At 70.7% G+C, this 45,220-nt stretch carries 41 protein-coding genes and 1 tRNA gene (1 of these 42 cut by a window edge); 24 read left to right on the plus strand and 18 right to left on the minus strand.

All coding sequences use genetic code 11. The features are described 5' to 3' along the window. Window positions 1-1,301: the 5' portion of a transketolase gene (gene tkt, locus BMW88_RS32440; RefSeq protein ID WP_089958312.1), read on the minus strand. The gene continues 790 nt to the left of window position 1, outside the view; 1,301 of the gene's 2,091 nt are visible here — the first part of the coding sequence; the start codon lies at window positions 1,299-1,301; its stop codon lies off the left edge, out of view. A 249-nt stretch (window positions 1,302-1,550) separates the two neighbouring features. Between tkt and BMW88_RS32445 the strand changes: the two genes are divergently transcribed. Together BMW88_RS32445 and BMW88_RS32450 are read left to right on the plus strand one after the other, a co-directional pair. Continuing rightward, window positions 1,551-2,483 carry a heme o synthase gene (locus BMW88_RS32445; protein WP_089958314.1) on the plus strand — a complete coding sequence of 311 codons (933 nt, stop codon included), beginning with the start codon at window positions 1,551-1,553 and terminating at the stop codon, window positions 2,481-2,483. A gap of 22 nt (window positions 2,484-2,505) precedes the next feature. Next, window positions 2,506-4,419 (plus strand): hypothetical protein, encoded by a 1,914-nt coding sequence (locus tag BMW88_RS32450; RefSeq protein WP_089958317.1) that lies wholly within the window; start codon window positions 2,506-2,508, stop codon window positions 4,417-4,419. A 60-nt stretch (window positions 4,420-4,479) separates the two neighbouring features. Here the strand turns inward: BMW88_RS32450 and BMW88_RS32455 are convergent, their stop codons facing one another. From BMW88_RS32455 to BMW88_RS32465, 3 genes are read right to left on the minus strand one after another with little or no spacing between them, the layout of a single operon-like run. Continuing rightward, window positions 4,480-5,133 carry an HD domain-containing protein gene (locus tag BMW88_RS32455; RefSeq protein WP_089958431.1) on the minus strand — a complete coding sequence of 218 codons (654 nt, stop codon included), beginning with the start codon at window positions 5,131-5,133 and terminating at the stop codon, window positions 4,480-4,482. A gap of 57 nt (window positions 5,134-5,190) precedes the next feature. Next, the gene (locus BMW88_RS32460; RefSeq protein WP_245778201.1) at window positions 5,191-5,787 is read right to left on the minus strand and encodes a hypothetical protein; all 597 of its coding nucleotides are present in this window, start codon (window positions 5,785-5,787) and stop codon (window positions 5,191-5,193) included. A gap of 57 nt (window positions 5,788-5,844) precedes the next feature. Next, window positions 5,845-6,783: a hypothetical protein gene (locus tag BMW88_RS32465; RefSeq protein ID WP_425434713.1), complete on the minus strand. Its 939-nt coding sequence runs from the start codon at window positions 6,781-6,783 to the stop codon at window positions 5,845-5,847. A gap of 471 nt (window positions 6,784-7,254) precedes the next feature. On the opposite strand from BMW88_RS32465, the gene BMW88_RS32470 reads away from it, so the two are divergent. Further along, entirely contained in the window at window positions 7,255-7,776 is a 522-nt protein-coding gene (locus tag BMW88_RS32470; RefSeq protein ID WP_089958322.1) for an FKBP-type peptidyl-prolyl cis-trans isomerase, read from the plus strand. Between the two features lie 47 nt (window positions 7,777-7,823). Here BMW88_RS32470 and BMW88_RS32475 read toward each other — a convergent pair whose 3' ends face one another. Then, window positions 7,824-8,765, minus strand: a complete 942-nt coding sequence (locus BMW88_RS32475) for a quinone oxidoreductase family protein (protein ID WP_089958325.1) — start codon at window positions 8,763-8,765, stop codon at window positions 7,824-7,826. 84 nt (window positions 8,766-8,849) lie between these two features. After that, the gene (locus BMW88_RS32480) at window positions 8,850-10,436 is read right to left on the minus strand and encodes a DUF885 domain-containing protein (protein ID WP_089958327.1); all 1,587 of its coding nucleotides are present in this window, start codon (window positions 10,434-10,436) and stop codon (window positions 8,850-8,852) included. 36 nt (window positions 10,437-10,472) lie between these two features. Here BMW88_RS32480 and BMW88_RS32485 point away from each other — a divergent pair, with 36 nt between their 5' ends. Both BMW88_RS32485 and BMW88_RS32490 read left to right on the plus strand, forming a co-directional pair. Next, the gene (locus tag BMW88_RS32485) at window positions 10,473-10,763 is read left to right on the plus strand and encodes a hypothetical protein (protein WP_089958330.1); all 291 of its coding nucleotides are present in this window, start codon (window positions 10,473-10,475) and stop codon (window positions 10,761-10,763) included. Further along, the gene (locus tag BMW88_RS32490; protein ID WP_089958332.1) at window positions 10,760-11,608 is read left to right on the plus strand and encodes an ATP-grasp domain-containing protein; all 849 of its coding nucleotides are present in this window, start codon (window positions 10,760-10,762) and stop codon (window positions 11,606-11,608) included. Before BMW88_RS32485 ends, BMW88_RS32490 begins: the two co-directional genes overlap by 4 nt. Here the strand turns inward: BMW88_RS32490 and BMW88_RS32495 are convergent. Beyond that, window positions 11,597-12,901, minus strand: a complete 1,305-nt coding sequence (locus BMW88_RS32495; protein WP_089958335.1) for an aminotransferase-like domain-containing protein — start codon at window positions 12,899-12,901, stop codon at window positions 11,597-11,599. The genes BMW88_RS32490 and BMW88_RS32495 overlap by 12 nt on opposite strands. Before the next feature lie 70 nt (window positions 12,902-12,971). Between BMW88_RS32495 and BMW88_RS32500 the strand changes: the two genes are divergently transcribed. After that, window positions 12,972-13,754, plus strand: a complete 783-nt coding sequence (locus BMW88_RS32500) for an alpha/beta fold hydrolase (protein ID WP_089958338.1) — start codon at window positions 12,972-12,974, stop codon at window positions 13,752-13,754. On the opposite strand, the gene BMW88_RS32505 is transcribed toward BMW88_RS32500, so the two are convergent. Then, complete coding sequence (locus BMW88_RS32505; RefSeq protein ID WP_089958340.1) at window positions 13,740-15,317, minus strand: solute symporter family protein; 1,578 nt, start codon at window positions 15,315-15,317, stop codon at window positions 13,740-13,742. The two genes, BMW88_RS32500 and BMW88_RS32505, sit on opposite strands and share 15 nt — an antisense overlap. Then, entirely contained in the window at window positions 15,314-15,724 is a 411-nt protein-coding gene (locus BMW88_RS32510; protein ID WP_089958343.1) for a DUF485 domain-containing protein, read from the minus strand. Before BMW88_RS32510 ends, BMW88_RS32505 begins: the two co-directional genes overlap by 4 nt. A 335-nt stretch (window positions 15,725-16,059) precedes the next feature. Here BMW88_RS32510 and BMW88_RS32515 point away from each other — a divergent pair, with 335 nt between their 5' ends. The 4 genes from BMW88_RS32515 to BMW88_RS32530 are packed head-to-tail and all read left to right on the plus strand — an operon-like array spanning window position 16,060 to window position 20,240. After that, on the plus strand, window positions 16,060-18,675 hold the full coding sequence (locus BMW88_RS32515) for a sensor histidine kinase (protein WP_089958345.1): 2,616 nt from the start codon (window positions 16,060-16,062) through the stop codon (window positions 18,673-18,675). Further along, window positions 18,672-19,091, plus strand: a complete 420-nt coding sequence (locus tag BMW88_RS32520; protein ID WP_089958348.1) for a roadblock/LC7 domain-containing protein — start codon at window positions 18,672-18,674, stop codon at window positions 19,089-19,091. Before BMW88_RS32515 ends, BMW88_RS32520 begins: the two co-directional genes overlap by 4 nt. A 2-nt stretch (window positions 19,092-19,093) precedes the next feature. Beyond that, window positions 19,094-19,642, plus strand: coding sequence for a DUF742 domain-containing protein (locus tag BMW88_RS32525; RefSeq protein ID WP_177221525.1), 549 nt, complete (start codon window positions 19,094-19,096; stop codon window positions 19,640-19,642). Beyond that, complete coding sequence (locus BMW88_RS32530) at window positions 19,623-20,240, plus strand: GTP-binding protein (protein ID WP_143116378.1); 618 nt, start codon at window positions 19,623-19,625, stop codon at window positions 20,238-20,240. The genes BMW88_RS32525 and BMW88_RS32530 overlap by 20 nt, the downstream gene beginning before the upstream one ends. A gap of 24 nt (window positions 20,241-20,264) precedes the next feature. Here BMW88_RS32530 and BMW88_RS32535 read toward each other — a convergent pair whose 3' ends face one another. Further along, window positions 20,265-20,756, minus strand: coding sequence for a hypothetical protein (locus BMW88_RS32535; RefSeq protein ID WP_089958353.1), 492 nt, complete (start codon window positions 20,754-20,756; stop codon window positions 20,265-20,267). Between the two features lie 136 nt (window positions 20,757-20,892). Here BMW88_RS32535 and BMW88_RS32540 point away from each other — a divergent pair, with 136 nt between their 5' ends. Then, window positions 20,893-21,357, plus strand: a complete 465-nt coding sequence (locus tag BMW88_RS32540; RefSeq protein ID WP_089958356.1) for a GbsR/MarR family transcriptional regulator — start codon at window positions 20,893-20,895, stop codon at window positions 21,355-21,357. A 10-nt stretch (window positions 21,358-21,367) separates the two neighbouring features. Next, window positions 21,368-22,471, plus strand: coding sequence for an ankyrin repeat domain-containing protein (locus BMW88_RS32545; RefSeq protein ID WP_089958439.1), 1,104 nt, complete (start codon window positions 21,368-21,370; stop codon window positions 22,469-22,471). Here the strand turns inward: BMW88_RS32545 and BMW88_RS32550 are convergent. From BMW88_RS32550 to BMW88_RS32560, 3 genes are read right to left on the minus strand one after another with little or no spacing between them, the layout of a single operon-like run. Then, window positions 22,450-23,367, minus strand: a complete 918-nt coding sequence (locus tag BMW88_RS32550; RefSeq protein ID WP_245778202.1) for a COX15/CtaA family protein — start codon at window positions 23,365-23,367, stop codon at window positions 22,450-22,452. The two genes, BMW88_RS32545 and BMW88_RS32550, sit on opposite strands and share 22 nt — an antisense overlap. A 20-nt stretch (window positions 23,368-23,387) precedes the next feature. Beyond that, window positions 23,388-24,146 carry an ABC transporter permease gene (locus tag BMW88_RS32555; RefSeq protein WP_245778203.1) on the minus strand — a complete coding sequence of 253 codons (759 nt, stop codon included), beginning with the start codon at window positions 24,144-24,146 and terminating at the stop codon, window positions 23,388-23,390. Then, a complete protein-coding gene (locus tag BMW88_RS32560; protein WP_245778204.1) occupies window positions 24,143-25,072 on the minus strand; it encodes an ABC transporter ATP-binding protein in 930 nt (309 codons plus the stop codon). The genes BMW88_RS32555 and BMW88_RS32560 overlap by 4 nt, the downstream gene beginning before the upstream one ends. 264 nt (window positions 25,073-25,336) lie before the next feature. Between BMW88_RS32560 and BMW88_RS32565 the strand changes: the two genes are divergently transcribed. Together BMW88_RS32565 and BMW88_RS32570 are read left to right on the plus strand one after the other, a co-directional pair. Continuing rightward, window positions 25,337-25,897, plus strand: coding sequence for a DUF998 domain-containing protein (locus tag BMW88_RS32565; protein ID WP_281249479.1), 561 nt, complete (start codon window positions 25,337-25,339; stop codon window positions 25,895-25,897). Next, the gene (locus BMW88_RS32570; RefSeq protein WP_089958363.1) at window positions 25,894-27,882 is read left to right on the plus strand and encodes a glycosyltransferase; all 1,989 of its coding nucleotides are present in this window, start codon (window positions 25,894-25,896) and stop codon (window positions 27,880-27,882) included. Before BMW88_RS32565 ends, BMW88_RS32570 begins: the two co-directional genes overlap by 4 nt. Here BMW88_RS32570 and BMW88_RS32575 read toward each other — a convergent pair. After that, window positions 27,863-31,522 (minus strand): patatin-like protein, encoded by a 3,660-nt coding sequence (locus BMW88_RS32575; RefSeq protein ID WP_089958366.1) that lies wholly within the window; start codon window positions 31,520-31,522, stop codon window positions 27,863-27,865. The two genes, BMW88_RS32570 and BMW88_RS32575, sit on opposite strands and share 20 nt — an antisense overlap. Window positions 31,523-31,588: 66 nt before the next feature. Then, window positions 31,589-33,124 carry a polyprenol phosphomannose-dependent alpha 1,6 mannosyltransferase MptB gene (gene mptB / locus BMW88_RS32580; RefSeq protein WP_089958368.1) on the minus strand — a complete coding sequence of 512 codons (1,536 nt, stop codon included), beginning with the start codon at window positions 33,122-33,124 and terminating at the stop codon, window positions 31,589-31,591. A gap of 166 nt (window positions 33,125-33,290) precedes the next feature. On the opposite strand from mptB, the gene BMW88_RS32585 reads away from it, so the two are divergent. The 10 genes from BMW88_RS32585 to BMW88_RS32630 all read left to right on the plus strand — a co-directional run bounded on the left by BMW88_RS32585 (window position 33,291) and on the right by BMW88_RS32630 (window position 40,789). Beyond that, the gene (locus BMW88_RS32585; protein ID WP_342715294.1) at window positions 33,291-33,962 is read left to right on the plus strand and encodes a helix-turn-helix transcriptional regulator; all 672 of its coding nucleotides are present in this window, start codon (window positions 33,291-33,293) and stop codon (window positions 33,960-33,962) included. Continuing rightward, window positions 33,959-35,413 carry a Fe-S cluster assembly protein SufB gene (gene sufB, locus BMW88_RS32590; protein ID WP_089958373.1) on the plus strand — a complete coding sequence of 485 codons (1,455 nt, stop codon included), beginning with the start codon at window positions 33,959-33,961 and terminating at the stop codon, window positions 35,411-35,413. The genes BMW88_RS32585 and sufB overlap by 4 nt, the downstream gene beginning before the upstream one ends. 1 nt (window position 35,414) lies before the next feature. Continuing rightward, window positions 35,415-36,572, plus strand: a complete 1,158-nt coding sequence (gene sufD / locus BMW88_RS32595) for a Fe-S cluster assembly protein SufD (RefSeq protein ID WP_089958375.1) — start codon at window positions 35,415-35,417, stop codon at window positions 36,570-36,572. Further along, window positions 36,569-36,883, plus strand: coding sequence for a non-heme iron oxygenase ferredoxin subunit (locus tag BMW88_RS32600; protein ID WP_089958378.1), 315 nt, complete (start codon window positions 36,569-36,571; stop codon window positions 36,881-36,883). The genes sufD and BMW88_RS32600 overlap by 4 nt, the downstream gene beginning before the upstream one ends. A 32-nt stretch (window positions 36,884-36,915) precedes the next feature. Beyond that, on the plus strand, window positions 36,916-37,689 hold the full coding sequence (gene sufC, locus BMW88_RS32605; RefSeq protein WP_089958380.1) for a Fe-S cluster assembly ATPase SufC: 774 nt from the start codon (window positions 36,916-36,918) through the stop codon (window positions 37,687-37,689). Window positions 37,690-37,715: 26 nt separating this feature from the next. Beyond that, the gene (locus BMW88_RS32610; protein ID WP_089958383.1) at window positions 37,716-38,993 is read left to right on the plus strand and encodes a cysteine desulfurase; all 1,278 of its coding nucleotides are present in this window, start codon (window positions 37,716-37,718) and stop codon (window positions 38,991-38,993) included. Next, window positions 38,993-39,433, plus strand: coding sequence for a Fe-S cluster assembly sulfur transfer protein SufU (gene sufU, locus BMW88_RS32615; protein WP_089958385.1), 441 nt, complete (start codon window positions 38,993-38,995; stop codon window positions 39,431-39,433). The genes BMW88_RS32610 and sufU overlap by 1 nt, the downstream gene beginning before the upstream one ends. Beyond that, a complete protein-coding gene (locus BMW88_RS32620; RefSeq protein WP_089912772.1) occupies window positions 39,430-39,816 on the plus strand; it encodes a metal-sulfur cluster assembly factor in 387 nt (128 codons plus the stop codon). The genes sufU and BMW88_RS32620 overlap by 4 nt, the downstream gene beginning before the upstream one ends. A 424-nt stretch (window positions 39,817-40,240) precedes the next feature. Then, window positions 40,241-40,316, plus strand: a tRNA-Ile gene (locus BMW88_RS32625). Window positions 40,317-40,339: 23 nt separating this feature from the next. Further along, complete coding sequence (locus BMW88_RS32630; RefSeq protein WP_089958388.1) at window positions 40,340-40,789, plus strand: NUDIX domain-containing protein; 450 nt, start codon at window positions 40,340-40,342, stop codon at window positions 40,787-40,789. Between the two features lie 4 nt (window positions 40,790-40,793). On the opposite strand, the gene BMW88_RS32635 is transcribed toward BMW88_RS32630, so the two are convergent. From BMW88_RS32635 to BMW88_RS32645, 3 genes are all read right to left on the minus strand, one after another. Beyond that, complete coding sequence (locus BMW88_RS32635) at window positions 40,794-41,858, minus strand: carboxylate-amine ligase (RefSeq protein WP_245778206.1); 1,065 nt, start codon at window positions 41,856-41,858, stop codon at window positions 40,794-40,796. 154 nt (window positions 41,859-42,012) lie between these two features. Continuing rightward, a complete protein-coding gene (locus BMW88_RS32640; protein ID WP_089958447.1) occupies window positions 42,013-43,689 on the minus strand; it encodes a GGDEF domain-containing protein in 1,677 nt (558 codons plus the stop codon). A gap of 123 nt (window positions 43,690-43,812) precedes the next feature. After that, window positions 43,813-44,763, minus strand: a complete 951-nt coding sequence (locus BMW88_RS32645; protein WP_089958393.1) for a lycopene cyclase family protein — start codon at window positions 44,761-44,763, stop codon at window positions 43,813-43,815. Window positions 44,764-45,220 lie beyond the last annotated feature (457 nt).

Raw genomic sequence — 45,220 nt, forward strand, 5'->3', positions numbered from 1 at the left:
ACCCGGCCGTACGGGTCGGCCTTCCACATGCCGGTGGAGATCGACTCCGGGCCGAAGGACTTGGCGTCCTTGATCGTGGTCAGGTTCGACTCCGCGAGGTCGGCGGAACCGCCCCACAGCTCGGGCAGGTGCTTGGCCAGCCCGTTGATGGCCTCACCGGAGGCCTTGCGGGTCGAGATCTCCTTGCCGCCCACCTCGTAGGCGGGCAGGTCGGCGTCCCAGCCCTGCGGCAGCTCGCGGGAGACCAGGCGGTCGAGCAGCGCCTTGTTCTCCGGGTTCGCCGACGCCCACGCGTCGAAGCCCTGCTGCCACTCGGCCTTGGCCTGCTCGCCGCGCTTCACGACCTCGCGGGCGTGGCTGAGGACCTCGTCGGCGACCTCGAAGGTCTGCTCCGGGTCGAAGCCGAGGATCTCCTTGGTGGCCTTGACCTCGTCGACGCCCAGCGCGGCGCCGTGCGCGGCACCGGTGTTCTGCTTGTTCGGGGCCGGGTAGCCGATGATCGTGCGCAGCAGGATGAACGACGGCTTGTCGGTGACGGCCTTGGCCTTCTCGACGGCCTCGAGGATGCCCTTGACGTTCTCGCCGGACTCCACGACCTGCACGTGCCAGCCGTAGGCCTCGTAGCGCTTCGCGGTGTCCTCGGACAGCGCGATCGTGGTGTCGTCCTCGATGGAGATCTTGTTGTCGTCGTAGAAGACGACCAGGTTGCCCAGCTGCTGCGTGCCGGCGAGCGACGAGGCCTCGGAGGTGACGCCCTCCTCGATGTCGCCGTCGGACGCGATCACGTAGATGTGGTGGTCGAACGGGCTCGTGCCCGGCGCGGCGTCCGGGTCGAACAGGCCGCGCTCGCGGCGGGCGGCCATCGCCATGCCGACCGCGGAGGCGAGACCGGAGCCCAGCGGGCCGGTGGTGATCTCGACGCCCTTCGTGTGCCCGTGCTCCGGGTGGCCCGGCGTCTTCGAGCCCCACTTGCGCAGGTGCTTGAGGTCGTCGAGCTCCAGGCCGTAGCCGGACAGGAAGAGCTGGACGTAGAGCGTCAGGCTGGAGTGGCCCGCGGAGAGCACGAACCGGTCGCGGCCGATCCAGTCGGGGTCGGCGGGGTCGTGCCGCAGCACCCGCTGGAACAGCGTGTACGCCAGCGGCGCGAGGCTCATGGCGGTGCCGGGATGGCCGTTGCCGACGTTCTGCACGGCGTCCGCCGCGAGCACCCGAGCGGTGTCGACGGCGCGCTTGTCGAGCTCCGTCCAGTCATCAGGCAGATCGGCCTTGGTGAGCCGGGTGATGTCGTCGGTCACGCTCACGGACTTACAGCTCCACTCTTGTCGCTAGGGCGGGCGGCTCGTGGGTGAATCGATCCCGAACGGCCTGGCCCGCGTCTCTCCCTCGTCCTCCGGCCAGCCTAGTCCTGAGAGATTCAGAAGGTGCTCTGAAAGGTCTCAGGCGGATGTGTGCCGAGGCACACCAGTACCCGAACGGGCTGTGAATTCTTCCCGCGGTTACCATCGGTCGCTGGATTTCCCCCCACTCGTGACACGAGGAGCGTTCCCGCGATGAGTGCCGACAGTCTCGTTGCCGAGGCCCCCGCCAGGTCGCCTCGCCAGGTTGTCGGCGCCTACGTCGCGCTCACCAAGCCGCGGGTCATCGAGCTGCTGCTGATCACCACGATCCCCGCGATGCTGCTCGCCCAGCACGGCCTGCCGCCGCTGTGGCTGATCGCCTGCACCCTGACCGGCGGCACCCTCGCCGCGGGGTCGGCGAACGCCCTCAACTGCTTCGTCGACGCCGACATCGACTCGGTCATGAAGCGGACGACGGCCCGCCCGCTCGCGCGCAACGCCATCCCGCCGCGCAACGCCCTGATCTTCGGCGTCGTGCTCGGCGTCGTCTCGTTCGCGTTCCTGTGGATCTTCGTCAACCTGATGTCCGCGGTCTTCGCCGTGGCGACGATCCTCTTCTACATCTTCGTCTACACGCTGGTGCTCAAGCGCCGCACCTCCCAGAACATCATCTGGGGCGGCATGGCGGGCTGCATGCCGGTCATCATCGGCTGGAGCGCGGTGACGGGCACCGTCGAGTGGCCCGCGCTGGTCATGTTCGGCGTCATCTTCTTCTGGACGCCGCCGCACACCTGGGCCCTCGCGATGAAGTTCAAGGAGGACTACGCCCGCGCAGGCGTGCCGATGCTGCCCGTGGTGGCCACAGCTCAGCAGGTGACGCGGCAGATCGTGATCTACAGCTGGATCACCGTCCTGTGCACCCTCGCCCTGGCCCCCGTCACCTCGTGGATCTACGTGGCCGTGGCGGCGCTGGCCGGCGTGTGGTTCGCCGTCTTCGCGCACAAGCTGCACAACGTCGTGCGCCGGGGCGGGTCCACGAACACCATGAAGTTCTTCCACATGTCGAACCTCTACCTGATGCTCGTGTTCTGCGGTCTCGCCGTGGACGCGGTGGTCGGGTTGCCGGTGCTGGGCTGGCCGTTCTAGCTGCACCTCCAGGCGTACGGCTGTGGCGCCCGTCGAGTTCACCGTCACCGGTGGTGAAGGCTCACCACTGGACTTCGTCGCGGCCCTGACGCCGGCGTCGTCGTTCGTCGTGATCACCGACCCCGGCGGGTGGGCGCAGGTCAGCCGGGGCCTGGCGGTCGGGTGCGCCGCGACCACCGCGGTCGCCACGCGGGTACGGCCACTGCGGTTCGCCGTCGTCGACCTCCGCCACTTCTCGTCGGCCGCGGAGCTGCCCTCGATCCCCGGCGTCCCCGGCGACCTGGTGGCGCTGCACGACACCCGCTCGTGGGACTCGGCGCCGCTGGTCACCGCGCTGCGCGCCCTCGGCCGGCCGGTCGTGCTCTTCACCGCCGTGCACACGTGGGTGCCCGGCGTGGACCCGGCGACGGTGCTGGTCGGGTGGAGCGCGCCGCACGTCGTGGTCGCGGTGCCCCGCGGCGCCGGCGAGGGCAGGGTCGAGGACGTGCTCTGGCAGTTCCGCGAGCTGGAGCGGCGTCGGATGATGACCTACACCGCGCTGCCGGCACCGCCCCCGCCACCCGACCGCGAGGTGGCGGTAGTCGTCGCGCTGCCGGGAGCGACCGAGGGCATCGCCGGTGCGCTGCGGCCGGGCGCGGACTACGAGGTGTGGGTGCGCGTCGGAGCCGGCGCCGCGCCGCTGCCGGCCGACCTGGAGCTGAAGGCCGTGCTCTGCATGAACGGACGCGCGGTGCAGTCCGAGTCGTTCGTGCTGCCGGCGGACGGCGCAGGCCCGTGGGTGAGCTTCCCGGTCACCACGCCGTACGCATCCGTGCCGTGGGGCGGTGAGCTGGTCGTCTACCGCGGCGTCGTGCCGGTGCACGTGCAGCAGGTGGTGCTGCCGGTCGGGTCCGGCGAGTCCCGGGCACGGCTGCGGTTCCGGCTGTCCCGGACGTTCGCCGATCTCGCGCCGCTGTCGTCGCGGACGGCCTCGGTCCTGGTGCTCGGCGAGCGGGCACTGGTGATGGCCGGGCACGAGCCGCACCGGGTCAGCCTCGGCCCCACCGGCGAGCTGCCTCCCGTGACCGGCCTGGACCCCTGGTACGGCAAGGGTTTTCCGGAGTTCTGCGAGGACCTCGCCGCGTTCGCCGTGCGGGGCGCCGCGCTGCACCGGCAGTTGTCCGGCGACGGCGCGGTGGTCCGGCGTGGCGGGGTGATCACGGTGGCCGGTTCGACACGCGTGCCGTGGGCTCACGTCTACGACCTGCCGTTCGCCGAGGGGCCTTATCGGCTGTGCGCGTCTGTGTCGCAGTTCGGCCCGTTCGGAGCCGGGGGAGAGGTGCCACCGCACTGCCCCGTGCCGGACCACAGTGGAAACGTGTTGTGCCCCTTCGGCTTCTGGGGGCTGTCGAGCGTGCTGGAACAACCACCGGGACCGCTCGCCTGGCAGGTCGCCCCGGCGCAGCGCCAGGTCCAGGTGGTGCTGGCCGTCGATCCCGCCCTGGACCGGACACTCACCCAGCGGCACGTGGCCGAGCTGATGTCGTTCCTGCCGCCGGACTCGATCTCCTCCGCGTACGTCAGCCCGCCGGACCTGTCGCGCGCGTTGTCGGACGAGCGCGCCGACGTCATGCACCTCGTCTACGACGAAGGTGCGCTGGAGGCCGTGGAGGTCGACGGCTGGCCGCACCGGCCGCTGGTCGTGACGACCTCGCCGGCGGCGCACCTGGTGGACGCGTTCGTCAACCGGGCGGGCGCCGCGGGCGTCGTCTGCCCGGAGGTGGCCGTCGACCAGGGCATGGCCGGCTGGGTGAGCGGCATGCTGCTGGCCAGGCTCGCCGGGGGGATGCCCGCCGGGGAGGCGCTGCGGCGCACGCGCTGGGAGATGCTCGGCCGCGGCAACGTGCTCGGCCTCGCCTACGCCCTGCACGCCGGCGCCGACCTGCGCCTGCGCTGACCTGCGCTTGCACTCACCTGCGCTGCGCCGACCCCACCCCTGCCGGTCCGCGCGGTGAGGTCAGGACGGCACCTTGGTCAGCAGGTCCTCGACGCACGGGTCGTCGAGCGACTCGACGATGCACCGCCACAGCGAGAGGTTGGCCTGCGCCCACTTGGTGTAGGTCGCCGCCGCCTCCGCGTCGTAGAAGTAGTAGCCCTCGTCGGCCTTGCCCACCTGTTCGCCCACGATCTTGTGCGCGAGCTCGCGCAGCGTGATGCCGTTCTCCTGCAGGTACCGGTGCGCGAGGACGACCGGTGTGACCGGGAGCGCCTTGAACAGCGTGTCCGCGTCCGACAGGGCCTGCGCCTCCAGCGAGATGTCGCGGTGGCGGGTGCGCATCTCGGCCTCGACGACGATCCGCTCGATCCACGCGATGTCGCCCTGGGAGACACCGGAGACGAAGAGGACCTTGCGGCGCAACGCCTCGCCGTCCGTGGGCAGCGAGTTGCGGCGGACCATGTAGTTCAGGTCGTGCACCAGTGCCGCGACCTCGACCACGTCCCGAGCGGCGCCGTTGCGCTCGGCGAAGTGCACGGACTTGTCTCGGACGAAGCTCACGTGGTGCCAGCCGTGGAACTGCAGCTTCGCGGCCAGGTCCTCGCACAGCCGCCTGACGCGCTGCTCCACGTCCGCTATGACAGACCTCGGGATCGTTGTGCGCGTGTGCATCATCAGCCCTCCCACCGGGTGGGCTGATGGTAAGCGTGCTCCGGGCGCTCCCGTGCGGCTTCAGAGGTGGTTCGTCAGATCCTCCAGACGGTCCTCGACCGGCACGTGCCGGTGGCTGATCCCGGTGTCCGGGTCGTAGCTGAGGCTCCACGGCGTGACGGCGCGCGACTTGACCAAGAACGTCATGGTCCCCTCCGCCGCCCGCGGGATGCGGTGGAACTCGTGCGCGAGCAACGTGCCGGTCGTGCCCTCGGTCCACTGGGCGCGGTTCGTGAGCTCCGTGCCGACGATCGTGCGGCCGCCGACGCCGAGCCGGGCGTCGAAGCGTTCGTGCAGGTACGCGCCGCTGAGGATCGTGGTGCAGAAGTGGTACCGGTGGTTGTGGACCGAGTCCGCGTAGCCGGTCCGCCAGTCGGCCAGCGGTTTGTACTCGTGCAGCCAGAAGGTGAACGCTTCGTCCGGGTCGTCCCTCAGGCACCACGCGAAGTGCGTCGTCGTCTCCCGGGAGTGCGCGATCACCCAGGTGGCCTGCTGCGGGGTGAGCCCGTCGATGTGCGCGCGCAGCTCTTTGCGCAGCTCCGGCCGGGCCGCCCACTCGCGGAACCACTCGCCGACATCGGGCCAGTGGTCCACCACGGGGAATTCGGCGCGTTTCACCCGAGCAGCGAGCTCCTCGAGCGCGGACAACCCGGTGAACTCGGCTAGCAAGATCGATCAGCTCCTCAACTGCGCGGCTGTGGAGAATTCGCGGCGGAATGCGTGGAACTTGTCTTCGAGCTCCTTGAAACCGTCGCTGGACAGGGTTTCGCCGGTGATCTTCTCGAACAACGCCAGGAAGTCGTTCCTCGACGTGCCCGGCGTGATGGCGAAGTGGTACCCGGCCTTGGAATTGCTGATCCGCAGGAACTCCGCCCGTTCCATCGCGTACAGGAACGAACTTTCGGTGAACCGCAGGGTCCGCGGATACGGTCTCAGCACTCCCGCGGTGTTGCTGTAAAGCGTCATCCACACGGAGTCGTCGAAGAGCTCCAACCGGTCGAGCGGTGGGTCCGAGATGATGGTGACGTCGATCCTCGAACACCGGCTCCGCGCCGTGTAGAGCCCGACGAGCCCTATGCCGATCTGTTCCTTGAGCTTTTTCTGGATCTCGTCGTAGTCGCCGTCGGCACCCTCGTTCCTGAGCAGGTACCGCGCCCGGCCGCTGAGCGCGTTGTCGTCGCGCGGGTCCGCCAGCACCGCCCTCAACTCGCACTCCGTCTGGCTCAGCAGCACTCTTCCGGCCGCGTAGCGCCCGGCGAACCCGCGGAAGCAGTACAGCCGCGTCCGCTCCAGGTCCTGCATCATGAGCTGGTTGAACACCGGGTCCGGGGTGGCCGTCGGCTCGAAGACGTGGCTGGGGAAGAACTCCCGGTCGAGCGCACGGTACTCCTCGCTGAGCTCCTTGAGCGCCTTGCGGCTCTCCTCGATCACCGGCGTGAGAAGTGCCCGCTGGGCCGATTTCGAGGTGATCAAGGTTTGGGTGAAGCTCACAACCGCGGAAATGAGCGTGCCCGTGCCCACCGCTGTCAGCAGGTTTCTCCCTGCCCCGGAATCCATTTGGCTGGAGATGGCCAGTGACGTGCCCGACGTCACCACGAGTATGAGGAGGAGCAACCCGGTCCGAGTCCAGAACAACTCCTGGATCAGGTTGCTGCGGATGCCTCCGGCCTCCGCGGACACGTGTTCCACCTCCTGGGTCACCTCTTCGGACGCGACCCGAACGGACGAATGCGGTCAGTGCCCGATCAAGTGCGAGGAGTTACTGTACGCGTCGGTCAAAAGATAAGGAAGCTGCTGTTCGTGCGATATTCCGGACCGGAATAATCGCCCTTGAGCCCAGTCGCCGGCCCGCATCCGTGCACTCCGGTGACACGCAGTCGCCCCGGCCCCCGAACGTGTCGGATGAGGGTGACCCACCCACCCGAACGCACCCACGCCGCGTGTCTTAGCCCGACCCGGCCCGGCCGGATGCGCCGTGCACCTGCGCCAGGGATCGGCCGGATGGTCGCGCCGCCACGCGTGCGCTCCGCCGCCACGACCACCTGCTACACCCGGCTAACACCACTCCGAATACCCTCACGCACCATGCGTAACGTCCTGCTCATCGCGTCCCTGGCGCTGGCCGCGGCCACCGGTCTCGCCGGTTGCGGCAGCTCGGCCCAGCCCTCGGCCGGGTCCTCCACCGCGCCGACGACCCCTTGCAAGGCCGACGACTTCAAGGTCACCGGCGACTTCGGCGCGGCGCCCAAGGTCGAGATCCCCGCGTGCAAGCCCACCGACGAGCTCGTCGTCAAGGACCTCGTGCAGGGCACCGGCGCCGAGGTGAAGGCGGGCACGACGGCCACGGTCAACTACCAGCTCACGACCTTCTCCGACAAGAAGGTGCTGGACAGCTCCTTCGGCAAGAAGCCGTTCGACGTCGAGAACGTCGGGCAGGCGCCGGTCATCGACGGCTGGAACGAGGGCATCGTCGGGCTCAAGGAGAACGGCCGGCGCCTGCTGGTCGTGCCGCCCGCGAAGGGCTACGGCCAGGGCGGACAGGGCATCAAGCCCAACGAGACCCTGGTGTTCGTCATCGACGGCGTGAAGGTCACCCCCGCGGGATGACGCGGGAACGCCCCCGGCGCATCGGCACCGGGGGCGTCCCCCGTGCCTCACGGCAGGAGCAGCAGCTTGCCGGTCGTGCGGCGCGACTGCAGGTCGGTGTGCGCCCGCGCGGCCTCCTCGAGCGGGTAGCGCCCACCGATCCGGACGTTCAGCGTCCCGGCCGAGATCGCCGTGAACAGGTCGCCGGCCCGCCACTCGAACTCGGCGCGGTCCAGCAGGTACGCGCCGGTCGACGGCCTGGTCAGGAACACCGACCCGGCCGCGTTCAGGCGCTGCGGGTCGACCGGCGGCACCGGTCCTGACGACGCGCCGAACAGCGCGAGCAGGCCGCGCGGCTTGAGCGACGCGAGCGACTGGTCGAAGGTCGAGGCCCCGACGCCGTCGTACACGACGTCGACCTTCTCGATCCGCGCCGCGAAGTCGTCGTAGCGCAGCACCTCGTCGGCCCCGGCCTCGCGGGCCAGCGCCTCCTTCTCGTCGGTCGACACGGTCCCGATGACGAAGGCGCCGCGCGCCTTCGCCCACTGCGTCAGCAGCAGCCCGACCCCACCGGCCGCCGCGTGCACCAGCACCCGGTCGCCTTCCTTGACCTCGTGGGTCGAGTGCGTCAGGTAGTGCGCGGTGATGCCCTGCAGCAACGAGGCCGCGGCCAGCTCGACGTCCAGCCCGGCGGGAACCTTCACCGCCGCCGTGGCCGGCACGACGACCTCCGTCGCGTAGCTGCCCAGCACGGACATCCACGCCACCCGGTCACCGGCGGCGAAGTCGGGCGAGTGGGAGGTGACGACCTCGCCGGCGCCCTCCAGCCCCAGAGCGGCGGGCAGCGGCAGCGGGTAGAGACCGCTGCGCTGGTAGGTGTCGATGTAGTTGACGCCCGCCGCGCCGACCCGCACCAGCAGCTCACCGTCACCGGGCACGGGCGCGGGCACGTCGGTGTGCTCCAGCACCTCCGGTCCGCCTGCCGAACGCGCCACCACTGCCTTGGGCATCTGTCCTCCTTGATCGGCTCCACCCGGTCAACCCGGGCCGCGGCCGCCATGTTCCCGCTCCCGCCGGGGAAGGATCCACCGAGGTCAGTCCTCGCCGAGCGCCACGCGGCGCGCGAGGCCGAGCGGCAGCGCGCCCGACCCCGCGATCCGGTCGTGGAAGTCGCGCACCGTCCCGAGTCCCGCCGCCAGGTACTCGTCGCGGATCTGCTCGATCTCCAGCGCTCCGGTCAGGTACGACGGTGCCTGCGTCGGCCACGCGCAGTACCGCTGCACCTCACCGGCGGCCGTGCCCGGGGTCAGGGCGGTGCGCGCCACCATGAACGCCTCCGCTTCCGCGGGTGTCATGTCGCCGCAGTGCAAAGACGTGTCGACGATCATCCGGGCGGCGCGGAACAGGCGCGCCTCGACGTGGCCCATCAGCGCCGCGGTGGTCGTGTAGTGGCCGACCGAGCGCAGCAGCTTCTCCGCGTACAGCGCCCAGCCCTCGGAGAAGTACGACGTGCGGAACACCTTGCGCAGCGGGTGCGCCGGGCCCTGCGCGGCGAGCCAGGCCGCGTGCCAGTGGTGGCCGGGGTAGGCCTCGTGCACGGCGATCGTCGGCAGTTGCGCCCGCGCGTTGGTGCGCAGGCGGTGCGAGATCTGCTCGTCCGTGGCGCCGTCGAGGGTGAACGGCACGAAGAGGTAGCCGGTCCGCCGCGACGTGAGCGGCGGTGGCCCGAGGTAGCTCGCCACCGACATCATCGCCCGCTCGAACGGCGGTGACGGCACCACGTGGCACTTCTCGCCCTCGGGCAGCGTCACCAGCGAGTGCTCGACCAGAGCGGCGCGCGCCCGTGCGGTCTCGGCCTCGTACTCGGCCCGCATCGCCGCCAGGGTCGGCGGGTGGTCGTCCTGCAGCGAGCTCATCGCCGCGCGCCAGTCGGAAGAGCCGGCGAGGCCGATCAGCTCGGCCTCCAGCTCGGCGTAGGCGTCCTGGCCACGCCGGTGCAGCTCCGGGGCCCCGTAGCCGAGCAGCTCCCTGTCCTGCAACAGGGTCGAGTAGAGCTGCTCGCCCATCCGCCAGTCGCCGGTGGCGCGCAGGGCGAGGTCGTCGAGGAACGCCGCGTGCCGGTCGAACGCCTCGGCGGCGGGCACGGCGGCCTCCACCAGTCGCGCGCGCTGCTCCACGGAGGACACCTGCCCCGGCAGCGAGTCCAGCACGAACGCCCGGCCCGTCCGCACCCGCCCGAGCGCCCGCCGCACGACCAGCGGCGAGGCGAGCGACGGGTCGAGGTTCGCCTCGGCGGCGGCGAGGACGGAGGGCACCTCGCGCAGCTTCGCGACGGCGGCGTCGACGAGCCCGGTCTCGGGCAGCAGCCGGTGCAGGAACGGCGCCAGCAGGCCGAAGAACACCACACCCGAGTACTCGGAGGGGTCGCGGCGCCAGGCGGGCCACGCCTGGAGCGCGAGCGATCCGCACAGCACCGACAGGGCGAGGTCGCGGTCCACCGACCTCGGCAACGCCTCCAGCCGCGCCCGCCACTGCCCGCTCTCCCCCGCCCGTCGCTCGAACGCCGTCGCGGAGAAGTCCCCGAACGTCGAGGAGTGCTCCAGCGAGCCGACCTGCGCCGCGTGGGCGGGGTGGTGCTCGAAGTACCACGAGAGGAACGACGCGAGCGTGTCGGTGGTCACCCGGACGAAGTTACCCGCTGGTTTTACAGTGTGGGGATGTCTGATCAAACGGCGCAGAAGCGCATCGCCGAGTTCGTGAAGGCCCACGGCAAGCCCGGTGCGGCGGTGAAGGCCGTGGTGGAGCCGATCGGCCGGGCCGGCGCGCGGATCGTGCTGGTCGGCGCGGACGGCGCCATGGGCGACGTGATCACCCCGGACGTCGAGTCGGCCACCCGTGCCGTCGAGGCCGCCGAGAACGTCGAGGCCGCCGAGTGGGACCGCGAGACCACCGCGGCCACCCGGATCGGGCCCGCGCACCGCCGCAAGATGGCCAAGATGCAGTCATGAAGGTCGTCCTCGCCTCGTGCGCCGCGCTGCCGGAGGGCGACGGCGACGAGGACGCGCTCGTCGCCGCACTGCGGCGCGACGGCGTCGGCGTGACGTGGCGGCCGTGGGGCGAGCCCGTCGACGCCGACCTCGTGGTGCTGCGCGCGACCTGGGACTACACCGAGAAGCTCGACGAGTTCCTGGCGTGGTGCGACAGCGTGCCCGCGCTGGCGAACCCGCCGCGGGTGGTCCGCTGGAACACCGACAAGGCCTACCTGGTCGAGCTCGCCGCACGGGGTGTCCCGGTCGTGCCGACCGCCGTCGTGGAGCCGGGGGAGGACCCGGTGTTCCCCGCGGGCGAGTTCGTCGTGAAGCCGGCGATCGGCGCGGGCTCGCGCGGGGCCGGTCGGTTCACCGACCACGCCGAAGCCAGGAAGCACCTCGAAGCTCTCGGTGTCAAAGCGCTGGTGCAGCCGTACCAGTCCAGTGTGGACGCGAACGGCGAGACGGCGCTGGTGTTCTTCGCCGGCGAGTACTCGCACTCGTTCCACAAGGGACCGATGCTGGCGCAGGGGCTCGCCGAGTCGGAGTCCGGTCTCTACCTGGAGGAGAGGCTGCGCGGCATCGAACCGGCGCGGCGCCAGGTCGAGCTGGCGGAGCGGGTGCTCGACGTGGCGGCCGAGCTGTTGTCGTTGCGGCGTGCGGACTTCCTCTACGCCCGGGTGGACGTCGTCGAAGGCGAGGACGGTGAGCCGCTGCTGCTGGAGCTCGAGCTGACCGAGCCGACGCTCGGCTTCAAGCACACCGGCGACGAGGCCGCGGCCCGGCTGAGCACGGCGATCCGCGCACTGGCCTCACGCTCCTAGTTCCGGTGTGCCGCGGGCGATCCCCGCGAGCACGTCCAGCGCCGCCGAGAGCCTCTCCGGCGGCGGGGAGGCCAGCGCGAGCCGCACGGCGTTCGGCGCCGTGCCCACCGCGAAAGCCGCCGCCGGGGTGACGGCGATGCCTTCCCGCGCGGCCGCGGCGACGAACATGTCGGCGCGCCACGGCGGCGGCAGCTCCCACCAGCAGTGGTACGCGCGGGGATCGGCGCGCACGGCGAACCCCGTCAGCCGGTCGGCGGCGATCGCCTGGCGTGCCGCCGCGTCGGCGCGCTTGGCCTGCTGGATCACCGCCGCGGTGCCGTCCGAGATGTGGTGCGCGGCCACGTCGACGGCGAACCGCGGCGCCGTCCAGCCACCGCCCCGCACGGCCGCTGCGATCCGGTCGGTCCAGCCGGCGGGCGGTACGGCGAAGCCGAGCGTGAGTCCCGGCGCGATCCGCTTCGACAGGCTGTCGACGAAGACCGTGCGGTCCGGGGCGAGCGCGGCCAGCGGGGCCTCGTCGGACAGGAACGTGTAGACGCCGTCCTCGACCACCGAGACGTCGAGCTCCTCCAGCACCGCGACGACCTCCGCGCGGCGCGCGGCAGGCATCGTGACGCCGAGGGGGTTGTGCAGAGCCGGCTGGAGGTAGACCGCGCGCAGCCCCGAGGCGCGCAGCGCGCCGGGGAGCACGCCGTGCTCGTCCATCTCCAGCGGCACCAGGGAAACCCCGAGCCTGCCCGCGATGGTGCGCACGACCGGGTAGGTGAGCGCTTCGACGCCGAGCCGCCCGCCGACCGGCACCAGTGCCGCGATGGCCGCCGCGAGCGCCTGCTTCCCGTTGCCGGTGAACAGGATCCGCTCCGGCTCCGGCCACCACCCGGTGCGCGCCAACAGTTCCGCGGCGGCGGAGCGGGCGCCGGCGGTGCCCGTCACGCCGCCCGCCCGCAACGCGTCCGCCAGCACGTCCGGGCGCAGCACCGCGGCCAGGCCGGCCGACAGCAGCGCCGCCTGCTCCGGCAGCACCGAGAAGTTGAGCTGCAGGTCCACCGGCGCCCCTCCGGGATCGGCCAGCGCGGGTTCCGCCGCGGGCGCCCGCACGAACGTGCCCCGGCCGACCTCGCCCGTGACCAGCCCGCGCCGCGCGAGCTCGCCGTAGACGCGCGCGGCCGTCGAGTTCGCGATGCGGTGGCGGCGGGCGAACGACCGTTGCGCGGGCAGCCGTTCCCCCGGCCGCAGCCGCCCGGCCGCGATGTCGGCGGCGACGGAGTCGGCGATCCGGCGGTAGTCCTCCACGGCATCCCCCCATTGCACCGAGAGCAATGTTTTTATTGTACCGAGGAAGAGTGCTGACTACGGTCGGATCATGACCACCACGACCGTCAACGGCATCACCATCGGCTACGACGACGAAGGCACCGGCGACGCGTTGGTGCTGGTCCACGGCCACCCGTTCGACCGTTCGATGTGGCGGCCGCAGGTCGAGCACTTCAGCTCACAGGGCTGGCGGGTGATCGCCGCGGACCTGCGGGGCTACGGCGAGAGCACGGTCGTTCCCGGCACCACGCCGTTGCCGGTGTTCGCGAGCGACATCGCGGCGCTGCTCACCCACCTCGGCGTCGAGGAGTTCGTGCTCGGCGGCCTGTCGATGGGCGGGCAGATCGTCATGGAGTGCGTGCGCCTGTTCCCCGAGCGGCTGCGCGGCCTGGTCCTCGCCGACACGTCGGCGGGGCCGGAATCCGAGGAGGTGCGCCGGTACCGGCGGGAGATGGCGGACCGGCTGCTGCGCGAGGGCATGGCGGGCTACGCCGACGAGGTGCTGTGGAAGATGGTGGCGCGGCACAACGCCGAGGCCGGCGCCCACGTCCGGAAGATGATGCACAACGCCCCGCCCGCCGGTGCCGCGGCGGCGTTGCGGGGCAGGGCGGACCGGCCGGACTACACCGCGACGCTCGCGGCGGTCACCGTGCCGACGCTGGTGGTGGTCGGCAGCGAGGACGAGTACACCCCGGTCGCGGACGCGGAGTACATCCGCGCGCGGGTTCCGGGTTCGGCGCTGGTCGTGGTCGACGGCGCCGCGCACATGCCGAACCTGGAACGCCCCGAAGCCTTCAACGCGGCGGTCGCGGACCTCCTAGCGCAGACCTGAGCCGATCCCGGTCAGGCCGCGGACCTCCATCTCCGCCTGCTTCTCCCGGTCGGCGGGCTCCCCGCCGAGGACCGTGCCGAGGAACCCGGCGAGGAACGACAGCGGGATCGACACGATCCCGGGGTTGCTCAGCGGGAAGAACGCGAAGTCGGCGTCCGGGAACACCGACGACTTCGAGCCGGAGATGGCGGGGGAGAACACGATGAGCAGCACGCACGACGTGAGGCCACCGTAGATGCTCCACAGGGTGCCGCGCGTGTTGAACCGCTTCCAGAACAGGGAGTACAGCAACGTCGGCAGGTTCGCCGACGCCGCGAGGGCGAACGCCAGCGCGACCAGGAAGGCGACGTTCTGCCCGTTCGCCGCGATGCCCCCGACGATGGCGAGGACACCCACGCAGACGGCGGTGATGCGCGCGACCCGGACCTCGTCGCGCGGGTCCGCCTCGCCGTGCTTGATGACGTTGGCGTAGACGTCGTGCGCGAAGGAGGCCGACGCGGTCAGCGTCAGACCGGCGACCACCGCGAGGATCGTGGCGAACGCGACCGCGCAGACGATGCCGAGCAGCACGGTGCCGCCGATCTGGAACGCGAGCAGCGGCGCCGCCGAGTTCTCACCGCCGGGGGCGCCGGTGATCTTGTCGGTGCCGACCAGCGCCATCGCGCCGAAGCCGATGACCAGCGTGCACGAGTAGAAGATCGCCATCATCCACGTCGCCCACACGACGGACTTACGGGCTTCCTTCGCGTTCGGCACGGTGTAGAAGCGCATCAGCACGTGCGGCAGCGCCGCGGTGCCCAGCACCAGGGCCAGGGCCAGGGACAGGAAGTCGATCTTCGACAGGTCGGTGGCGCCGTACTTCACGCCCGGCGAGAGCACCGCCTCGCCCAGCGGCGACTTCTGCGTCGCGCGGTCGAGCATCGCGGACATGTCGAAGCCGAACTTGCCGATCAGGAAGATCGTCAGCAGCGACACCGTCAGCAGCAGCAGGACCGCCTTGATGATCTGCACCCACGTGGTGCCCTTCATGCCGCCCACCAGCACGTACAGCACCATGACGATGCCGACCACCGCGATGATGATCGCCTGGCCGACCTTGCTGTGCACGTCGAGCAGCAGCGCCATCAGACCGCCGGCGCCCGCCATCTGCGCGATCATGTAGAACAGCGAGATCACCAGCGTCGCGTTCGCCGCGGCCGCGCGCACGGGGCGCTGGCGCATGCGGAACGCCATGACGTCGCCCATCGTGAAGCGGCCGGTGTTGCGCAGCCGTTCCGCGATGAGCATCAGGCCGATCAGCCAGGCGACGACCCACCCGATCGAGTACAGGAAGCCGTCGTAGCCGTTCACGGCGATGGCGCCGGAGATGCCCAGGAACGACGCCGCCGACAGGAAGTCGCCCGACAGCGCGATGCCGTTCTGGGTGCCGGTGAAGCTGCTGCCCGCCGCGTAGTAGTCCGACGCGCTCACGTTCCGCGTCGACGCGCGGTAGACGATGTAGAGCGTCAGCAGGACGAAGACGCCGAAGACGGTCAGGTTGATCGCGGTGTTCGCCCCGGTCACGCGAGCTCCTCGTCGGTTTCCGCCAATGCGCGGACCTTCTCGACCTGGGGGTCGAGCTTCCTCTTGGAGTAACGCGCGTAGGCCATTGTGATGATGATCGTGGTGACGAACTGGAGAAATCCCATCGTCAGGCCGACGTTCACCGTTCCGAACAGCGGGGTGCTCATGAAGCCGGCGGCGTAAGCCGAAAGCAATACGAACGCGACGTACCAGGCGAGGAACAGCAGCGTCGCCGGGAGAATGAATCGCGTGACCCGGCGCTTCAGCGCGCGGAAATCTTCGCTCGTTTGGATGGCACCGAAATCGGGCTCACCGTCACCGGCTATGAGCAATGAGTGACGGGGCTCTTCGAAGGTCGCGAAACCGGGGGTCGCCGGGCGTGACACGGAGGGCAGCGCCTTCGTCATCAACCGCTCGCATTCGTTACGGGGAGTGCCCGGCGAGCGCCTGCGCGGAGGCCGCGTCTCAACCGGGGGTGGAGGGCGCAAGCGTAACCACGAGTCGCGATGAGTCAATCCCCTGAACCGGCAGGAACACCCCATCAGGTTGGTTGTCACGCTCGGTGATCGCTCGCACACGACTCAGGTCGTTGTCGCGTCACGCTGTCTGGCCTACTATCCGCTCACACCCGATACGGCGGATCTCGATATCGAGCTGCGGGGGTGACTCGACTCGCGGGGATTCACCAGGCCAGGAGGTAGCCGAAAGTGGGGCACTTCGAGCGCGCCTTGGGGACCATTTCGTGAATGTCGAGTGGAGAAAGATCAGCGACTGGCGCAACTGGCGCCTGCCGGTCAAGCTCGGCGTCGTGCTGCTGGTGCCGGTCGCGGTGGCGGTCGGCGCGGGCGCGCTGCAGATCTCCGGTTACGTCGACCGGTCCAACGAGTACGTCGAGATGCAGGGCCTGGTCCGGCTCCGCGCCGATGTCGCGCCTTTGATCTCCAGCGTCCAGCAGGAACGCACGCTCGCCGCCCAGAGCTCGACCAGCGGTTCCGGCGTCGGCGCCTACCAGAACCAGATCAGCGCCACCGACAACGCCGCCGCGACCGTGCGCCGCCGCGTCGAGCGCACCGGCGGGCTCAGCGACGTCGCGCGCAACCGGTTCAGCGAGCTCGGCGGTCAGCTCGACACGTTGAAGAACCTGCGGGAGAAGGTCGCGCAGGGCGGCGACGGGGGCGACCCGTCGGGCGGCACGACCGGCTACACCGCGATCGTGAAGTCGTTGCTGGACTTCGAACAGGCGCTCATCAGCCAGTTCGGCGACGAGGTCATCTCCGGCACGGCCATGGCGCTGCACAACATGGTCATCGCGCAGGAGCAGGTCTCGCTGCAGCACGCGATCGTCCTGGCCGCGATCGGCCGCGGCAAGCTCCTCGGCCCCGAGGTCCGCACGCTGGAGCAGTCCGACATCCGGTTGCAGGACCGCCTGAACGACTTCCAGGCCATCGGCACGACCGAGCAGCGCCGCACCTACGACCAGACCGTGACCGGCGCCGCCGTCGCGAACCGCTCCGCCCTGGTGGAACGCGCGCTCACCCAGCCGGACGGCACGCCGGCGGCCGCCGCGCGTCCCGGCCAGCCCAAGCCGCCCGCCTCGTTCGGCATCGCCGTCGAGGACTGGAACAGGTCCTCCGGCACCACCGCCCGGCTGATGGAGCAGGTCGTCCGCCAGTTGCAGGACGAGCTCGCGAACACCGCCGCCGCGCTGCAGGACGACACGTCCAACAAAGCGGGCGCCGCCGCGGTCATCCTGCTCGCGATGCTGATCGTCGCCGGCGCGCTCGGCTTCGTCATCGGCCGCTACCTGCTGCGGTCGCTGTCCGAGCTGCGGCGCTCCGCGCTCGACGTGGCGCACCACCACCTGCCGGAGGTCGTCGCCGCGATCCGCGCCGACCGCCTGCCCGACACCGAGATCGAGCCGGTGCCGGTGCACACCAGCGAGGAGTTCGGCCAGCTGGCGCGCGCGTTCGACGCCGTGCACGAGCAGGCGATCCGCTCCGCCGTCGAGCAGTCGTCGCTGCGGTCGGGCATGAAGAACATCTTCGTCAACCTGTCGCGCCGCTCGCAGGGCCTCGTCGAGCGCCAGCTCAAGCTCATGGAGGAGCTGGAGCGCCACGAGGAGAACCCCGAGCAGCTCGCCAACCTCTTCAAGCTCGACCACCTCGCGACGCGCATGCGCCGCAACAACGAGAACCTGATGGTGCTGTCCGGCGCCGACGTCGCGCGCCGGTTCCACCAGCCGGTCCCCCTGGCCGACGTGCTGCGCGCCGCCGCGTCGGAGATCGAGCACTACCAGCGGGTCGTGGTGAAGTCGACGCCGTCGGTGGAGATCGTCGGCTACGCGGCCAGCGACCTCGTCCGCCTCGTCGCGGAGCTGCTGGACAACGCCACGGCGTTCTCCGCGCCCACGACCCAGGTCGTGATCGGCTCGCGGACCGACCCCCAGGGTTCGGTGCTCGTCGAGGTCGCGGACCAGGGCATCGGCCTCGGCCCGGCCGAGCTGGCCGAGGCCAACGAGCGGCTGTCCTCCGGCTCGGAGGACGACGTGCCCGTCTCGCGCCAGATGGGGCTGTTCGTCGTCGGCCGCCTCGCGGCCCGCCACGGCGTCACCGTCCGGCTGCGCGCGGCGGGGGAGGCCAGGGAAGGCCTGCGGGCGCTCGTGTTCGTGCCGGCGGAGCTCGTCCGCTCGCACGAGGAGGCGCCCGCGCCGTCCGCGCCGCGCCACGCCGCGCTGCCCCAGCCGAAGCAGGCCTCGAAGCAGCCGCACGTGGTCGTGAAGACCCCGAACCTGGCGCCGCCCGCCCCGGCCATCGAGCACCCGCGCGAGTCGGCGGAGTGGGCCCCGTTCCGGGGCGCGGCGATCGACGAGTCGCTGCCGCAGCGCAACCCCGGCACCGCCTCGGCCGTCGACAGGTCCGTGCAGGCATCCACACCGGCATCCACACCGGCACCCACACCGGCACCGAACGAGACGACGTCCTCCTGGTTCGCGGGCAGTGGCGTCACGGACGAACCGGACGGCGGGCACCAGCCGCCCGCGTCGTCACCCTCCGCGGTGGCGTCCTGGTTCGGCAAGAAGCCCGGCGGTACGGTCTGGGAGCAGGCCGGCGAGACCGCCGCGGACGCCGGCGAGACCGATGCCGGGTTGCCGAAACGGGCGCCACGCAGGAACCTGCTCCCCGACCTCGCCGAACGTCCCGGGAACGGCACCCGCCCTGCCGCGGGCCCCAAGCGCGATCCGGAACGAGCACGAGGCTTCCTCGCGAGCTACCAGACAGGCCTGCGCCAGGCCCCGCTGGGCGGCGGCGGGAACGGAAACGGCCAGGGGAACGGCCTGTGGAACGGGGAGAAGGCATGAGCACGCCTCAGTCGCACCAGATCGACCAGTTCGGCTGGCTGGTCACGAACTTCACCGATCGCGTGGCCGGTGTCGCCCACGCGATCGTGATCTCGGTGGACGGCTTGCTGCTCACCAAGTCGACGGGCCTGCCGCCGGACCGCGCCGACCAGCTCGCGGCCATCGCGTCGGGCGTCGCGGCGCTCACGATGAGCGCCTCGCGCTGTTTCGACGGCGGCGGTGTGTTGCGCACCGTGATCGAGATGGACTACGGGATCATGCTTCTCATGTCCATTCGAGACGGGTCCTGTCTGGCGGTCCTGGCCGCCCCCGACAGCGACGTCGGCCAGGTCGCCTACGAGATGACCGTGGTCGTCGACCAGGTGGGCCAGATCCTCACCCCCGAACTGCGGGCTCAGCTGCACAGCGTGAGGTGATCATGAGTTCGGCCGGTGACGCGCACCGACGACGCCGACGGGCCCAGACGCCCGCCGAGCAGACGTTCGCCGACCTGATGAACGGGTTCTCCCTGGACTCGGGTCGCAAGCGGACGCGCCCGCCGTCGTCCCCGATGCCGGAGCGGGAGCCGGCTCCCGTTGCGCCGCAGCAGGAAGCACCGCACTTCGAGGCCGTGGTCCCGGAGGTGCCGGACGCCTCGATCGTTCGTGCATATGCCTGGACGGGCGGGCGCACTCGGTCGAACATCAACCTCGAGATCGAGACACTTGTCTCCGCGAATGATCAGAGTCGGCAGTCTGCAGGTATCTTGCAGGCTGAGCACCAACACGTCGTCGAGCTGTGCCGCTCGCCGCGATCCGTCGCGGAGGTGGCCGCGCTGATGCGGCTCCCCCTGGGAGTCGCCAAGGTACTGGTCGGCGACATGGCGGAACGAGGTCTGGTGGACGTGCACCAGACCGCTTCCGCAGGCGGTGACACGCCGGACCTCGGGTTGATGGAGAGAGTGCTGAGTGGACTACGTCGGCTCTAGATTTCCCGAACTGGGGCCCCCTGGGCCGCCCGGTCGGGAGCTGACCTCGGCCAAGATTGTCGTCGCCGGTGGCTTCGGCGTGGGCAAGTGCACCTTCATCAGGTCGATCGTGGACAGCGACCTGCTGACCATGACGGCGCTGCCGCCGGAGCGCGCCGGTCTGGTGACCGAGCTCGTGCGCATCCAGTTCGGCCGCGTGTGGCTCGACCCCGGCCTCGCGCTGCACCTGTTCGTGGCTCCGCAGTGGCAGGACCCGCGCGCGGGCTGGAGCGACGTGGTGCGCGGCGCTGTCGGTGCCGTGGTGCTCTTCGACGTGATGCGCCCCGCGGACTCGGTGGACGCCATGCGGTACTTCGAGGACCACCACATCCCGTACGTGCTGGCGCTGAACAACGTCCACGCGTCCGTCCGGTCGGACGTGAAGGCGATCATCCGCGGGATGGGCATCTCGCCGGACGTGCCGGTCGTGAACTGCGACCCGCGCGTGCGGTTGTCCGTGCGCGAGGCGCTGATCACGCTGACCGAGCACGCGAAGCTCGACCGGTGGCGGCGTCGTCCCGGCCCGGACGAGACCACGCCCCTCGCGCCCGTCTGCTGACCTGGCCGGGGCAGGCAGGGAGGCTCAGCCCTCCTGGTGCCCCGTCGTCCCGCCGCCGCGCAGGTCGGCGAGCTGCCGGGTGTGCACGGGCACGTGGTTCTCGGCGAGGCCGTCGACCAGGCCGGCGAGCGGCACCGGCTGGTCCAGCAGGAGCACGTCGCCCGACATCAGCAGGGCCGGCACCAGCACCGCGGCGGCGTCCTCGCCCAGCCGGCCGGCGACGTCGCAGAGGGTGTCCGCCTGGGCGCGGACGTGCGCGATCAGCTCCGCTCTGCCGGAGTGCCCGGCGATGATCCGGTCGAGGTTGGCGGTGTCGAGGCACACCCGGTTGTCGAAGCTCGGCCGCACGCCGGCGACGACGCCGAGCGCGACCGCGGTCGTCATCGCGTCGACGCTGAGGACGTGAGCCAGCACCTGGTCGGCGTTCCAGCCCCCGTCGGCGGCCTCACCCAGGTCGGGGGCCGCCGCCACCTCGAAGAACTTCTCGTAGGCACCGCGCAGTGCGGTCGTGTCCATCGTTGCTCCCCGGTCCGCAGTCCATTCTGATATGCAACCAATGGTTGCACTTTGCGGACTCCGTTCGCAACTGTTGGGTTGCACATGTTGACAAGATCGCTACGATGATTTCAGTGTCGACCGAAGGGGATCACCGATGAGCGTGGGCAGGGAAACGCGGCTGTCGGCCTGGATCGAGCGGTTCGCGGCCCACTTCGCCGAGGAGGGCATCCCGCTGATCGGTGGCCGCATCCTCGGCTACCTGCTGGTCTGCCAGCCCGTCGAGCGCACCGCGGCGGAGCTCTCCCAGGAGCTGGAGGCGAGCAGCGGGTCGATCAGCACGAACCTCAAGTACCTCGTCAACGTCGGCCTGGTGACCAAGCGGACGCGGCGCGGCAGGCAGGCGGCCGAGTACCGGATCAACGAGAAGGCCTGGTCGGGGTTCGTGCAGCGCAAGCTCGACGCCATCGCGAGCGTGCAGGTGCTGACCGAGGACGGCATGCGGCTGCTCAGCGGCGACCCGGAGCGCGCGATGCGGCTGCGGACCGTCGACCACCTCTACGGTTGGCTCTCGGCGGAACTTCCCGCTTTGTGGGAGCGCAGGCCCGCGTCGCCGAAGTAGCGTGGGTGCCATGTGGCACCCGTTCCGCGACGACGTGGAGTACTACGAGGAACGAGCCAGGGGACTGCTCGCCTCCGCGTGGGACGGCGTGCCCGGCGCGCTCGAGGTCTTCGACGACGTGCCGCTGACGGACGAGGGCGCGCACACGGTGCTCGCCCAGGCCCACGGGTGCGCGGACTGGAAGGCGTTCAAGGCGCACATCCGCAAGCCGCGCCCGTTCGCCCGCGCGTACCAGGCCATCGAGATGCGGAACGCCGGTGAGCTCGAAGCGATCATCACGCGCGACCCGTGGCTCGTGCGGGCCAGCGGCACCAATGGCAACGACCTGCTCGGGCTCGCCGCCGCCAAGCACGACGAACGCCTGGTCGAGCTCCTGCTCACCGCGGGCGCGGACATCGACCACCGGAACGTCCACGGCTGGACCGCGTTGCACCAGGCCGCCTATGCGAACCTCCCGCGGCTCGCCGAGCTGCTGCTGCGCAAAGGCGCCCGCGCCGACCTCGAAGCGCGCGGAGAGGGCGGCACACCGCTCACCGTCGCGTTGTTCTGGGGCAACGGCGAAGTAGCCGAAGTCCTGGCACCGCACGGAGTCCACCCGCCGAACCTGCGCACGGCCGCCGGGCTGGGCGATCTGGACCTCGCCGCCGAACCGGGGACCGGTCGCGGCTTCTACCGCCCGCACAGCGGTTTCCCGCGCTGGTGGCCGACGGACGACCCGCAGGAGGTCCTCGACGAGGCGTTGTCCTGGGCGGCCCGCAACGACCGCACGGAGGTCCTCGGCGAGCTGTGCGGGCGCGGCGCGAGGATCGACGCGGACGTCTACCGCGGCACCGCGCTCGCGTGGGCGGCGTGGCGCGGCCTGGAGAAGGCCACCCGCGCGTTGCTCGACCTGGGCGCGAACCCCGACCAGCGCACGGGTTTCGGCGGTCCGCTGCACGGCGAGGGCGTGACGGCGCTGCACCTCGCGGCCGAACGCGGCCACCTGCCGGTCATCCGGATCCTGCTCGACGCGGGCGCCGACCGGACCATCACCGACGTGAACTTCGAGGCCACGCCCGCGAACTGGGCCGGCCACAACGACCACGGAGAGGCTCAGGCCTTGCTGAGCGCCTGATCCTCGGCCTCGGGCAGCTCGACCGCGTGCGTGCGCTCGCGGCTGGACGTCCACAGCGCCGCCGTGGCCACGACCACCGCGCCGGCGCCCAGCACGTGGATCGACACGAGCACCTCGGGCACGCCGGTCCAGTACTGCACCATGCCCAGCGCGCCCTGAGCGAGCACGACGCCGACGAGGGTCCAGTACGCGCGGGTGCGCGTCAAGAACCCGACCGCGATCAGCAGGCCCAGGAACAGGAACAGCAGGTCCGCGTGGATCTGGGCGAGCGTCTCCACCTCGACGCCCAGGCGCGGGGTCGACGCGTCACCGGCGTGCGGCCCGGCGGCCGTCACCCACGTGCCCGCGAGCAGCAACGCGCCCAGCACGGCCGCCATGACGACCTGGAGCCTCATCAGCGGCGCCGGCACGAGCAACCGCGCGGGGCCGTCGCCCTCGGACAGCGAGCTGACGAGCAGCACGGCCATCCACACCAGGCCCATCGAGATCATGAAGTGGACGGACACGGTGTACCAGGCCAGGCCGGTCAGCACCGTGATGCCGCCGACGACCGCCTGCACCGCCACGCCGACGAGCTGGACCAGCGAGAGCACCAGCACCCGCCTGCGCCGCGGCAGGTGGAACCACGCCGCCAGCACGCACAGACCGGCGATGACGCCGACGACACCTGTCAGCGTGCGGTTGCCGAACTCGACCCACTGGTGCAGCGCCGCGACCTCGGGGTGCTCGACCGGGACGACGCTGCCCTCGACGCACTCCGGCCACGTCGGGCAGCCGAGGCCAGAGCCGGTCACGCGGACGATCGACCCGGTGACCGCGATTCCGGCCTGCGCGATGACGACGGCAATCGCGAAGGCGCGCTGCCAGGACACGAGGAAGGCGGTCAGCTTCGACACGTGACCGATGGTAGGCGTGCTCAGGTCAGGCGAGTCGTCCGGGTGGCCAGTGCTCCGGCGGCAACGCCCCAGGCCACGAGCACGGCGACCGGTCCGGCGCCGGGCGCAGTGCCGTGCACCACAGAGGTTTCCAGCGCCTGCGCGAGAGCGGCCGACGGCAGCAGGTGCACGAACCCGACGGGCACGGTCAACGCCACGCCGCCGACCATCAGCAGCACGAACCAGATGATGTTCGCCAGCGCCAGCACGATCTCGGCGCGCAACGCGCCGCCCAGCAGCACGCCGAGCGCGCCGAACGTCAGCGTGCCCAGGACGATCAGCAGCACGACCCAGGGCAGGCCGGCGAGCGGGAACCTCCAGCCCAGTACCAGCGCCGTGACCGCCAGCAGGACGATCTGGAGCGCGACGACGACCAGCGCGCCGCAGACGCGTCCGGCGACCAGCAGCCACCGGGGCAGCGCGGAGGCGGAGAGCCGCTTCAGCACGCCGTAGCGCCGGTCGAAGCCGAGGGCGATGGCCTGCCCGGTGAACGCCGAGGAGATGATCGCCAGCGCGAAGATCCGGGCCGTGGCGGAGCCGACCCGCGGTTCGGGCATCGGGATGACCGACATCACCGACAGCGCCACCAGCAGCGCCAGCGGGATGATCACGGTGAGCAGGACCTGCTCGCCGTTGCGCAGCGTCAGCATGGCCTCGGTGCGGGCGTGCGCGAACAGCATCCTGCCCAACGACCCGCGGCCGGGCGCCGGTGTGAACGTGCCGGGGGGGAAGGTGGTCACGAGCGCAGCTCCCTGCCGGTCAGGTCGAGGAACACGTCTTCGAGGCTGCGCTTGGCCACCGTGAGCTCCTCGGCGAGCACGCCCTGCTGCGCGCACCACGACGTGACGGTCGACACGACCTGCGGGTCGATCAGGCCTTCCACGACGTACTGGCCCCGCGCCGCCTCGCGCACCTTCAGCCCCTCCGGCAACGCGGCGGACAGCAGCGAGAGGTCGAGGCCGGGCCGGGCGCGGAAGCGCAGCTGCTGGTCGTCGGGACGGTTCGCGGTTAGCTCGGCCGGCGAGCCCTGGGCGACGACCCGGCCCTCGTCGATGATCACGACGTCGTCCGCGAGCGTCTCGGCCTCGTCCATGAGGTGCGTCGTCAGCAGCACGGACACGCCGTCGTGCTTCAACGCGGTCACGAGGTCCCACACCAGGCGGCGGGCCTGCGGGTCCATGCCGGCGGTCGGCTCGTCGAGGAACACCAGCTCCGGCCGGCCGATCAGCGCGCACGCGAGCGAGAGCCGCTGCTGCTGGCCGCCGGACAGCCGCTTGTAGGGGGTGCGCACGGCGCCGCCGAGCCCGAGGACCTCGATCAGCCACTTCGGGTCGAGGGGGTTGGCCGCGCACGCCGCCACGAGGTTCAGCATCTCCTCGGCGCGGATGCCGGGGTAGCCGCCGCCGCCCTGCGGCATCACGCCGATGCGCGGCCGCAGCGCCTCGTCGCCGGGCGCGAGGCCGAGCACGCGCACCGTGCCGTCGTCGGCCGAGCGGAAGCCCTCGCAGATCTCGACGGTCGTCGTCTTGCCCGCGCCGTTGGGCCCGAGCAGGGCGAGAACGGCGCCGGGCTGCGCGATGAGGTCCAGGCCGTCGACGGCGGTCTTGGAGCCGTACCTCTTGACCAGCCCCGACACTTCCACCGCAGGCTGGGGATTCGGGCTCACGGTCAGGCAGCCTATTCGGTCCCCGTCCCCCCACACCGCTCGGGTCGCCCCGCCTTCCGGGGAACGCGGGGGCCCTGCGTTCCCCGGAAGGAAACGCAGGGCCCCCGCGTTCCCTGAAGCGAAGCTGAAAGAGGTGGGGCTGGCCCTACCCCGGCGAGTCAGGGACACCTCAGGGTTTGCTCGGGGGAGTTCCCCATTGGTTGATCACCGAGTTCGCCAGAGACTTCTGAGGTGCTTCAAGTGGGGGCGGAAAGACGCGGATTGGTGGTCGGGGGACTGGTGTTCTCACTGGTTCCGATTTTTTACCTGCATGTCGTGTCGGCAGGGCAGCTCGACCCGGTCGCGGACGTGATCAGCGACTACGTCTTCGTGCACAACGGCACGGGCTGGCTCGCGGCGACATCTCTTAGTTTGGCCGCCGTCTCGGCGTTGCTCGCCGTCAACCTGCGCGGTGTAGGCAGGTCAGCGCAGTGGCTGATCGGCATCTGGTCGGCAGGGCTGACCGTGTCGACGATCTTTCCCACCGACCCCACGGGAGCGCCGACGTCCGTGTCCGGCTACATCCACCGGTACGCCGGCGCGGTCATGTTCGTGGCATTGCCCGCCGCCGGACTGCTCATCGCCCGCACATTTCCGGCTCTGCTCGGTGTCGCAATAACGGCGAGCGTGTCGAGCGCGGCGTTTCTGGTCAGCCACGTTTCGTTCGCCGGTTTCGAGGCGCGCGGGCTGGCCGAACGAGTTTTGTTCGCATCCCTTTACGGCCTCCTTTTCGCCATAGCCGCACTCCAGGTGAGGCTGCCCGGATCAAGGACGTGGCGCACATGACCCTGCTCGCCGTCGCACTCGCCGTGCTCGGCGCCGTGTGCTTCGCGCTCGCGGCCCGCCTGCAGCACGACGCGGTCGCCGAGACCGGGGCGCGCGTGGGCGTCCTGAAGCAGCCGCGCTGGCTCGGCGGGCTCGCGCTGCTGGTCGCCGGGGCCGGGGTGCACGCGGCCGCGCTCGGCATGGCACCCCTCACCGTCGTCCAGCCGATCGGTGTGCTCGCCATCGGGATGACCGCGCTGATGGACCGCCGCTTCCGCGAGGTGCCGGCGATCCTGCTCACGACCGCGGGTGTGGGTGCGTTCGTGCTCCTGGCGTCCGGCAGTGCGACCGCGACCCAGGTCGCGCCGGATGCCGAACTCACCGCCGGACTGCTGGTCCTCGGCGCAATCGCGGTTCCTGGGGTCATTGCCGCTGTCACGACGAACGCGCGCATCCGCGCAGTGGCGTTCGCATCGGCCGGTGGCGTGGCGTACGGCTACGTGTCGGTGCTCATGCGCGCTGTCTCCCAGTCGGTCCAGCAGGGCGGCTTCGGGCTCTCGCACGTCGCGTCCGTCCTCGGCATCGCCCTCTCGCTCGCGGTCGGCGGCTGGCTCGTCCAGCACGCCTACGCGGGCGGACCCCCTCATCTCGCCGTCGCCTGCCTGACCGTGGTGGACCCGCTGGTCGCGGTCGGCATCGGCGCCTTCCTGCTCGGCGAGGCCGCGCACCTGTCCCCGTGGACCGGTGCCGGGCTGATCGCCTGCGCGCTCGCCGCAGTCGGCGGCGTGTTCGCCCTCGCTCGTCAACCACAACCGGTCAAGACTCGAACGGAGCTTCCCGTGAACACCTCCAGCGCGCTGCGCGTCGTCATCGCCGCTGACACGTTCCCCCCGGACGTCAACGGAGCCGCGCGGTTCGCGCAACGCCTCGCGACCGGTCTGGCCGGCAACGGCCACGACGTCCACGTCATCGCCCCGGACTCGCCCAGGGCCACGGAGATCCCCGGTGTGACGGTGCACCGGCTGCGCTCGCACCGGCTGCCGTTCTACCCGGACTTCCGGTTCTGCCTGCCGTGGCAGGTCTCGAAGGAGGCGGCGGAGCTGGTCAAGGCGCTCAAGCCGGACGTCGTGCACGTCCAGGCGCACTTCGTGGTGGGCAGGTTCGTCCTCAACGCCGCTGTCGCGCAGGGCATCCCCACGCTGGCCACGAACCACTTCATGCCGGAGAACCTGTTCAGCCACGCCCACGTGCCGGCGTTCCTGCAGGGACTGTCCCGCAAGTGGGCCTACCGCGACCTGGCGCGGGTGTTCGGCCGGGCCGACGTGGTGACCGCGCCGACGCCGCGCGCCGTGCAGTTGCTGCACGACAGCGGGTTCCCCGAACGCGCGGTGCCCGTCTCGTGCGGCATCGACATCTCCCGCTACCAGCGCGAGGTGACGCACAACGACCGGCCGACCGCGCTGTTCGTCGGGCGGCTGGACGAGGAGAAGCGCGTCGACGAGTTCCTGCGCGCCCTGGCCCGCGTGCCCGGCGCGGTCGGCGAGATCGTCGGCGACGGCACCTGCAAGGCCGAGTGGGAGCTGCTGGCCCGCGACCTCGGCATCACCGACCGCGTGCAGTTCCACGGCTTCGTGTCCGAGGACGAGCTGCTGGACGCCTACGCCCGCGCCGACCTGTTCGTCATGCCCGGTGTCGCCGAGCTGCAGAGCCTCGCCACGATGGAGGCGATGGCCGCGGGCAAGCCGGTGATCGCCGCGAACGCGATGGCCCTGCCGCACCTCGTGCACCCCGGCCGCAACGGCTGGCTGTTCGAGCCGGGCGACGTGAACCAGCTCGCGCAGCGGCTGCACACCCTCGTCCACGACGCGCCGATGCGGGCGCGGATGGGCGCCGCCAGCAGCGAGATCATCTCGCACCACGCGCTGGCGACGACCCTGGAGCGCTTCGAGGCGCTCTACGCGCGGGCGATGGGCCGCGCGGTGCCGGTCATCGCGCTGGCGGCCTGAGCTTCTCCTCGATCCGCCCGGCCACGACGAGACCGGTGCGGGAGAGGGTGAGCGACGCGGGGTGCTCACCCTCTCCCTCGATGAGGAACCGGTACAGCGACGCGTGCCCCTCCAGCCGTTCGCGCAACGTCTCGGCGATGTCGCAGTCCGCGGGGTAGATCGCCGGGATCGCCTCGTCCACGAGCTGCAGGCGGATCCGGCGGCGCTCCAGGCGGGGCACGTACCAGGACGTGATCAGCAGCAGCGTCAGGCCGAACACCAGCGCCGTGCCGATCACCGCGTGCCAGCCCCACCCCGCCGGCCCGAGCAGCAGCAGCACGTCGGCGACGACGAGGTAGCAGATGCCGTAGACGACGGCCCAGCCCGCGGTCGCGGCGGCGGGCGGTTCGGCCCGTTCCGTTCCCCAGACGCCCTCGACGCGGCGCCAGCGCTGCAGCGACTTGCCACCGGCCAGCGCCATCCAGACGCCGAACGCCGCGCAGAGCACCGAGGCGGGGATCACGAGCCACGGCTCGGTGTGCGGCTCGAACCGCCAGACCGCCCAGGCCAGGCCGGCCACCGCCAGCACGACGGCCGCCTTCTTCCAGCGGCGCTTGATGATCGCGAGTGGCTTGAAGTCCGCCAGCACCGCGAGCGGGGTGCGGATCGGTGAGGGCAGCGAGCCGAGGACCAGCAGCGCCGTGACCACCAGCGCGACGCCGGCCACGGTGACCGTGCCGGTCGTGAGCTGCGCCCGGTTGCCGGGCAGCCGGTCGACGGCGGTGGCCGCCAGCGGGATCACCGGTGAGAGCAGCACCAGCCCGTGCAGCAGCGTGCCGCTCCTGAGCGCCGCGTAACCGAAGGCGGCCAGGAGGCTGGCCGCGCCGATCGCGGCGCCGGGGCCCGCCGCCCACGCCGGCAGCATCCCGAACAGCGCCATGACGACGAGCGCGCCGCCGACCGCGAGGCCGAGCAGCCCCAGGAACTGCGCGAGCTTGCCGCCCCTGGTCAGGCCGGTGATCGTCCAGTAGGGCAGCAGCGCGGCGCCGCGCAGGGAGCGGGTGACCGGCCGGACCGCGGCGAGCCCCGACCGTTCGGAGTCGGCGACCGTGACCGCGACGGCCGCCGCCGTCGCCGCCGTGCGGATCATCTGGTCCGACGCGGCCTCCTGGGTGAGCGGCTCCCGGCCGATCCCCGCGCGGTCGAACGCGGCGAGCGCCGCCATGCCGGTCGTGACCGTGTGCTCCTGCGGGAACTCCAGGCGCCGCAGCAGGTCCGCGTGCTCCTCGAGGAACAGCTCACCGCGCGAGCGCCGGTCGGCGCCGTCACCGCGGTCGGCGATGACGGCGGCCCGCAGCCGGGGCAGCTCCTCGCAGATGATCCGCCAGTGCAGGCCCCACGCGGCGAGCTCGGCGAGCTTCATCGACGACGGCGACAGCTCGCCCTCCGCCCGGTAGATGCCGGCGAGCTCCCGCGCGGCCTCCTCGGCGCAGGCGGCGAGGAGAGCGGGCAGCTCCGGCCCGAACATCGCCTCGGCGACCTGGTCGACGACGGCCCTCGCGCGCTGCTCCGGCGTGCGGTCGTCGTCCCGCGGCCGCCCGAGCTGGTCCATCCTGCGCAGCCGCCGCGGGTCGAACAGCACCCGGCACAGCATCGTGGCGCCGTCGAGCCGTCCCCAGATCCAGTCGTTGACCCGCCACGACCGCTTGAGGAACCCGGAGAACCGCGACAGCGACGCCCCGCCCGCCTTGTCGTCCGCGGTGATCGACTGCTTGGCGAACGCGTTGCGCGTCTGCAGCGACACCTGCACCAGCTCGACCGGCGTGTCCAGGCCCGTCGAGGCGTCGTCGGACAGGCACGTGCCGGCGATCTCCAGCGCCAGCATGCGGCTCAGCCACCGCTCGCCGTCGCTCAGCCCCGCTTCCCGCGCCGCGGCCTCGGGTGCGAGCAGGGCGTGCCAGCAGACCAGCCCGCCGAGCTCGCGCCGGTGCTCGTCGAGCCCGTCGAGCACCTCGCGGGCGGCGCCGACGATCCGGGCGATCTCGGCGACCTGCGCCTTGACCTCGAGGCCGAGGTGCCCGTCGATCATGTGCTCGTGGTAGCTCGCGAGCCGGCCCGTCCAGTAGCCCTCGCCGAGCGAGCCGGACGGCTCCCACGCGAACAGCTCCTCCCGCAGCCGCCGCAGCTCCGCGCGGACCTGGTGGAGGTCCCGGCGCGCCGCGGAGGTGGCCTCGGCCGCGTCCTCGGGCACCACCCAGACGATCCGCTTGAGCAGGTCGAGGGCCGACGCGCCCAGGCGCTCGGCCATCGTGATGCCCCACTCCCAGCCCATGTCCTCGCGGCACACGGTGCTCGGCAGCTTCACGCCCGGCACGTACGGCAGCACGCCGTGCTTCGCCTTCCACTTGCGCTGCGCGGTCTCGGCCGCCCGCCGCGCCCGTTCGAACGACCAGTTGGCCGGGTTGCCGCCGGGCAGCGCGAACTGCTGGGCCGTCACCTGCCGGGCCGCGAGCCGGATCTCGACGTCCTCGTAGTGGCCGAAAAGCTTGTCCGCGAGCGAGTACACCTCGTCGACGACGTCCTCGCCGCCCTCGTGCAACCGCTGGAGCAACGCCATCCGCCCGCCCCGCGAGCTCGCGGCCCTGCGGTTGTGCTCCTCGATCTTCTCGACGTAGGTGCGGTTGGCCTGGCTCGACATCGCGCTCAGCAGCTTGGCGCCGGAGCTGACCGTCGTGAACCCCTGGTCGGAGGAGTCGGCCTGCGGCTCGGAGCCCAGCGGCTCGGCGTGCGGGAAGACCAGCAGCATGACCCGGCGCACCGGCCCGTCCGCCGGCATGCGGTCGATGGCCTCCAGCGCCTCCCTCGTCGGCGTGTTGACCAGCACGCCGCCGTCGACCGCGAACCGGCTCCGGTCGCCGCCGTTGGCCCAGCTCGCGACGTCCGCCATGTCGGGCCGGTCCGGCGTCGCCTGGCCGCCGACCGGGATGAAGCTCGGCTCGAACGCGAACGGGAAGCTCGCGGAGCTCCGCGCGGCGAGCGCGAGCTGGCGGACGCGGTCCGGCAGCAGCTCGGGCGTGAAGTCGTCCCTGGTCTCGTCGCTCACCCAGGGGTAGGGGTCGCGGCGGAACGAGAACGAGCCCTGGTGCACCGACTGGGTGAGCGGCTGGCCCAGGTCGTCGTAGCTGACGGCCGGCACGCCACCCAGCAGGGTGGTGGTGATCCTGAGGTCGATCGGGCGCTCGCACGCCTCGGTGGGCTCGAAGTCGGTGGTGAGGCGGTCCAGCGCCTCCTGCAGCCTCGGGTAGAAGAACTCGTCGCCCTTGAGCAGGCTCGCCGGCTGGCCGCGGAACGGCGTGCGCAGCAGCTGCTCCATCCGCCCCTGCTCGGCCCACAGGTCCCGCAGCCTGCTCAGGTCCGCCTGCTTGTTGACCTGCGACAACGCCAGCGCGGCGCCGTTGATGCCGCCCGCCGACGTGCCGGCGATGACGTCGGCGCGCGCGGTGCAGCCCACCAGGTCGAGCAGCGGCTGGTAGGTGCTGCCCGGCCTGGTCAGCCGGTCCAGCTCCAGCACCACGCCGCCCATCCAGACGGCCAGGCTCACGCCGCCGTTGAGCACGACGGCGAACCGGACCTCTTCCCGCGACATGGGTTGTTCGGTCATGCCGCACCACCCCCTCCGGCGTCGATCTTCCCCCTACCGAGGTACTCGTCCGGAGCAGGGAGGGGGTTACGCGGCCGGGTCGGACCTGAGGAACGGCCCCACCCGCTTGCGCGCGATCAGCACGCAGACGGCGAACGTGATCACCGCGCCCGCCACGGCCTGCGGGACCGTGTAGGCCCGGCCGTCGAAGGCGGACCCGGTGGGCGGCAGGATCACCGCGATCACCGCCGAGGTGCCCATGGCGAACATCCGGAACTTGGGCCCGACCACCGCGGTGGCCAGCGGGAGCGCCGCCCACAGCACGTACCAGGGCTGCAGCACCGGCCCGAGCACCAGGATCGCGCCCAGGGCGGCCCCGAGGCCGTTCATCGCCTTGATCCGGCCCTTGAAGCTGCGCCACAGCAGCCCGATCGTGATCACCACGTAGAGGCCCTGCCCGAGCAGGCGGGCCAGCGCGATCATCGACTCGGTGTGGTTGCCGAGGCCGAGCAGGATGCCGGTGCCCGCCCCCAGGAAGCCCAGCGCGGTGGGCGGCGACATCCAGGACTTCACGGTCGAGGCGACGTTCAGCGTCTCGACCCAGCCGAACCCGAACCCGGTGCCGAGGCAGATCACCACCACCCCGGCCGCGGCGATCACGGTCATGACCCCGGCCACCAGGGCCAGGTGCTTGAACCGGCCGCCGAGCTTGCGCGCCACCAGCACGCCGAGGAACCCGAGCGCGGCCATCGCGGGGATCTTCACCATCGCGCCGCACACGATGACCACGGAGCCCAGCGCGATCCACGACCACCTCAGCGGTTCCAGGCCGCGCATCGCGAGCTCCAGGCCGACCAGCATCAGGCCCAGCGCCAGGCCGTCGTTGTGCACGCCGATGACGATGTGGAACAGCACCAGCGGGTTCAGCGCGCCCAGCCACAGCGCGCCGACCGGCGGGACGCCGAACCGCGCGGCGAGCCGGGGCAGCGCCCACACGATCATCGCCAGGCCGCACAGCACCAGCAGGCGGTGCACGAACACACCGGACACCACGTGGTCGCCGGTGAGCATCGCGGTCAGGCGGCCGAACGCGAGGAACAGCGGCCCGTACGGCGCCGGCGTCTCCCGCCAGATGTTCGGCACACCGCGGGTCAGCACGTGGTCGACGCCCAGCGCGCCCGCGGGGCCCAGCTCGTACGGGTCGAGCCCGCGGGCCGCGATCTCGCTCTGCGCCAGGTACGAGTACACGTCCCGGGAGAACATCGGGACGCAGAAGACCAGTGGAACGGTCCACATCAGCAGCGTGCGGTCCATCTGGCCGCGCGAGATCAGCCGCGGCCGGCCGGGGCGCACGAACCGCCCCAGGGCCAGCCAGGCGGACACGATCATGAAGATGCCGGTCCAGACGACGCCCATCGCGACGCTGGGCATGCGCGAGAAGAGCCCGAGGACCGGCACGCCGTAGAGCGGCGAGTAGATCGGCGCGGCGCCGCCACCCAGTGACCCGACGGTCAGCAGCAGCGCGCCGATGGTGCCCCAGCGGCGGACGATGTCCAGCTGGCGACGCTCCCGACCGTTCAAGAGGTCGCTCTCTGGAGTGGTGGCTCCGCCGTTCGTGGGCATGGAGGCAGGGTATCGAGTGAGGTGGCGGCCGATCCCCGCCGCGTCTTCCACCGCACGAGCCGCGTTCGGCCGTGAGTCAGGTCACCCTGTGACCGCGATCTTTGCGACCTCCGGCGAAATACGCAACACTGGTGTTGTGAAAAACGCCGAGACCCACCTTGACGCCGTGCCGCAGCACGACGGCAAGACTCGGCGTGCTGTCGCCAGGCTCCTGCTGGAGCAGGGCCCGGTCACCGCGGCCGCTGTTGCCGAGGAACTGGGCATCAGCCCCACGGCCGTGCGCCGTCACATCGACGCACTGGTCGCGGACGGCGAGGCGATCACCAGGGACGCACCGCGGCAGACCCAACGCGGTCGTGGTCGTCCCGCGAAGCTCTTCCTGCTCACTGATGCCGGACGCGCCCGGTTCGGCCACGCCTACGACGACCTCGCGGTCGCCGCTGTCAGGTTCCTCGCCCAAACGGGTGGGGAAGAGGCTGTGCGCTCCTTCGCGCAGAGCCGGGTCGACGCGCTGGTGGACAGGCACCGTTCCGCGATCGTGGCGCAGGTCACGCCCGCCGAACGGGCGAAGGCCCTCGCCACCGCGTTGACCAGGGAGGGCTACGCTGCGGCGACGCGAAACGTGGGTACGGGCGAGCAGTTGTGCCAGCACCACTGCCCGGTCGCCCACGTCGCCGCCGAGTTCCCCCAGCTGTGCGAGACCGAGACGGAGACGTTCGCGAACCTCCTCGGCACCCACGTGCAGCGCCTCGCGACGATCGCCCGCGGCCACGCCGTGTGCACGACGCACATCCCGAACATTTCACGGATCCCAGATGATGGAGGGGAGCCCGCATGACTGCCGCTGCCGAGCAGCGCACGCCCACCACGGTGCAGTCTCCGCTCACGCAGGAAGAGACCATCGCGTCTCTGGGCAACTACGAGTTCGGCTGGGCCGACTCCGACGTTGCCGGCGCGAGCGCCCGCCGAGGCCTCAGCGAGGACGTCGTCCGCGACATCTCGGCGAAGAAGGACGAGCCCGAGTGGATGCTCGAGTACCGGTTGAAGGCGCTCAAGCTCTTCGACCTCAAGCCGATGCCGAACTGGGGCGCCGACCTCTCTGGGATCGACTTCGACTCGATCAAGTACTTCGTGCGGTCCACGGAGAAGCAGGCCACCTCCTGGGAGGACCTGCCCGAGGAGATCAAGAACACCTACGACCGCCTGGGCATCCCCGAGGCCGAGAAGCAGCGCCTCGTCGCCGGCGTCGCGGCCCAGTACGAGTCCGAGGTCGTCTACCACCAGATCCGCGAGGACCTGGAGCAGCAGGGTGTCCTCTTCCTCGACACCGACACGGCCCTCAAGGAGCAGCCGGAGCTCTTCCGGGAGTACTTCGGCTCCGTCATCCCCGCGGGTGACAACAAGTTCTCGGCGCTGAACGCCGCGACGTGGTCCGGCGGCTCGTTCATCTACGTGCCGAAGGGCGTGCACGTGGACATCCCGCTGCAGGCCTACTTCCGGATCAACACCGAGAACATGGGCCAGTTCGAGCGCACGCTGATCATCGTCGACGAGGGTGCCTACGTGCACTACGTCGAGGGCTGCACCGCGCCGATCTACTCGTCGGACTCGCTGCACTCGGCCGTCGTCGAGATCATCGTGAAGAAGGGCGGCCGCTGCCGCTACACGACGATCCAGAACTGGTCGAACAACGTCTACAACCTGGTCACCAAGCGCGCCAAGGCCGAAGAGGGCGCGACCATGGAGTGGGTCGACGGCAACATCGGCTCCAAGGTGACCATGAAGTACCCGGCCGTCTTCCTGATGGGCGAGCACGCCAAGGGCGAGGTCCTCTCGATCGCGTTCGCTGGCGAGGGCCAGCACCAGGACGCCGGCGCCAAGATGGTCCACATGGCCCCGCACACCTCCTCGACGATCGTGTCGAAGTCGGTGGCGCGCGGCGGTGGCCGCACGTCCTACCGCGGCCTGGTCCAGGTCAACAAGCGGGCGCACCACTCGAAGTCCACGGTGAAGTGCGACGCGCTGCTGGTCGACACCATCAGCCGGTCGGACACCTACCCGTACGTCGACGTCCGCGAGGACGACGTCGCGATGGGCCACGAGGCCACGGTCTCGAAGGTCTCCGAGGACCAGCTGTTCTACCTGATGTCGCGCGGCCTCAACGAGGACGAGGCCATGGCCATGATCGTGCGCGGGTTCGTCGAGCCCATCGCGCGCGAGCTGCCCATGGAGTACGCCCTCGAACTGAACCGCCTGATCGAACTGCAGATGGAAGGGGCCGTCGGCTGACATGGCCGCCCTGTCGACTCAACCTCACTCCCACGGAGCTGTCGTCCCGGTCGCCTCGCGCGCGGAGCACTTCACGTCCTACGACGTGGACGCGTTCGAGGTCCCGGGCGGTCGTGAGGAGATCTGGCGCTTCACGCCTCTCAAGCGCCTGGCCGGTCTGCACTCCGGCGCTGCGGCGACGGGTTCCGCCGCCGTTGAGGTGAACGCCCCCGAAGGTGTCACCGTCGAGACGGTCGGTCGTGACGACGACCGCCTCGGCAAGGCCGGTGTCCCCGGTGACCGCGTCGCGGCGCAGGCGTACTCGTCGTTCTCCGACGCCACCATCGTGACGCTGCCCGGCGACGCGAAGTCCGAGCCGGCCACCGTCACGGTGACCGGCCCCGGCGCGGGCGCCGTCGCCTACGGCCACATCCAGGTCAAGGCCTCGCAGTTCGCCGAGGGCACCGTGATCCTGGACTTCCGCGGTTCCGGCGCGTACGCGGAGAACGTCGAGTTCCTCGTCGCGGACGGCGCGCACCTCACGGTGATCGCCATCCACGACTGGGCCGACGACGCCGTGCACGTTTCGCAGCACCACATGAAGCTCGGTCGTGACGCGACCCTGCGCCACACGGTCGTGACGCTGGGCGGCGACGTCGTCCGGGTCACCCCGGTCGTGCAGTACGCGGGCCGCGGCGGCGACGCGGAGCTGTTCGGCCTGTACTTCGCGGACGCGGGCCAGCACCAGGAGCACCGGCCGTTCATCGACCACGCGCAGCCGAACTGCCGCAGCAACGTCGTCTACAAGGGCGCGTTGCAGGGCGACGGCGCGCACGCGGTGTGGATCGGCGACGTGCTGATCCGCGTGGCGGCCGAGGGCACCGAGACGTTCGAGCTGAACCGCAACCTGATCCTGACCGACGGCGCGCGCGCCGACTCGGTGCCGAACCTGGAGATCGAGACCGGTGAGATCGAGGGCGCGGGCCACGCCAGCGCCACCGGCCGGTTCGACGACGAGCAGCTGTTCTACCTGCAGGCGCGCGGCATCCCGGAGGAGCAGGCACGGCGTCTCGTCGTGCGCGGCTTCTTCCAGGAGCTGATCGCGAAGATCGCAGTCCCCGAGGTGCGCGAGCGCCTCGAGGCCGCCATCGAGGCAGAGCTCGAGGCGGTCGGCGCGTGATCCGGGTGTGTGCACTGTCCGAACTGGACAACCGCAAGCCGTTCGCCGCCAGCGTCGACGACGTCGACGTGGTCCTGGTGCGTGACGGTGAGCGGGTGCACGCACTCGCGGACCTGTGCTCGCACGCCGCGGTGTCGTTGAGCGAGGGCGAGGTCTCCCGCAAGGGGATCGAGTGCTGGTTGCACGGGTCGTGCTTCGACCTGGAGACCGGCAAGCCCTCCTCGCTGCCCGCCACCGAACCGGTCGACGTCTACGCCGTCGACATCCGTGACGGCGACGTCTTCGTCGACGTCACCGCCACCACGAACTGACTTCAGTTACACCACCAGGAGAACAGCAAGTCATGGCCACCCTTGAGATCAAGGACCTGCACGTCTCGGTCGTCAGCGAGGACGCTCCCAAGGAGATCCTCAAGGGCGTCGACCTGACGATCAAGGCCGGCGAGACCCACGCCATCATGGGCCCCAACGGCTCCGGCAAGTCCACGCTGTCCTACGCCATCGCCGGTCACCCGAAGTACACGATCACCTCGGGCACCGTCACGCTCGACGGCGAGGACGTGCTGGAGATGTCCGTCGACGAGCGCGCCCGCGCCGGCCTCTTCCTCGCCATGCAGTACCCGGTCGAGGTCCCCGGCGTCTCGATGTCGAACTTCCTGCGCACCGCCGCCACCGCCGTCCGCGGCGAGGCCCCGAACCTCCGCCACTGGGTGAAGGAGGTCAAGGGCGCGATGGCCGACCTCGACATCGACCCGGCGTTCGCCGAGCGCTCGGTGAACGAGGGCTTCTCCGGCGGTGAGAAGAAGCGCCACGAGATCCTGCAGCTGGGCCTGCTCCAGCCGAAGATCGCGATCCTCGACGAGACCGACTCCGGCCTCGACGTCGACGCGCTGCGCGTCGTGTCCGAGGGCGTCAACCGGTACAAGGCGAACGGTGAGGTCGGCGTCATGCTGATCACGCACTACACCCGGATCCTCAAGTACATCCAGCCGGACTTCGTGCACGTCTTCGCGGGCGGCCGCATCGTCGAGTCCGGTGGCCGCGAGCTGGCCGACGTCCTCGAGTCCGAGGGTTACGTGAAGTACACCGGTTCCAAGGAAGCCGCGACCCTTTCCTAGCGTTGCAGGTGTTGAGAGGAGGCGCTGTGACCACCACCGCAGCACCACTGGACGTAGCCGCTCTCCGAGCGGACTTCCCGATCCTGTCTCGCACCGTTCGTGACGGGAAGCGCCTGGTCTACCTGGACTCCGGCGCCACCTCGCAACGCCCGACGCAGGTGATGGACGCCGAGCGGGCGTTCCTGGAACAGCACAACGCTGCCGTGCACAGGGGCGCCCACCAGCTCGCCGAGGAAGCCACCGACGCCTACGAGGGTGCGCGCCAGCGCATCGCGGAGTTCGTCGGCGCCTCCTTCGGAGAGCTCGTTTTCACCAAGAACGCCACCGAGGGCTTCAACCTCGTCGCGTACGCGATGGGCAACGCCGCCACCTCGGGTCCCGAGTCGTCGCGGTTCGTGCTGAACCCCGGTGACGAGATCGTCGTGACCGAGATGGAGCACCACGCGAACCTCGTTCCGTGGCAGCAGGTCGCCCAGCGCACCGGCGCCGTCCTCAAGTGGTTCAGGCTCGGCCAGGACGGCCGCCTCGACCTGTCCGACGTGGACAGCGTGATCACGCCGCGCACCAAGGTCGTCGCGTTCACGCACCAGTCGAACGTGACCGGCGTGATCAACCCCGTCGACGTCCTGGTCGCGGCCGCGCAGAAGGTCGGCGCGCTGACCGTGCTGGACGCCTGCCAGTCCGTTCCGCACAGCACGGTCGACTTCCACGCGCTGGGCGTGGACTTCGCCGCGTTCTCCGGCCACAAGATGCTCGGCCCGTCCGGCATCGGTGTCCTCTACGGACGCCGTGAGCTGCTGGAGGCGTTGCCCCCCTTCATCACCGGCGGCTCGATGATCGAGCTGGTGAAGATGGAGGGCTCGACCTTCGCCCCGCCGCCCCAGCGCTTCGAGGCCGGTTCGCCGATGACGTCGCAGGCCGTGGGCCTCGGTGCCGCGGTCGACTACCTGAGCATCGTCGGCATGGAGCGCGTCCACGCGCACGAGCACGCGCTGACCGTCGCGGCGCTCGAAGGACTCCGCGCGGTTCCGGGCGTCCGCCTGCTCGGCCCGCAGGACGCGGTCGACCGCGGCGGCGCCGTGCCGTTCGAGATCGAGGGCGTGCACCCCCACGACGCGGGCCAGGTCCTGGACAGCCTGGGCATCGCGGTCCGCGTCGGCCACCACTGCGCGTGGCCGCTGCACCGCTGCCTGAACGCCCAGTCGTCCGTGCGCGCGTCGTTCTACCTGTACAACACGCTCGACGAGGTCGACGCTCTGGTCGACGGAGTCCGCGAGGCGCAGAAGTTCTTCGGGGTGGCCTGATGCAGCTCCAGCAGATGTACCAGGAGATCATCCTGGACCACTACAAGAACCCCCACGGCCGCGGCTTGCGCGACCCGTTCGACGCCGAGTCGTTCCAGGTCAACCCGACCTGCGGCGACGAGGTGACGTTGCGGGTCCACCTGGTCGGCGACCTGGTGAAGGACGTCTCCTACGACGGCCAGGGCTGCTCGATCAGCCAGGCGTCCACGTCGGTGTTGACGGACCTCGTCGTGGGTAAGCCCGTGGGTGAGGCGTTCGAGAAGATGGACGCGTTCGTCGAGCTCATGCAGGGCCGCGGCAAGGTGGAGCCCGACGAGGACGTCCTCGAGGACGGCATCGCCTTCGCCGGTGTCGCGAAGTACCCGGCGCGCGTGAAGTGCGCGCTGCTGGGCTGGATGGCCTTCAAAGACGCAGTAGCACGAAGCCAGGGAGCAGCATGAGCACCGAAGAAGTCGTCCGGGGAGCCGAAGGCATGCCGGTCTTCGAGCCCAAGGCTGACGTCGCCGCGCTCGACGACGTGGAAGAGGCCATGCGCGACGTGGTCGACCCGGAGCTCGGCATCAACGTCGTCGACCTGGGTCTCGTCTACGACATCCACATCGACGACAAGAACGTCGCCACCATCGACATGACGCTCACCTCGGCGGCCTGCCCGCTGACCGACGTCATCGAGGACCAGACCCGAGCCGCCCTGACCGGCGGCACGGGCGGTGGCCTCGTGTCGGACTTCCGCATCAACTGGGTGTGGATGCCGCCGTGGGGCCCGGAGAAGATCACCGACGACGGCCGCGAGCAGTTGCGGGCGCTGGGCTTCACGGTCTGAGTTCTCAGTTCCTGGAACGGCGCGCATCCGCGGGGTGCGCGCCGTTTTCCTTGGGTAGGATAATTGCGTTGCACGGCCGCGCGGCCGTCGCATAGCTTGATCCCATCGCAACCGCAGAGATCAACGGAGGAAGACATGCTTGCCAAGGCGGAGCTTGCGGGATGGCGAATTCTCGCCTTCATCGCCGGCATTCTGCTGGCGCTGGCGTGGGGCTCCACGCCATGACCTGATCCCCAGGTCATGACACCGGAGCCGCCCACGGGAAACGTGGGCGGTTTCTTTTTGCCCTGCGCACGAGCCGACGAGCTTCGGAAGCGGAACGGATTCCAAACCCGTTTCCCGAGGGTTCGACTCCTTCCGTCGGTGCCACCCGATTCCGCGGTACACGCGGTGAATCCTGGGGAAAGCACCGGTCTTCGTTCCCCGTCCCGTAGCTCAGTGGTGAGAGCGTCCGCCTGATACGCGGCAGGTCCCAGGTTCAAGCCCTGGCGGGACGACCACCGGCTCGGCGTACAAAGGTCCCGTGGATCACAGCAGCAGAGCGCTCTCGGCCGCCGGCGCGCTCTTCCTCGACCAAGCCGGGCGCGTCCTCCTCGTCGAGCCCACCTACAGGCCGCAGTGGGAGATCCCCGGTGGCGCGGTCGAACGGGGGGAGACCCCGGGCGAGGCGTGCCGGCGCGAGGTCGAGGAGGAGCTCGGCCTGGTCATCACGCCCGGCCGCCTGCTCGTCGTCGACTGGGCACCCCGCGACGGCGAGGACCGCGTCCTGTTCGTGTTCGACGGCGGCACGCTCACCGAGCACGACCACCTTCGCCTTCCCGCCGACGAGCTGAGGTCCTACGAGTTCGTGCCGCCTGAGGAAGCCGCCCGGCGCCTCGTCCCCAGGCTGGCCCGCCGGGTGGCGCAAGCGCTCGCCGCCCTGGCCTCCGGCGAGACCCGCTACCTCGAACACGGCCGGAGCCCGCAGCGGTGACCGGTCACACCGGAGCGGTCTGGGCGACCAGGAATCCCACCACGTCGTCCAGCCGGCCGCGGCGCGCGAACGCCCTGCGCTGCCGCGCCGCACCCGTGCCGTCGAGCAGCAACCGGTCGATGCCGTCGCTCACCATCCCGTAGTCACCGGCGAACTCCAGGGCCGGCCGCACCCACCGCAGCAACGACGCCGCGATCGTCGACGCGGGCGTCGGCGCACCGGTCACCGGGTCGATGCCGAACCCCTCCAGGCCGTCGCGCGCGGCACGCCACATCGCCACCTTCAGCAGGTGGGGCGGCAGCTTCACCGGCGGGGCGCCGGAGCTCAGCGCGGTGGCGGCGATCGCCCGCACCAGCGCGGCCATCAGCACCGCCTCCTCCACCGTCGGCGCGACGTCGGAGACCCTGAGCTCCAGCGTGGGGTGGCGGGCGGAGAGCCGCACGTCCCAGTAGAGCATCCCGGCGTCGATCGCCGCGCCGCTCGCGACGATCTCGTCGCGAGCCGTGCGGTACTCGGCCGCGGAGTCGAAGTGCGGCGGCACACCCGAGGTGGGCCAGCGGTTCCACACCAGGTAGCGCCAGCTCGCGTAGCCGGTGTCGCCGTAGAGCCAGTACGGCGAGTTCGCGCCCAGCGCCAGCAACGTCGGCAGCCACGGCCGCAGGTGGTTGCTCACGAAGATCTTCGACTCGTCGTCGGGCAGACCGATGTGCACGTGGCAGCCGCAGATCGCGAGGTCGTTGGTGAGCGCGCCCATCTCCTGCGCCATCCGGTGGTAGCGCGGGGAGTTCGTCAGCGGCGTCGGCATCGTGAGGCCCAGCACCGGCGTCCCGGTCGCGGCCAGGCGGGCGTCGTGGCGCGCCGCCCGTTCGATCAACGCCCGCCGCGCCGCCGCGAGCTCGTCCCGCAGCCGCCCCATGTCGGTGCAGATGCCGCTGGCCGACTCCACCTGGTACTGCGCGATCTCCTCCTGCAGGTCGATCTGGTAGCGGCCGGCTCCGGCGAGCACGTCCTCGGCGCGGTTGGCCAGATGACCCGTCGAAGCCTCGACGAGGACGAATTCTTCTTCCACCCCAACGGTGAGAAGGCCGTCCACGGTCGTGCGTTGCGCGGGTACCGCCTGAGTTCTGCTGCCGACCTGCACGCCGAACCTCCTGTGCGCTGAGTAGCGACCTCGATGCTATGAGTGATCGGGTCGCCGCACAGGAGGCGTTTGGTTGTACTTGTCAGCTCACCGCTCGTTGCGCGACACCACGCAGGACATCACGGCGATCGGTTCCCGGCCGGCCCATGACCCAGCTGGACCCGGTGAGCGACTTCGCGTGCTCCTTCACCGGCGCCAACAAGCGCGACACCTCGCGATACGACCCGACTGATCCCGGTGCACAGATAAGGGTCGCAAGAGAAAGGGTGATGTGTCGTCCCTCAGCCGTGTACGGCTTGTCGAGCAGACGCGCACTCAGCGGAACCGTCTCGTCGAGCCCGGCGAGGAGGAGGAAGTCGTCACCGCCGACGTGCCCCACCTGCACCCCGGGAAATGCCTGCGCGAGGCCCGCCAGGTCGTGCCCGATCTCGCGGATCAGGTCGTCGCCCGCCGCGAACCCGACCGTGTCGTTGACCGCCTTGAAGCTGTCGACGTCCAGCCACGACACGGCGAAGATCTCACCGGCCTCGATGCGCCGCTCCACCTCCCTCGCGATGGCATCGCTGCCCGGCAGGCGGGTGAGCGGGCTCAGCGCGGCCGCCTGCTCCACCTTGAGCTCCGCCACACCACGCACCACGTCCGCCACGCGCACGACACCCATGCACCGCTCGTTGTGGTCCACGACGATGAGGTCGTCGTTGGTGCGTTCACGATTCGCACCCGCCACCACGTCGAGCAACTCCAGCGCCGACGACTCGGTGCCGATGATGTGCGGCTTGTCCGCGAGCCGCGCCGCCTCGCGCTTGGCGTGCAGGGCGTGCCCGTACGGCCCGGTGACCGCGAGCAGGAACCTGTTGCGGTCCACCGACCACTTGGGGCGGCCCTCGTCGTCGACCAGCACGACGCCGGTGATCGAAGGCTGGATGGTGAAGACCTCGCGCACCTCGTCGCTCGTGGCGTGCTCGTGCAGGGTCGTCGCGGGGTGGAGGAAGTCGGTGACCCTGGGGCCGGTGCTGCCCCGGCGGATCTCCCCGGTCTCGGTGACGGCCTCCGGCGCGATGCGGGCGTTCACCGCCGGCCTCCGCTGCGGCGGCGCCAGGTAGTTGCCCTGCGCGTGCCCCACCCCCAGCCTGCGCAGGTGCGTGAGCTCCGCCTCCGTCTCGACGCCCTCGGCCACGACCTGGCCGCCCGTGTACTCGCCGAGGCGCACCAGCGACTGGACCAGCGCGCCCCGCGCCGCGTCGTTCGGCAGCGTGCGGACGATCTCGCGGTCGAGCTTCACGAAGTCCGGCGAGGCGCTCGTGAGGAGACCCAGCGGCACGTCGCCCTCGCCCACGCAGTCGAGCGCGATGCGGAAACCGTTGTTGCGCAACGTCTGCATCCCCCGCGCGAGGCGGGCGCGGTTGGCCCGCGAGTACGGCTCGCCGATCTCGACGACGACGCTGTCGGGGGAGCGCCGGGCGTCCCGGAGCGCACCGTAGAGCGGGCCCATCACCTCGGGCTTGTCCGCGACCGTGAGCGCGAGCAGGTTCACGTGCAGCGGCAGCATCAGGTCGAAGTCGGCGGCCGAGCGGATGGCCCGGCAGGCGAGTCCGACGTCGGCGTTGGCCAGCAGACCGGCCTGGAAGGCGGCCTGGAGGAGATCCTGCACGCTGCCGTCGTGCGGCCGGGCCAGGGCCTCCACCGCGACGACGCCCCCGGTGTTCAGGTTGAACAGCGGCTGGAAGGCGAACCGGACGTCATCCAGCAATGCGGGCACGACCCCGATCGTGCCGGTGCGAACGACCCCTACCAAGCGGGTTCACCAGGTGTTCACGAGGTTGGCGACGAGCCGCCACAGCGCGGCTGCGCTCGGTGACCCGGCGCTCACGCCGGGAGTTCGTCAGAAGATCAGCTTCTTCCTGAGCCGCAGCGGAGCCGCCGCGAACAGAGCGGTCATGGCCGCCGCCGTCCCCTTCACGTCGTCTCTGCCCGAGAGGTACGCGCGCTGCAGGTCCACGTCCAACCGGAAGAACAGCTCGAAGAAATCCCTCGTCTCGTCGGCGTTCAGCCGGAGCAGCGCTTCAAGACCCCGGCGGCGCAACGCCTGCACGATCCGCGCGCTGTGAGGCCAGATGACGCGCCGCGGGTCCTCCCCGGCCCGCACCGCCTGGGCAACCGCCGGCGCGAGGGTGAGGGACGTGGCGACGCTGTACCCCGTGCCGGGGTGGATGAAGCCCGCGCTCGCGCCGAACGCCAGACCACCGGACCGGGGCGCGTCGAGGGGGAAGCGCACACGTTCCTCGTGGGCACCGGGGGCGAGCCGTGCGTGCAGCCGTCGCCGGAGCTCGCTCAGCGGCATGCCGGGCCGCCGCGCCAGGCAGGTCTCCTCGACGAGGACTCTGTTGCCGCCCAACGGAACCTTGTAGAGAAACGTGTCACCGTCACGCCAGTCCATCAGCGTCGTCTCGGTGCTGTCCGATTCGATGACGGTCCCCACGGCCGTTTGCTCGGCACGGCCTTTGCGCGCGCCAGTGGCGTTGAAGGTGTAGCGCGCTTCGACCGGCTGCTTCAGCACCGTGACGCTGCTGGGGAGTTCGTGGAGCCGTGCGTTGTCGAGAACGACATAGGAGCGTGGGATCAGATGCTCCTCACGCGCGTAGACGCGAACCACTGTGCTGGTGACGGCTGCCGGTGCGTCCGGCGGGAGCTCATCGGCCCACGCGCCGTACGTCGCCGTCCACACGCGATGCGGATGACGATCGACGATCGCGGTGTGGAGACCTTCCTTTGCGCAAGCGCGGGCGAGCGCGCGGCCGGCCGGGCCGCCACCAATCACGAGGACGTCGTGCACAGCTCCATGATTGACGCTGCGGCCCGGACGTGCCGCGCTCCGCGCCGCCGGACCGGAAACCCGCTGGTCAGCGCGGCGCAGGCACTCGGGCGACCCCCCGATTTGGAGATCGAAACACCCCCGTGTAATGTTCTCTCTGCCAGCGCGGAACGGGCCGGAAATCACACCGGAACGAGCGGGGCAAAGCCGGAAGACAGAAAGCCTCTGAGAGGCCGATTTGACACCGGCGCGAAACACCGAATAAGCTTCAGCAACACAAGCCCCGAGTGAAACTCTCCGGAAACGGAGATTGGATCCGGTGAGCGCGTGTTCTTTGAGAACTCAACAGCGTGCCGAAACACAGCCAGTAATATGAATACCCCTCGTCGGGGTATTCCTTTGAGTAGATAGACCAGATTGCCAGACATATTCCGTCTGGAGCGATCACACAATCCTTATTGGAGAGTTTGATCCTGGC

This window comes from Lentzea xinjiangensis, from assembly GCF_900110955.1.
Classification (GTDB): domain Bacteria; phylum Actinomycetota; class Actinomycetes; order Mycobacteriales; family Pseudonocardiaceae; genus Lentzea; species Lentzea xinjiangensis.

What these genes read in the sequence shown, in the direction of transcription:
- BMW88_RS32445 (WP_089958314.1), top strand. Translation starts at nt 1,551, where the DNA reads ATGAGTGCCGACAGTCTCGTTGCCGAGGCCCCCGCCAGGTCGCCTCGC.
- BMW88_RS32455 (WP_089958431.1), bottom strand. Translation starts at nt 5,133, where the DNA reads ATGATGCACACGCGCACAACGATCCCGAGGTCTGTCATAGCGGACGTG.
- BMW88_RS32470 (WP_089958322.1), top strand. Translation starts at nt 7,255, where the DNA reads ATGCGTAACGTCCTGCTCATCGCGTCCCTGGCGCTGGCCGCGGCCACC.
- BMW88_RS32475 (WP_089958325.1), bottom strand. Translation starts at nt 8,765, where the DNA reads ATGCCCAAGGCAGTGGTGGCGCGTTCGGCAGGCGGACCGGAGGTGCTG.
- BMW88_RS32485 (WP_089958330.1), top strand. Translation starts at nt 10,473, where the DNA reads ATGTCTGATCAAACGGCGCAGAAGCGCATCGCCGAGTTCGTGAAGGCC.
- BMW88_RS32490 (WP_089958332.1), top strand. Translation starts at nt 10,760, where the DNA reads ATGAAGGTCGTCCTCGCCTCGTGCGCCGCGCTGCCGGAGGGCGACGGC.
- BMW88_RS32500 (WP_089958338.1), top strand. Translation starts at nt 12,972, where the DNA reads ATGACCACCACGACCGTCAACGGCATCACCATCGGCTACGACGACGAA.
- BMW88_RS32510 (WP_089958343.1), bottom strand. Translation starts at nt 15,724, where the DNA reads ATGACGAAGGCGCTGCCCTCCGTGTCACGCCCGGCGACCCCCGGTTTC.
- BMW88_RS32520 (WP_089958348.1), top strand. Translation starts at nt 18,672, where the DNA reads ATGAGCACGCCTCAGTCGCACCAGATCGACCAGTTCGGCTGGCTGGTC.
- BMW88_RS32525 (WP_177221525.1), top strand. Translation starts at nt 19,094, where the DNA reads ATGAGTTCGGCCGGTGACGCGCACCGACGACGCCGACGGGCCCAGACG.
- BMW88_RS32535 (WP_089958353.1), bottom strand. Translation starts at nt 20,756, where the DNA reads ATGGACACGACCGCACTGCGCGGTGCCTACGAGAAGTTCTTCGAGGTG.
- BMW88_RS32540 (WP_089958356.1), top strand. Translation starts at nt 20,893, where the DNA reads ATGAGCGTGGGCAGGGAAACGCGGCTGTCGGCCTGGATCGAGCGGTTC.
- BMW88_RS32545 (WP_089958439.1), top strand. Translation starts at nt 21,368, where the DNA reads ATGTGGCACCCGTTCCGCGACGACGTGGAGTACTACGAGGAACGAGCC.
- BMW88_RS32570 (WP_089958363.1), top strand. Translation starts at nt 25,894, where the DNA reads ATGACCCTGCTCGCCGTCGCACTCGCCGTGCTCGGCGCCGTGTGCTTC.
- BMW88_RS32575 (WP_089958366.1), bottom strand. Translation starts at nt 31,522, where the DNA reads ATGACCGAACAACCCATGTCGCGGGAAGAGGTCCGGTTCGCCGTCGTG.
- mptB (WP_089958368.1), bottom strand. Translation starts at nt 33,124, where the DNA reads ATGCCCACGAACGGCGGAGCCACCACTCCAGAGAGCGACCTCTTGAAC.
- sufB (WP_089958373.1), top strand. Translation starts at nt 33,959, where the DNA reads ATGACTGCCGCTGCCGAGCAGCGCACGCCCACCACGGTGCAGTCTCCG.
- sufD (WP_089958375.1), top strand. Translation starts at nt 35,415, where the DNA reads ATGGCCGCCCTGTCGACTCAACCTCACTCCCACGGAGCTGTCGTCCCG.
- sufC (WP_089958380.1), top strand. Translation starts at nt 36,916, where the DNA reads ATGGCCACCCTTGAGATCAAGGACCTGCACGTCTCGGTCGTCAGCGAG.
- sufU (WP_089958385.1), top strand. Translation starts at nt 38,993, where the DNA reads ATGCAGCTCCAGCAGATGTACCAGGAGATCATCCTGGACCACTACAAG.
- BMW88_RS32620 (WP_089912772.1), top strand. Translation starts at nt 39,430, where the DNA reads ATGAGCACCGAAGAAGTCGTCCGGGGAGCCGAAGGCATGCCGGTCTTC.